We start from the raw sequence: 56,798 nt of genomic DNA, 5'->3' as shown, positions 1-56,798 counted from the left end.
CGGGCCAGCAGGCGTCCGATGCGGCCGAAGCCGTATAGGACGACGTCGGTGGTCTCTAGGTCAACGCCAGCACCGACGATCTGGCACAGCTCGCCTTCCAAGTACATGCGGAGGTTTTCCTCATTGGATTCCTCCCACCCGAGGACCAAGCGGCCGAGGTCGACGCTTGCCGCGCCCAGGTTCATGTCTGCCAATTCCACCAGGATAGGCAGGGTCTCCGCCGTGGACAGGTGGCGCTGCGCGATGCGGCGGCCGTAGCGGTGAGACTTGATGATGTCGATATCGGTCTGCCCCACCAGTGGGCGGCCGAAGATGGTGGTGACAACGTTATTGTTGCGGTGCAGCTGGTGGATGAGCGGAATCATCTGCTGCGCCAGCTCGAGGCGCTCGTTCCAATCATCATGGCCAACATGTGCGTTCGCAGTCACGTAATTCATTCCTTTTCTGTCACGGGGGTGGCATTAAATCTTCAAACATAAATATTAGCGCTTAATAGTGTGGGTTTTGGCATAGATCGTTCAGGATGTTGGCCACAGTACCCCCGTTAATTTTTGCCACGTCGGTACCTACGAGGCAGTAGGCTACGGCATCATCGTGCTGCGCACGGCGTTCCTTAAGTACAGGGTTCAAGAGCGGATAAACCGGTGGAAGGTTGGGGTGACTGCGGGTGTACTCGGTTTCTAGTCCGCGGGCGAAGCGGCCCGAGAAAGCACGGGTAGACACGGTCTGCCCACCACGGCGCAGTAGCTGCCGGTTGTAGTCACTCGTTCCTGCCTCTTCGGTAAGCAAAAATGCGGAACCGCAGGAGCATGCGCCGACGCCGTCCCAGGACATAGCGGTGGCTATATCGTCTGCAGAGCGCAGGCCGCCAGCAGCGATCAGAGGAAGATCAGGGGCGGCGGCATGCACGTCGGACACCAACTCTTCCAAGTCCCGGGAATCGGGAGTCGCGGCTAAATCCCAGGTTCCGCGATGGCCGCCGGCGGCCGGGCCTTGGACGCAGAGCACGTCGACGCCCCGACCTGCGGCGACGGTTGCCTCCGCAGTAGTGGTGACGGTGGTCCAGGCCTCTGCGCCCGCAGCGTGGATTCGCTCTGTCTGTTCGGGTGTAAAGGTTCCAAACATGGACCACACCACGCGGGCGCCACCGCGCAGCGCTAGATCCAGCTTCTCTTCGAAGCCAAAGGAGTAATCGGGATCAGGCAGTGGCTGGTTTTCTGCTTTCGCCAGCTCGCGCGCGGCTGCTAGGTGCGCCCTGGAAAGCGGCTGTTGTGTGCAAAAGAGGTTTACTCCAAACGGAATGCCGGCACACTGGTCAATCTGTGTGCGGGCAGTGTCTATGCTGGCAGAGCCCACACCTAAGGTGCCAAAGGAACCGGCTGCATAAGCAGCGCGCACTAGTTCCGGGGTGGTGGGACCGCCGGCCATGGGCGCGGGGATTACGCTACGGGAAAGGGAGCTTATAACCTGACTCATAGCACCCCACCCTACCGAGAGAGGAAGCTAGTGCAGTGGCACCTTTAGGAGATTTTTTCGCGCGATTCTTCGGCTCGAAGAATAAACCCACACCAGGCCTCAATCCGGACGAGCTAGAGGCGGAGTGGCTTATTGTGGGCTTGGGCAATCCCGGCGCGAAGTATGCCGCTACCCGCCACAATGTGGGCTATATGGCCATCGATGATCTGTTAGCCGCAGGCGGTGACGTGCTTGAGCCGGTACGTGGGATGGATGTACAGGTCGCGCCACTTAGCTGGGCGGGGCAGAAAGTGCTTGCCGTGCGTTCGGGCACGTTTATGAACCTTTCTGGCGATCCAGTGGCGCCGCTGGCACAGCAGCTAGGCATCGCCCCGGACCATGTGATCGTCCTCCACGATGAACTGGACCTTCCGGCCAATAAGATCCGGATCAAGCAGGGTGGAAATGAAAATGGGCACAACGGCCTCAAGTCGCTCACCGAGCGCTTGGGCACCCGCGACTATCTGCGCGTGCGCATTGGTATTGCCCGGCCGCCAAAGGGATCATCCATTCCGGATTACGTATTGGGCCCCGTGGATGCGGGCGCAGGCTTTGATGACGCCATCGCCACCGCGGCCGAGGCCGCCCGCCTCATCGTGACGGACGGGCTAGGCAAGGCCCAGAACCAGATCCACTCGCGCTAGCACTGGGAGAATTTTTCTAGGGCCTTGGGGCTGCCGGCGGCGACGATGAAATCGGTAGGGGTGAGCTCGGTGGCGTCGGCAAGCGGGGCCCACTCCCCTTCCGCGCGGCGCACAGAGACCAATTGCACGCGGTGCGTGCGCCAGATGGCAGAAAGGTCGAGCGGCCGGCCCACCAATGAACTAGGAACGGCCATCTGGGTCACGCCATAATCGGTGGCAATCTCCGCAAAATCACGGAAACGCCCGCCCAAAAGATAAGCCACGCGGCGGCCGGTATCACGCTCTGGCCGGATGACATGGTGGGTACCAATCTGGCTGAGAATACGCGCGTGTGCCTCCGAGTCCGCCTTGGCCCAGATGTCTTTGACCCCCAACTCCACCAGGTTGGACGCGGTGAGGATGGAATCTTCCAAATGGGAGCCGATGGCGACGATGACGCGCTCAACCTCCTCCACGCCCAGCTGGCGCAAAGCCTCTGGGTCGGTGGTATCGGCCGCTATGGTCTCGGTGAGGTAGGGCGCTTCTTCGCGCACGCGCTTTTCGCTGGAGTCGATGCCGAGAACCTCAACGCCATTGGCCATCAGCTCGTGGGCAAGCGAGGAGCCAAATCGGCCTAATCCAATAACGACAACGGGTGGAATATCAATGCCGGCGCGGGAGCGTCCCAGCGACTTGAGAATATTAGCCAAGGAACGGCCTTTCTTCGGGATAGCTATAGCGCCGGCTGACGGATTTCGCCGCCAGCGCTGCTACCAAGGTAGTTGGGCCAACGCGGCCCAGGTACATGATGAGGCACAGCACTATCTGCGAGGGCGCAGACAGGCTTGCGGTAATTCCGGTGGACAAGCCCACCGTAGCGAAAGCAGAAAGAACTTCGAAGGAGACTTGATCACCGCTAAACTCCGGATCAAAAAAGCGCAGCGCCGCCACACCCAACGTGACCACCATGACCCCGGCAAAGCTCAACGCCAGTGCCTGGCGGGTCACCGAGCGCGGAAGGCTGCGGTGGCCGATGGTGGTGGTTTCCCGGCCCGAAAACTCCGCGGCCATGGCAGCCAAGAGCACGCAGGCGGTGGTGACTTTAATACCGCCGGCCGTACCGGCCGAGCCGCCACCGATAAACATCAAAATGTCGGTGCCCATCAGTGTAATGGGATGGGCCTGCCCATAATCGATAGCATTAAACCCCGCCGTGCGCGGAGAAGCGCTGGCAAAGAAAGAATTGAGCAACTTATCCCCCAGCGACATCGAAGACAAAAGCCCAGTCCACTCCATGCACGCGAAAAAGACGCCGCCGGCGAGCAAAAGCACGGTCGTGGCTGCTAGGGTCATGCGCGCGGTAATGGAAATGCGATGAACCACGTGACGATCGCGGCGTACCAAGCGCACCAACTCCGCCCACACCGGAAAGCCCAATCCGCCACCGATCAGCGCGGCGGCCAAGGGCAGCAAAATCCAGGCATCAGAAACAAAGGGCACCAGGTTATCGCTATTGGTGCTAAAGCCGGCATTGTTAAATGCAGATACCGCATGGAAAATGCCCTCCCACACCGCGCGCGGAAAGGAGTGCCCATAGCCAATCATCAAGCGTGCGGCCACAATGACAGCGATGATGGTCTCAGCCACCGCGGTAAATGCGAAGGTAAAAATCAGCGTCTTGCGGATTCCGCCGGGGGCAATGGGGCGCCCCTCATAGGCACCAGTTTTGCGCGCCTTGAAGCTAATCCGGCCGGTAAAAAGCAGGCCCGATAGCGAAGCGAGCGACATGATGCCCAGGCCGCCCAGTTGGATCAGCACCAAAATGATGACCTGGCCGGCCGGGCTCCAAAAGCTGCCGGTATCCACTACGATAAGCCCGGTCAGCGATACCGCAGACGTGGCGGTAAAAAGGGCAGACAAAAAAGAAGCGCGGGCGGTGCCGGCCTCTGCGAACGGCAGCATGAGCAAAACCGTTCCCACCAAAATCAGCACAAGGAAGCCAGCTGCGGTCAATCGCGCCGGGCCCCACTGCCGTATGGAAAGCAGGTGTTTCACCAGCGGAAGTATAGACCTGCTTTCAGCGCAAGGAAACTGCTGGCCGGCGCCACCCCTCCGTGGGAGGTTAGGATTGGTGCTATGACTTCGCCAAATAGCACTGCCAAGACCATTGTGATTACCGGCGCATCCGGCGGGTTGGGCGCCGCGGCTGCTCGTCAATTGCACCGCACCCGGCCACAAGACAACCTGGTTATCATCGGCCGCAATCCGGAAAAGACCCGCGCGGTGGCCGAGGAAGTCGGAGGCCAGTACTTCCTAGCGGACTTCGAATCCCTGGGCCAGGTACGCCGCTTGGCACAGGATTTGGAAGGCTTAGAGCACATCCACGCCCTGGGCAATAATGCCGGCGGCATTTTCGATGGCCCCTCCACCACCGCCGATGGATTTGAGCGCACCTGGCAGGTCAACGTGGTGGCGCCTTTCCTGTTGACCTCGCTGCTACGGGACAAGCTGCGCGCGGATAACGCGAACGTGGTTCAAACGGCTTCCCTAGCCAATTTCCTCATGTCTCAATTCGACCTCAGCGACCCTAATACGCTGGAGCACTTCAGCCCTGAGCGCGCCTACGGCAACGCCAAGCTGGGCGATATCCTGCTCACCCGTTATTTTGATGCCCACGGGCTTTCCGCGGTGTCCTTCCACCCTGGCGTGCTTGCCACTGACTTTTCCAAGTCCTCTACCGGCATGATGTCCAAGATGTATTCCGGGCTGATTGGCAAGACCTTTGGCAAGCCTGCCGACGGCGGCGATAACCTCGCTTACTATTTGACCGGCACCGAGGGAATCCACTTTGAATCCGGCGAATACTACAACGACAAGCGCAAACCTGGCCTGCAGCGCCCCATTGCGAAGAAGCTGTCGGTGGCTCGCCGCGTCTTTGATGATTTGGGGCGCCGCCTCAATGTGGAGTGGTAGCGCGAAACCACTAGACTATGCCGCATGAGTTCTGTCGTTTCTGAGGCCTCGCGCCGCCGCACGTTTGCCGTTATCGCCCACCCGGATGCTGGTAAGTCCACGCTGACGGAGGCGCTGGCGCTGCACGCACACGTTATTAATGAGGCCGGCGCGGTCCACGGCAAGGGCAACCGCAAGTCCACCGTGTCTGACTGGATGGATATGGAAAAGGACCGCGGCATTTCCGTGGCTTCCTCGGCGCTGCAGTTCGAGTATGCACCGGAGGGCCACGAGGGCGAACCCTACATGATCAACCTGGTCGATACCCCGGGCCACGCGGACTTCTCGGAGGATACCTACCGCGTGCTCACCGCGGTGGATGCGGCAGTCATGCTTATCGACGCCGCCAAGGGCCTCGAGCCCCAGACCCTCAAGCTCTTCCGCGTGTGCAAGGCCCGCGGCCTGCCTATCGTTACCGTGATCAACAAGTGGGACCGCGTGGGCCGCGAGCCCTTGGAGCTTGTCGACGAAATCGTCAACGAAATCCAGTTGCAGCCCACCCCGCTGTACTGGCCGGTAGGCATTGCCGGTGACTTCCGCGGCCTGGCACACATCAACGATGATGGCGAGGCCGATGAGTATATTCACTTCATCCGCACCGCAGGTGGTTCTACCATCGCCCCGGAGGAACACTTCGATCCGGATGCCGCCGGTGAGAAGGAAGAAGACGTGTGGGAGACCGCTGTCGAGGAAGCCGAGCTGCTTGCCGCCGATGGTGCCCTGCATGACCAAGAGCTATTTGAGCAGTGTGTAACCTCCCCACTCATCTTCGCTTCTGCGATGCTGAACTTTGGTGTGCACCAGATTTTGGACACCCTGTGCGCCATTGCCCCGGCTCCGCACTCGCGCGAATCCGATCCGAAGGCAGTTGAGGCTGCCACCAGCGCCATTGATGAGGTCCGCGAGGTCAGCGATGACTTCTCTGGCGTTGTCTTCAAGGTCCAGGCAGGTATGGACCAAAAGCACCGCGATAATTTGGCCTTTATGCGCGTGGTCTCCGGTGAATTCGAGCGCGGTATGCAGGTCAATCACGCCCAGTCCGGCCGCAGCTTTTCCACCAAGTACGCCCTGACTGTCTTTGGTCGCACGCGCGATACCGTGGATACCGCCTATCCAGGCGATATCGTGGGTTTGGTCAACGCCGGCTCGCTTGCCCCTGGTGACACCATCTATTCCGGCAAGAAGGTGCAATTTAAGCCCATGCCACAGTTCGCGCCGGAGGCCTTCCGCATTCTGCGCGCGAAGTCGCTGGGCAAGTACAAGGCCTTCCGTAAGGGCCTGGAGCAGCTGGCGGCCGAGGGCGTGGTCCAAATTCTCAAGAACGAGGCGCGTGGCGATGCCTCCCCGGTCATGGCGGCGGTAGGCCCCATGCAGTTCGAGGTCATGCAGGCCCGCATGGAGTTCGAATACAACGTGGAAACCGTCACCGAGCCTATCCCCTATTCCGTGGCTCGCCGCACCGATGCCGAATCCGCCCCAGAGCTCGGCCGTCAGCGCGGCGTGGAAATCTTTACCCGCCAAGATGGCGAGCTCATCGCGCTCTTTGGTGATAAGTGGAAGCTCGCCTTCATTGAGAAGGAACACCCAGAGCTCACCATGGAAACCCTCGTGGCGGATTAGAAACCACACAGCTTCACACGGCAGAGAAAAAGGCCGCTTCCCAGAACGGGAAGCGGCCTTTTCCGTTGCGTGTTAAACCATCAACATCACAGGGACAACGGCAATCTTGACCACCTGCGCAACCACAATGGTGGCCGCATAACCGGTCATGATGCGCGAGTCGGAGCTCAACCCCGTGGCGTAGTTGACCACAGCCGGCTGAGCGAAGATGCCAGAGAGTCCGCCGGAGGTACGGGTTTCGGACTGACCCATGAAGCGATTCGCCACTGCGAATAGGATCGAAACCACCACGGTGACAATGGCGGCGAGGATCATGCACTTCAAGCCCATCCAGGAGAAGGCGGTGGACAGGAATGCCTCGCCGGACGAGAGGCCCACAGAGGCCAAGAAGATGACGAGGCCCCACTGCTGGAAGGCAGTATTAATGGAGGCCGGCACCTGCCACGGAATGCGGCGGGTACGGTGCAGCGCGCCCAGGATAAGACCCGTAATCAGCGGGCCAAGCGCAAAGCCCAGCTCGAAGGAAGCGCCACCCGGCATCGGAACCACGACCTGGCCCAGCAGGTAACCCAGGAACAGGCCACCACCCAAGGCCACCCAGTTCAGCTCGGAGTAGGACTTAATTGAGTCACCGAAGTAATCCTTGATGTCGCCCAAGCGGTCAAACTTCACGATGAGCTCCAGCATATCGCCAGAAGCCAAGTGGGTTTCATTATTGGCCAAGAATTCCTCATCGCCGCGCTGCACGCGCACGATGCGACCGCCATAGCGGGAGAACAGGTTGAGCTCCTCAACGGTGCGGCCGGCGATATCCTGGTTAGAAATAGCCACGTTTTCGATGACCAGGCGTTTATCCACGAACGGAGTTTGCGGCTGACGCTTGCCCAGCATCTGAGTCAGTTCACGGGCCTTAGCCTTGGTGACCATAACGCGCAGGATATCGCCCTTGTGCAATTCGGGGCGATCGCCGGCAACCCGGACCTTATTACCACGGCGGATGGTAGCGATAACAAAGTGATCCTTGAACTGTTCTTCCAAGTCATCGTAGTTCACGTCTTTGGTAACGCGAATGGTGCGGGAGCGGAAGATCTTGGAGGCCGAATTGTCCTTATCGTGCTTGGCGGGCCAATTCTGCTTAAGCAGGAATGCCACAACCAAAATGGCCACCGCCACACCCACGGGATAGCCCAGCGAGTAGCCCACAGCCGGTAGCTCTTCACCGGTCTGTTGCTGGGCAACTGCCAGCGACGGCGTCGAGGTCGTGGCGCCGGCGAATACACCAACGGAAGCCAAGGTATCCAGCCCCAGCATGCCACCAAAGAGAAGGGCTGCGCCCGCGGCCACCACAATCGCAATGGCCGCCGTGAGCATATGCTTCATCTGCTTGGAAAAGCCCTTGAAGAAGCGCTCACCGGCGGACAGGCCCTGCATATAAATAAAGAGTCCCAATCCCAGCTCTTGCAGGGAGCTTAAGATGTCTTTATCTAGATCAATAAACGGGCCGAAGGCCAAGCCCATAAACAGCGTGCCCGCCGCGCCAAAACGCAGCGGACCGAAGGGGATCATGCCAAATAGCGTGCCGAGCAGCACTATGAAAAAGATGCTCAGCCATATATTTCCATCAAAAATTGCTAACACGCTGGAATATTTTAGGCATTTTCCCCCAAAGTGCCACGTGAAAGGCACATTCTTTAACGGCCACCAGTGGCATCGCTACTGCTTAAGCCCTTTTCGTCAGGGGCCACCCACCCCCAGCAGCGGCACATCTCACAGCAAACGCGCATAGTGAACTAATCGAGGAGGAATTCCTTCCACCGTGGCCACTCCGTATAGGTCTGGGCTTTCCCCGCCTGATAGTTCGCCCGCAGCTTGTACACGTTGCGTTCGGTAGAGGCCACCTGCATATCTTCCGGAAAAAATAGTTGCGCTTTGCCTTGGCGCTCCAACTCCAAAAGCCGGTCTTTGGCCGCGTTATAGAGGGCGGGGCGGGCTATGAGGGCGTCGGCAATAGCGGGGTACCTACGGAAGATGCGGCGGACAAAGGCTGAGCGCGCAACCGCAGGGCGCACGTACCCGCGCGGCTTAGTCCCGATAAACAGGAACTTCTCGTATCCGGCCTCTTCTGCTTGCGCAATGGTAATGCCACCGGAAGAGCCCAAGGCGCCGTCCACGTACGGCGCGCCGTCGATAAATCGCATCGGCATTATCAGTGGCAGCGTGGAGGAAGCGCGCACACGCACGAAGAGATCTTCCGGGGTGTGGATGTCCTGGCGCGTCCAGTAGACAGACTCGCCGGTATCGGCGCGCGCTGCAGCGAGCACCATATCGGCCGGATGCTCGCGGTAAGCCTGCCAATCAAAGGGCAAATCCCTGTCCGCGGCACGCTCATAAATGTACTCGGCATTGAAATACCCGCTACCACGCACCAGCGAACCCACGCCACCGAAGCTGGGGCTTTGAGCAAAGTCCGTAAAAGACTCTTCTGCGCGCCGGGCATCGCGCGACAAGTAATTAACGGTGTGCGATGCCCCGGCGGAGACGCCGCCTACCCAGCCAAAGTCCACGCCTTCTTCGAGGAGCTTGACCATACAGGCAGCCGTATAGGAATTGCGCATGCCGCCGCCTTCAATAACGAGTGCGGTGTTGCTGGCATCAATCATGGTGCCCCATACTACGCTGGATCCAATGAAGCGCATTTTCCGGCAATTGCTCGCGGACGAAGAAGGCACCTTCGATATCGAAACCGGCCAACAGCCCCGCACCGGGTTCGCCTATAACCCCACCGGGAAGGCGCTGCTGCGGGTAGCGGAGCCTACCCCGGCCGCAGTGAGCAAGGCCTTGGCCTTAGCCAAAGAACACGGCGCGCGGTATCTCGGCACATGGCGCCAGCCCGATGGTCCGCTCGTCTTCCTCGCCACGGCCGTAACCCACGATGAGTCCGTGGCCCGCGAGCGCGTTGCCGCCACCGGGCAGCATGCGTACTTCGACTTGGAGCGCTGCCGCACCATCACCGTGAGCGCTCACTAGACTGGACTCCCATGGGAGTAAAAGATGCACTTGCCCGGCTGACCGGCGCGCAGTCCCCGCGCCTGGCGCGCCCCGATTCCACCTGACTTAGGCCATTTTAGTGCGGAACAATCCCACCCCACCGCCAAATACCACCAGGTAGTAGTGTCAAGAGAAACGTTACTCACCCACACATGGCCTAAGTCGGGAGACGCCAGCTAACCCCGTAAGTATTCGGCCGCCGCAGCGGCAAGTTCCTCTGGGGCCTCGCTGACATCCAGCACGATGCCCGCTTCCCCCCGGCTGCAGTTCCTCGAGTGTCTCGAATTGCGAGTCCAGAAGGACGACCGGCATGAAGTTGCCCAGAGCGCTGACTCATGCGCTCCTTGAGCAGCTCATAAGAGCCGTGCAGGCCCACAAAGATCGTATCGATGATGTCGCGGTGGGAGCGCTTGAGCGCGGAGCAGCCCACAATGGCACCGGCATCCTGGTCCGCGAAAAAGCGGCCTAAGGACTCGAGCCAGGGCTTGCGGTCGGCGTCGTCAAGGGCCTGCCCCGAGGCCATCTTCTAGATGTTCGCCGCCGGATGCATATCGTCCCCATCCCGAAAAGGCAGGCCGGTGCGCTGCGCCAGCAACTCCCCGACCGTGGACTTACCGGAGCTCGAGACTCCCTTGATCACCACGTGCTTGCGGATCATCCCTCCTTGCAGCATTCCACCAAATCGTACGCGCTGCGCACTGCCTGACGCAGCGCGATTCAACGCAACATGACGCAACCACCGTGCGGCTTGATAAAGCGCGGTTTAACCCAGCGGCGCGTACGCGTACATGAGGTTCGCGCGCTGCACCTCGCCGCGTGAGGTCGGGTCAAAGGTGGCGCACAGGGCAGCTGCCACGTAGCGCACGCCACCCATCGGAGCAGAGGAGCCGACCCGCTCGGCGCAGTTCTGCAAGGCCGGCAGGCCGATGTCGTCGCCCGGCGAAGTCATGGAGAAGAAGGACGCGGCCATCATGGTGTCACCATCGGCACGCACATACTCGGAAGAGCCCTTGATGGCTTGCCAGGCAATCGCGCCAACGGGGTCGGTACGGAATTGGTCCCGCTCAGTCTGGGTCAACTCGGCGTTGGCGGCGGGTACGGACAGAGAGGCGACGAGGAGCGCAGCGCATGCTGCGAGGAAAGAAGGCTTTTTCATAGCAATATTGTATCCCCCGTGCATTGGAGTTGTCCTGGTATTCCTTCGCTATTGTCCAGAGGAACCGCTTGTTGCGCGAAGGATGGAAGCGCGCAGCTGGCGTATCTCAGTGGACACCACGCGGCAGCACCCGCCCAGCAGGCTAGCACCGGCAGCCACGAGATCCGTTACGGCCTCAGCCAGGCTCGCCGCGCCAACGGGGGCTGGCCGCCAATGATGGGCGCCGTTGTCCCAGCCGAGGCTTGTGTCCAGATCTGGCCGTGGGCGTAGTCTTCACCGGGTTTTCCCGCCGCCAGGTTTCAATCACCTCAGGCACGGTGGAGGTTTCACCGACAAAATGTAGTGCAGACCTGCATCGATGAGTGCTTGCTTGTTCGCCGCTGAAACCATGCCCGCATCAGCAACGACGGAAACCTCGTCGAGCTGGTAGGCATCTTGGAACCGTGTGATCATCGGTAGCATCGTGTGGGTTTATGCCGAGTTGCCAGCAAACGCGCCCACATGCAGTGGAAACCCGGTGGCATCAGTAAGCAGCCCGACAAGGTTTTGTGGCTCCACACGGCGTTCTTTGGAAAATAGGGAGTTGCGAAGCTCATCAGGAGTATCGGCTTCAAAGTACAAGATGGTCACGTCGTACAAGATAAATGCGCCTGGCCCAATACCTGCATGATGGGCCAACGCTTGGGTTTGTATCTCCCCGAACGATTCGGTGGCGAAGGAGGAAAGACGCCTCTGGATGGTGCGGTAGCTTGCGCTGGTGATGCCAACCTCAGCAAGAGTCTCGATGAAATCCAGCTTTGAGCTGGGATGGATGATCCGGGCACGCACCAGAACACGAAGCACCGGATCATCGCCGCTTGCTGCAGCAAGTCCTAGCTCGTTGAAACACGCATCAATACAGTCCAGCAAGTATCCAGCCCGCTGACCGGCTACCGGCAGCGGGTTGGAAACGCTGCCTGTTGCCGGTGGGGTGTGTAACCTCGCCGAAGTCCATTGCGAGTTGGTCACCATCGACGATGCGTTGAGCCTCAGCCCGCAAAAGCACAAGCTCATACCCTGAATGCGCTGAGCCGATATGCTTCATTCTTTTCGCACTTTTGCGTTCAGAGAACACCACGTGCACCGCTATCGCTCCTGAGTCGGTCTTGACGGTGCGAATATAAGGACTCACCAAAATCAGACTACTGCACACCCCGGAACTACCCACTTAGTGCGGAAAAATCCCACCCGCAAACAAAACCACCAGGTAACAGTGTCAAGAGTGACGTTACTCACCCGCCCATGACCTAAGTCAGGTTAGACTAAGGGCTTATGGGATTAAAAGACGCCCTCGCCCGGCTTACCGGCGCGCAGCCCCCGCGCTTAGCTCACCCCGATTTCACCGCCCCCACCGCACGGGTAGAAAAACTGGAAATCCACACCGCTGGCCCGCTTATCATTGTGGTCACTAATCAGCCCGGCGCGGAAGTGCTCTGCGAGGTAGCCCGCGCCCGCGAGTCAGCCACATTGGCCTCCCCCACCACGACGGTGCATTTTCCCGCCGCGAAAAAAGATGCCTTGCCCATCAAAGATCCCCGGCGCGGCTGGGTCATTCCGCTTACGCCCGCGCTTGCCGACGCCCTCGTAGACAACCTCCCCTACCCCGGCGACTACGAGCTTTCCCCCGCCCTAGCCGTGGTGGTGGAATAGTTTCCTAGAAAGGACTGACATGCTGCTTTTGCCTTGTGCTGGGAAGAAGCCGCGCATCCACCGCAGTGCGTGGATTGCGCCCAATGCCACCATCATTGGTGATGTAGAAATCGGCCCGGATTCCTCCGTCTTTTATGGCGCCGTACTGCGCGGCGACGTGGGGGCAATTCGCATCGGCGCTAGGTGCAATATTCAGGACAATTGCGTCTTCCACGTAGAAGAGGACACGCCGTGCGTACTAGAAGATGATGTAACGGTGGGACACATGGCGATGGTTCATGCCGCGCATGTGGAGGCCGGTTCCCTGGTGGGTATGTCCTCTTCGCTGCTCTCGCGCTGCACTATTGGCACCGGCTCGCTCATCGCGGCAGGCGCCGTGGTACTGGAAGGAACCACCATTGCGCCGCGGAGCCTTGCCGCCGGCGTGCCGGCCAAGGTGCGCCGCGAGCTCAGCCCGGAAGAGTCACAGGCTTTCATTGCGCATGCTGCCCGCTACGTGGACTGCGCGCGCAGCCAATCCGATGTGGCGTTGAGCCTGGATGAGGTCATCTTTGATTAAAGGGAAAGCACGCCCATGAGGATGAGGAAGACCGCCACGAGGTAGCCGCCGAAGAGCGCCACCTGAGTGCTATTGGCGCGCGCCGCGGCAAAAAGACGGCCGGCGGCCGATTCGGGATGGGCGCGCACCACCGCAATAAAAAGGCCGCAGATAGTGGGCAGGGACAAAGCCAGGCTGGCGTACCACACCAAGCCGCCGTACTGAGCGGCCGGAGCGATGTCTTCGGTAGCCAGGTGCATGAGTCCGTAATAAAACGGCACCGAGGTCAGCGATTGCACCACGCCCATAATGAAACCGATGATCGCGGTAAGCGGCGATGGAGTACGCAACGGCTCGAGCAGCCGATTTACCAAGGCATTGGGCTGGCCTTGAGAGCGCCACGAGCCGAACCCCACCGCGATGCCGACTGCGATAAGTACCCAGCCGGCAACGGGCGAGCTCAAGATGGCCTCAATCTGGTCTTTTACTCCCAGCAGCACAAACATCACCACGGCCGCCGCGGCGAGGACTCCCATCCAGTCTCCTATCACCACTAAGGAGGCAATGCGCCGGTACTTGCCGCGGGGCAAGATGATGCCAATGGCCACGAGGATTCCGATGAGTAAGGCATTGACGGAATCCAAGAGGGCAAAACTAACGGCGTGGAGCATGCCGGTCAGTCTACCGCCCCATGCCGCCATCGCCGATACGCCTGAGGGCACAAGACCTATATCTCACGAGTAGCTTCCTATGGTCCACCGCACAGGTCTTTGCGCACATTCCGTAATTTTGCGTACACTATGCAATGTTTCGCACGGGGTGCAAATTTCTCCCCGCGGATTCTATATTCACTGTCACCTGCGTGCAGAGCACTGTACGCATACTGCACAAGAAAGCACTTTTATGTCTAAATTCCTCTACCGGCTAGGTAGCTGGTCCTACCGCAAGGTGTGGCCCTTCCTAGCCTTTTGGCTCATCGTCTTGGTGGCCATGGCGGGACTTACCGCCGGCTTTGCCAAGTCCCCTAACCCTAATTTCTCCATGCCGGAGATGGACTCCACCACCACCCAAGACAAGATGATGGAGCGCTTCGGCCAAGATACCGATGCCATGAGCTCTCCCGAGGGCACCGTGGTCATCCAAGCGCCGGAGGGAAAAACCCTGACCGATAAGCAGGTAGCCGGCGAGGTAGATGACCTCCTTGGCGAGCTCAAGGACACTGGCGCGCTCAAGGACCAGGACAAACTGGTCAGCCCGGTGATGGCTGCAGCCGGCATGGAAAAGCAAATGGGCGAAAAGATGAAGGCCCAGCACATGCCAGAAGAGCAGATTCACAAGAACCTGCAGCAGCTCTCCCCCCTGAGCGAGGATAAGTCCACCGGCACCGTCACCATCACCTTCGATGCGGAAGCCGTCATGGACATCCCAGAAGAGGACATGACCAAGGTCACGGACGTACTCCACAAGTACGACGAGGGCGACCTCACGGTGAAGTACCAGGGCAACGCCTTTAGCTCCGCCGGCCAAGAGATGGGTGGCAGCGCCGAGATTATCGGCCTCATCGTCGCCGCGATCGTGCTGCTGATTACCTTCGGTTCCTTCGTGGCCGCTGGCATGCCGCTAATCTCCGCCATCATCGGTGTGGGCATTGGCATCCTCGGCGTGCAGGTATCCACGGTCTTTACGGATACCGTCTCCGATATGACCCCGACGTTGGCCTCCATGATTGGCTTGGCCGTCGGCATCGATTACGCGCTGTTTATTGTTAACCGCTTCCGCAACGAGCTCATCACCTCCTCTGGCCTCAACGATCTTTCGCCAAAGGAACTGGCCCAAGAGCTCAAGAAGATGGATAAGGCCACCCGTGCCCACGCCATGGGCATGGCGCTGGGCACCGCGGGCGGTTCCGTTGTCTTCGCCGGCACCACCGTGGTCATCGCCTTGGCCGCGCTGACCATTATCGGCATCCCGTTCCTGGGCACCATGGCCATCGCCGCCGCTGCAACAGTGATCATCGCCGTACTGGTTGCCAATACCTTCATCCCCGCCCTACTGGGACTCTTGGGTACCAAGATCTTCGCCGGTCGCGTGCCTGGCCCCAAGGTTCCAGACCCAGAGGACGAAAAGCCCACCATGGGTCTGCGCTGGGTTCGCCGCGTGCGTGCCCACCCGTGGCTGCACCTCATTGCGGGCGTCGTTTTGCTGGGCATCCTGGCCGTACCATTTGCACAGCTGCGCCTGGCTATGCCTACCGATGGCACCGCAAAGCCCGGCTCCCCGCAGCGCGAGGCCTATGAAATCACGGCAGACGCCTTTGGCCCTGGCCGCAATGCCCCGATGATCGCGTTCGTTGATGTGGCCGACGTCCCCGAGCAGGACCGCATGCCGGCCTTCCAGGATCTCCTGCAGGAGATCAATGGCAACGACGGCGTAGAAAACGCCCAGATCGTGCAGACCACGGACAACGGTGATGCTGCGCAAATCATGATCACGCCTACCACCGGTGCAACCGATGAGGAAACCACCGAAACCCTTAACCACCTGCGCGATTACCAGGGTGAGTTTGAAAAGACCGGCGGTTCCTACGGCATTACCGGTATCACCCCGATCTTCGATGACATTTCTGAGCGCCTCAACAACGTGCTTATCCCATACGTAGCCATCGTGCTGGGCCTGGCCTTCATCGTCTTGATGCTGGTCTTCCGCTCCATCTGGGTACCGCTCATCGCCGCAGCCGGCTTCGCTTTGTCGATGGCCGCAACCTTCGGCATCACCGTGGCCATTTGGCAAGAAGGCATGTTCGGCATCGTCGATGACCCGCAGCCGCTGCTTTCCTTCCTGCCCATCATGCTCATCGGCCTTACCTTCGGCCTGGCCATGGACTACCAAGTCTTCTTGGTGACCCGCATGCGTGAGGGATTTGTCAATGGCAAGACGGCCGGCAACGCCACCTCGAATGGCTTCAAGCACGGCGCCCGCGTGGTCACGGCCGCGGCCCTCATTATGATTTCCGTCTTCGCCGCCTTCATCTTGATGGACGAGCCGTTCATTAAGACCATGGGCTTTGCCCTGGCTGCAGGCGTGCTTATCGACGCCTTCGTGGTCCGCATGATGATCATCCCCGCTACCATGTTTGTGCTGGATAAGAAGGCATGGTGGTTCCCGCGCTGGTTGGATAAGATCACGCCAAACATGGATATCGAAGGCGAGGCCTTGCACTCTGACCGCGAGGAACTCCTGCGCACCCAACGAGAGAAGGTAGGCAAAGCACACCGTGACTAGTCTGCGCGAAGAAAAGAAGCGAGCTACGCGTCAGGCCATGGCCGATGCGGCAGCGCGCCTCGTCCTCGACGGCGGTACCGAAGCCGCCACGGTATCCGGCATTACCGCGGCCGTCGGGGTCTCCCCGCGCACCTTTCACAACTACTTCTCCTCGGTGGCTGATGTGCTACTGTCCTTTAGCACCGATGTGCTTGCCAAGTTTTCCAAGGAAGTACCCACTGTCTTTCCTAATTCATCCATTTCTGAATTCCTCGAACAAGTAACGCTCGATGCCACCGAAAACGAGGGCAAAGAGCTACATTCTTTTACCTCTCTTTTCACCATTGGCGAGGCTTTAGAAAACTTGAGCCATACCTCGAAAGAGCGCCAACAATTCCAAGTCGTAGCTGACCAAGTTTTGGAAGCTTTCCACCAACGCGCCCCGGATAAGTCGCGCTTTGAAATCGCGGTCATTCTCCAAGCGTGTGCGGGTGCCAGTGCGATGAGCATGAAAGAAATCCACCGCCGCTCCCAGGCCGAAGAATCACTGGACGCTCACACAAAGCATGAGATGGTTCGCACAGCCTTTGCCACCGTGCGTGCCATCGACTAGCTAGCCTAATGGGCGCTTGAATCCGTATGCTCGGCAATAGTTATGGATAAGACAGCCCCTATATCGAGCACCGCGCAAGACGCCCGCTTCATTCAAGCGGGCGTTAATGCCGCATTTCAAGACCGCATCGGGGAGGCGACCGATGTGGAATTCAATTTCCTCGGCCCCTCGGATGGCGAAAGCGAAGGAAGCTATGCCACCGACCAGCTCGTGGAGGTACGGGTAAGCTCCGCGCAACACGTGGCGGATTTTCGTGGCGTGCGCCTGGCCGTCATCGCCGCAGGCACCTGGCACTGGACTACCGCTGCGACCGAGCACTTTGCTGACCTTCCACAGTCAGGTACGGCCACCGCAGACATTGACCGCATGGTTGCTTATGCCTCCCTTATCGTGGGCACCATGCCGGTGCTGCGCGCCCAGCAGGGCGATCACGTGGCCATCGTTGCGGTGGATTTCCACCCCTACCTGGACTTTCGCCAGACCTTGCTGCGGGGTCTCCAGCACAGCAGCGCGGAAGCGGACGAGAAGGGGCCGACCCTCGCACTCGCCCACTACCTGGACATGGAGTCCACCGAGGAAGAGCCCTACCTGCATTTTTCTGATGGCACCACAGTGCGTTTTGAGCAGGCAAGCCCCGAAGTACACAAGATTTCCGGCATCACCCCTGGCTTAGCGGCCGCGCGCGTCCTAGAGGATGCTTTTTACTTAAGCACCGAAAACCAAATGTTTTTCCAAGGCAGCTTCCCAGATGCCACGGTAGAACTCGATGTGGATAAAGCCACCGCCACGGTGTCCTATCGTGGCGGGCAGATGACGGCCAATGCGGTGCTTATCGCGACCATTTCGGACGAGGAATTCACATGGGCTTGGGCGGATCCGCAGCTCAAGGACACCGCGGCGGCGCGGTTGGCAGGAAACCTAGCGCGCTTCGGTATCGACGAGGCCGTGCCTGAATTGGTACGCCCGCACCTTCCGCTTGAGCTGGCGCGCGGGCACCAGCTGCCGCACCTAGCTTTGCCCATATTGGGGATCTGGACGCTGGCGGGCACTACGCTTGCCGACGCCCGCGTGGGCCTCGTCCTGCTCGACGCCCCACAGCTGCACCTTCCGGAGCCGACCCCAGCCGCCACCGAAGCTACTTTGGCGGTGCCCCCTCCTGCATGGATCAACGCCGATCGCGCCCGCGCCGCCTATGGATCATTTCGCGGGGTAGAGGTGTAGGGCGCTGCGGAGGGCGTCCACGTCGACGTCGGCAAGCGCGGCAGGCTCAAATGCCGCATCATTGGTTTTATCCACCAAGACCGCTCGCACGCCCTCGGCGAAGTCCCCACGCCGGTACATATAGGCGCCCAGGTTGGTCTCCATATCCAGGGCCTCGCGGATGCTGCTGCACTCCTGCTCGGCGCGGAATAGCTCCATGGCCGCCACGATGGAGGTGGGGCACGCCTGCGCGGTCAGCTTGTCTACCAGTTGCTTTAGTTCTGGGTACTTTTCCAGAGCCGCAGAAATGTCTTGCCAGGTGTTGTGGGAAAAGGCGTCCTCGATGGCGTCGATAAGCTCGGCCAAGGGGGCCTCGCCGCTAGGTGCGGTGGCGTGCTGGGCTAGCGCCGTGGCTAGTCCATGCTCAATAACCGCACTTGCAAAGGCCTCGCCGTCCGCGACATAGTGGGTGGCCAGCCCGCTCCACAGAAGGTCTGCGGCATGCATACGGTAGCCGGTAATCCCCCAGAACTTCGCCAACTCGGCCGAGGCCTTCCCTCGCGTTCCCACCGCACGCTGGGCGGCATAGGCCATGCCTACGTCCGTGACGTAGCCAATATTCATCTCTGGCATGGAGGCAAAGGTTTTCTCCGTAACCACGCGGTGGGACCCGTGGGCGGAAATGCCCAGACCGCCGCCCATAGCGATGCCATCGATGAGCGCCACGATAGGCTTGGGATACTCCGCGATATCACCGTTCAACGTGTATTCGGTGGCGAAGAAGGCATCGACCTCATCCACCTTGCCCTCCTTGACCCCTTCGCGGGCGTAGCGAACATCGCCGCCGGCGCAATATGCCTTGGGACTAGTCGAGGTAAATAGCACCTGTTCCACCTCATCGTTGTCGCGCCACTGCGCCAGCGACTCCGCAATGAGGTCGATCATTTCCGGGGTGAGGGAATTGAGAGCCTTGGGGCGGTTGAGCTCAATGACTCCGGTATGGTTACGGATTGAGGAAACGATAGGTGCAGTATTAGTCATAACCCCTAGTGTGACACAGAACGCATGCACCTATCCACCATCAGCCAATTCACAGATAGGTTCGGAATTTTGCTCCCACAGCTCATCGCCCTGGATATGGACGGCACCCTACTGGACGGCAACGGCCAGCTTCCACCAGATTTCGCCGCGATCAGCACCCGTGCCCACCAGCTCGGCGTCACCCTAGTACCCGCCTCGGGACGCCAGCTCGCCACCCTGCAAGAGATGTTTCCGCACGAAGACACCTTCATCGCCGAAAACGGATCCGTGGTCGTCCACGACAATCGCGTCATTAGCGCCACTACCCTGCCCAGCGCAGCCGTGCGCGCCGCCATGGCCGCACTCCAGTCTGTCGAGACCCCGCATACCGTAGTGCTATGCACGCCGGATACCGCCTATGTACACAAAGGCGCCGATGAACAGGCCCGTGCTGAGATTGCCAAGTACTACAGGTCAGTGGAATGGGTAGATGACCTCGATGCGTTACTGGATGCGGACATCATCAAAATCGCCGCTTACTGCGCCGACGGCAGCGAAAAGCACCTCCACCAGCCCCTTCTTGCGGCCGTACCGGAACACAATATCGCCATCTCTGGTGCCGTATGGCTCGATGTCATGGCCGCTGGCGTCAACAAGGGCGTAGCACTACACACCATGGCCGAGCTCCTCTCGGTTCCCATGTCCCGCACCGCCGCTTTTGGCGATTTCCTCAATGACTACGAGCTCCTCCGCGAGGCGGGCACCGCTATCGCAATGGAAAATGCGCACCCAAAGTTGAAGGAAATCGCCGATCGCATTGCCCCACCCAATACCGAATATGGGGTCATGACAGTTCTGCGTCAGCTTTTTGACAGCGAAGAGTCTTAGACTCGAATTTTCGCCTCCGCCCCGCGCGCCGCACCGTTACTCCCCCGCAAAGGGAGAAGTGCTGGTGTGCAGGCTAAAATAGTCCGTTTAGAAAATATACGTAGTGCTTTGGGAGTTTTTGTGAAGCAAATTTTGCGCTCACTGCTGGGGAAGAAGAAACCTGGGCGTTCGAACGAACCACGCACACCGGTCTATCAGCCAGTACCGCCCAAAGCTGGCTCTACCAGTGCACCCCAGGCCCCTAATAACAAGGATTCTGTGCCCCAGAAATCGGCCAACACCGAATCCACCACGGGTGCACAATCCACCGAGCCGAAGGGCAAGCCCCAGGACCGCACCGATAAGGACAGCGAGTCCAAGAACCAAGCTAAACAATCACCCGCGCGCAAGCCCACTCCGACGAAGCCTGCACAGGCTTCCGAATCCAAGCCTGCTGCTGCGAAGCCGAAAGGTGCGAAGCCTACCGCTAAGCCCGCAGCTAAGGACACCACTCGCCCCAGCACCGAAAAATCCCAGGCAAGCAAGGCCACTTCCACAAAACCGCAGCAGGCTAAGTCCACCTCACCATCGCCTGCAGCCAAGGCACCAAAGGCCAAGCCTGCAGCCCAAGGTTCTGCCGCCAAGCCTTCCGCCGCACAACAAAACAAGGCAGAATCCTCCCCCAAAGCAGCTGTTAAAAAGCAACAAAACTCCCCCGCTCAAGACAAGAAGCCACAGCGCAAAGCGCACGAACCGGTTCAGCGACCGCGCCGCGGCGCAAGCTTTAGCACCACCCCGTCTAAGAACTCCCCAAAGACTCCTTCTGCCCGTAGTAATTCCCCGAAGCCGGCCGCGAAGCCTGTCACCCAACCCTCCCAGAAAGGCGCGGTAAAACCCGCACCTCAGGCTCAACCCTCTACCCAGAAGCCGAAGCAGGCACCCAAGCCATCCTCTTCTTCCAGCGCGAAGAAGGCTTCCCCGCAACCGGCAAAGCCACAGAAATCCCAGCCGGCTAATGCCAAGCCGGCCACAGACCACCAGCAAGCGCAGAAGCCACGCTCCCCCAAGCGCGTGCCGTCAAACTCGGCAAAGCAGCAACCGCAGCCGCAACCAGCACCGAAGAAGGATGCGCAGCTGTCGAAGCCCTCGCAACCGTCCAAGGGCCAAGGACCAGCGCGTACTCCCAGCACTGCAAAGCAAAAGGCTGCCCCACAGGCCTCGGCTCCTAGCGCTCCAGCGCCAAAGAAAGGCACCACTGCCCCCAAGCCTAAGGTGGCTGCGCCAAAGACTGCAGCCGATGCATCCCAGCAGAAAGCTGGGGCGGCGCAGAACCAGACTGCCGACAATGGAAACAAGGTAGTCCAGCCGAAATCGCAGCAAGGCGCACCCTCTAAGGACAAACTGCCCAAGCAACAGACACAGAAGCAACAGCCGCAGCCGAAGGCAAAGGCGGCGACGCCTCAGAACGAGGCCAAAAAAGTAAGCAAGCGACGCCCGCAGGTTAAGCCTTCCGATATCAGTCGCGGATTGGCTCGCAAATCGCAGCAGGTGGGCACTCCTACCCCGGCTCAGCAAAAGCCGTCCCGAGCTACCCAAAAGCCCAAGGCAAAGCAGCAGACTGAACAGCCCCAGCCAAACAAGGCCGAGCCTCAAGCAGCTCCAAAGACGCCGCCTGCGCAGAAGGGAAAGTCCGCTGCTACAGGCGCTGTAGCAGCTGGAGCAGGTACAGCCGCCGCCGCTGCCGCTGCTGAGCAGAAGCGGAATAAGGCACAGCCGTCTAAATCTCCACAGCAAGCGCCCGAAAAGCCACAGGAAAAGACCGCACCGAGCCAGCCACAACAAGCTGCGCAGAAGCCAGCATCACAGAAGACCTCGGCAACGCAGGTAGATACTAAATCTAAGTATCCGCTACAAAAACAGGCCAAGGACCCTGAAGCGCTGGCTACGCCGCCAGAGAGCAAGGTCGTTAAGAAGAAGCGCCACGCCCGCCTGCGCCAGGTCAAGGGGCTGGATGGTCTTCGCGGCCTCGCGGTTATTGCCGTGGTGTTGTACCACTTCTTCCCTTCCCTGCTTCCCGGTGGTTACTTGGGCGTTGACCTCTTCTTCGTCCTTTCTGGATTCCTCATCACCTCTTTGCTGGTGCGCGAATTCCGTACCTCCGGCACCATCAGTTTGAAGGACTTCTGGGTGCGACGATTCCGGCGCATCCTCCCGGCCGCAGTATCCGTCCTGGTCATGTGTACCGCTTTGGTGGCATGGATAGGCGGGGACCTCGCGGTCGGCTTGCGCCAGCAGTTCTTGGGAACTCTGTTCTTTGTCAATAACTGGACCCAGATCGCCACCTCCCAGTCCTACTTTGCGGACAATGAGATTCAGGTCTTTGCCCACTATTGGTCGTTGGCCGTGGAGGAGCAGTTCTATGTCATCTGGCCGCTTCTTATCACTGGCGTTTTCCTGATTTCTCGCCGCAAGCCGCGCCGGCTTCCCATCCTCGTAGCCGCAGTCTTAGCTATCGGTTCCGCCGTGGCCATGGCACTCCTTTACGTGCCGGGTGAAGACCCGACGCGCGTCTACTACGGCACCGATACCCATGCTTTCGGCCTGCTCACTGGCGCCGTGCTGTCGCTGCTGATGACCTCTACCAAGTCCGACCCACAGGCGGATTCGTGGGCAGCGGCAGGCAAAGCCGAATCGCGCATCGCCGGAATCATCGGCACTTTGGCGCTCATTGGCTACGGTGCCCAGCTATTCCTCATGCCGGATGACGCGGAGATCACCTACCGGGGTGGGCTCTTCCTCACCAGCGTGCTTGGTGTCCTGATGGTGTGGGGCGTGGTTCGCGAATACGGCCCGATGACCCCGCTCTTTAGGACCAAGGTCATGCGCTGGTTTGGCCAGCGTTCCTTCTCGCTGTACCTCTGGCACTGGCCGGTCATCATGATGCTCAAGGCGCTTTTCGAGGGCAACCAGAACTCCGATAAATCCTGGATCCTAGGCCTTGTAGCCGTGCCGATTTCGCTGCTTCTGTCCGAGATTTCCTATCAGTTCATTGAGAATCCTTTCCGCCGCGGCGGCTATAAGAAGACGTGGAAGACCTACTGGTCCTCCCGCCCAGGATTTAGCGAACTGCGCGATGGCTTTGGCAAAACCATGTGGCCGGTAGTCCCATTCCTGGTCATTGCCTCTGTAGCCGGCGTAGTCTACGGCGTTGTTAATTCCAGCGATAAGACCGAGTTGGAGCAGCAGCTGGAGCAGCTTCAGCGGCAGAACCAGAGCAGCAACAATGCCCCGGCGCAACCGAACAACACTGCCCCACAGCCGCCTGCTGAGGACAACGATGATAAGGCTGCCGCGAAGGATAAGAAGACCCGCCCGATGCCGCAGGGCAAAGACATCACTGCTGTCGGCGACTCAGTGATGCTGGCTTCTAGTGGCGCCCTCAAGCAACGTTTCCCGCAGATTTACGTCGATGCAGACGTATCCCGCCACTACACTGCGGGTATCCAGATTCTGCAGCAGCTCAAGGATTCCGGCCAGCTGCGCGATACCGTCTTCCTCGGGTTTGGTACTAACGGCCCTGCCTTCCCGGACCAGATCAAGGAAGCGCTAGACATCATCGGCAAAGACCACACTATTGTCATGGCTGTTCCCTATGGTGACCGCGAATGGATGGCCCAATCCCAACAGGACGTCCTCGACGCAGCCAAGGAATACGACAACGTATATGTCGCGGACTGGTGCGGACATGCACAGAGCAACCCGGAGATCCTCTACTCCGATGGCGTCCATCCAATGCCAGAACGCACCGGCGAGTACTCGGATGCCTTCTACGACGCTCTAAAGCAGTACTCGAATGGCGACAAGACTGTGTCCTCTAAGTGCGTGCCGCAGTAAAGCAATGGAAGGCGCAAGGAGGGGCGTCGGAAAGCGCCTAGCTCCCTCCCCTCCCTTCGCGCTCACCGGAAGGTGTGCTCCGCTGGCAGTAGCATCCGCTGTGAGCGCGAAGGGTGCTGGTGCGCCTAGGCATAGAAAAAGCTCGCCCTCTACATCGCGGTAGAGGGCGAGCTTTATTCGTTGGGATTAGTCGACGGAAAATTCGCCCATCTTGTCCCAACCGGTGCGGCCTTCGATGTGAACGTTAATGATGTCCGGGGTTTCCACGAGGTACTTCGGGAATTCCTCGCAGGAGCGCTGGAAGTGCTCGCTCTGGACGTGCTCTACGTCCTTGCCGTCTGCGTAAGACTCCAGCAGCAAGAAGCGCTGGCGGTCTTCTGGATCGCGGAACCACTTGAAGTCGATGCAGCCCGGCTCCGCATTGCAGGCCTCGGTGTACCAATTGATTTCATCGAGGAAGGTCTCTGCGTATTCAGGCTTGACGTGGAACTGTACGTTGATCAAAATCATGCCCCGATTCTACCGGCACCGTGCAGCTTCGTCATCGTCGCAGATGGAGGCCACGAGTGCGGTGAAAGCGGTGCTGGTGGAAAGCGGTTTAGTTGAGGAAGAACTCCGCAACGTAGATGTAGGTTCCGTCATAAGCAGTTGCTACGCCGAAGCCGTGTGGGGAACCAGCGTTGACTGGAACATCGCGGTTGAACCAGTTCAGGCGGTCTTGTGCCTGCTGCTCGGTGAGGCGGTGAACAGAACCTTGTCCTTCGTCCTTGTGATTCAGGCCGTGGGCTACCCCGCCCTTGTAGTCGAGCTTGCCGGCGGCACCCTGGTTGGCCCATTCTTGGGCGATGGCGGTGGCGTGGGCGTCCTTGCGGTGACCAGCTTTCTCGAGGTGGGCGGTGGTGGCGGCCCCCAACTCGCCAGCGACCTTGGGCGCGTGGCCCGCCGGCTTGGCCAGGAATTCTGGCAGCGAGATATTGTACTTCTCGGCCAGCTCATAGGCCTGCGGTGGCAAGGTGAGGCGGAAATCCTTAACAGCGGCGAAAGGATCAGAAGAAAGCTGCTGAGCCTGAGAAGAAGCCTGCTGAATCTGCGGAGGCAAGGCCGGCTGAGCAGAGGCCACGGTGGAAGTACCAGTAATGACAAGAGCGGTGGACAGGGCGGCTACGGTTGCACGGTGAGAAAGCTTCATGCCCTCCACCGTGCCATAAGTGGCTGGCAGTCTGGAAGGAGTTTCCGGGCTGCACAGGCAATTCGATACAACTTTGTTATGGTCCCTGTGTTCTTGAAGAAATACGGATGGTGGGACAATATCCTCACCGCGCGATTTTGGAGTACTGCGAAAGGTTGTTGACTGTTGCTGGACGTATTGACCGGGTTTGCGATTATTTTCGTAGTCATCGGCGTCGGGTTTGTGCTAGCCCACAGGGGTGTTATTGGCAAGGGCGAGGCGCGCTTGCAATTCAATCGCACGGCCTTTTGGGCGGCTACACCGGCACTCATCTTCTCCAGCGTGGCTACATCCGATACCTCCGCGTTTGCGTCCCCAGTGGTGGCCGTCATCGCCGCCGCGTCCGTCGCCACCATGCTGTTGTATTGGCTGTGCAGCCGGCTATTTTTTCCACGCAGCGGCGCCGAAACCATGGCGGGTGCCGCGGCGGCGAGCTACTACAACTCGGTCAATATTGGCCTTCCCATTGCCACCTATGTCATTGGTGATGCCACCTACGTCATCCCGGCATTGGTTCTCCAGATGGCGGTGCTCTCCCCGTTTATCATCGCGGGGCTCAATGCACAGGGTACGAGTCTGCGATCGATCTGGAGCTCCGTGGTCTCGGGGGTTACCGCGCCGGTGGTGTTGGCTGCGGTGGCGGGATTTATTGTCTCCGCGGCGCAGTGGGAGGTACCGGATGTGGTGATGAAGCCGCTAGAGATTTTGGGTGGCGCCTCTATTCCTATGATCTTGATGAGCTTTGGTGCCTCGTTAAAGGGCGACGGGCTATTGGAAGAAGACCGTCTGGCCACCATTACCGCGACGGTGTTGAAGTTGGTGGGCATGCCCGCTGTCGCGCTGGCCGTGGGTGCAGCGCTGGGCCTAGACGGCGCGGAGCTATACGCGGCATTGATTTTGGCGGCGTTGCCCACCGCGCAGAATGTATATAACTATGCCGCTACCTATGAGGTAGGAGAAACCGTGGCTCGAGATACGGTCTTTCTCACTACCTTCCTATCGCTTCCTGCGATGCTGGCCATCGCTGGCTTATTTGGCTAAACACCTAGTAGATGCCGACGTCGAGCGCGGCAAATTCGCGCTGCAGCGCATCGGAGTCAATGGCTCCCGCCACGTCTGGACCAGCGATGGCGGCAAAGCCGTCGAGGACCGATGCACCGTAGTTATGACCGTGACCATCGGGGACGTCCTTTGCGCCGGGCAGATCGGCGGCTACTTGGAGGGAGGAGATGATAGGCATCCACTGCATCACGCGCTCGGCAGAATACGGGGTCCGCTCGCGCATCCAATCCGGCTCCTTAAAGGCCATCTGTGGCGACCACCAGGCCACCGGGTCCGAGGGGTGTTGGATATAGAGCATGCGGGTGCGTCCCCACTCCTTTTCTGGCACCGTGCCCCATTGGCGCACCTGCGCGTCATCATTGGCAAAGCGCACGACGAGGCCGCCGGCGTATTCAGGGGAAATTTCAGAAGAGCCAGGGTCGCGGCGCTCCACAAACTGGGTACGCAAGCGATTAAAGTGCGGCGGCCCCGTCAATAGGATGCCGTCGACGGAATTGGCGATATCGCGCACCCCGGAAAAAGCCGCCTCAATGCCCGTGGTGCCCAAGGATTCGCCGTATAGGTAGAGCTTCGGGCGCTTGTCCTCCGGCAGCCCGTTCCACCAGTCCACGATGGGATTGATGAACTCCTGCCCGGCGCGTTCTACCTGACCACCGCCGGACAGGAAATGCAGCGCCGAGGGCATGGCGGAGTATTGGGCGGCCGCGATGGCGGTGTCGCCGCCGTAGAGCAGCTCGAAGGCCTGGGCGGAATAGGACGACACCCACCCCGTTCCAGTAGTCATAATGAGAAGCAGAGCCTTGCGGTCTTGGGCGTGGGTGCGCTCGAGTTCGTCGATAAGCAGCTGCGCTCGCTCTTCATTGGAGGCGCGATTGCCCAGGCCGGCATAGGCGCGGATGGGTTCCTTGGCGGGCTTTCCGGTAACCTCTTCTAATTCCGCGCGGTGCGCACCGGAGGAGAGGAAACGCGAGCCCTGCAGCCCCACCCCATTCCAGTCCACGCGGGAGTCTGGGGAGCCACTGCGCTCAGCAGACGTGGGACGCTGCGTTGCGGGATCGGGCTCGGCATTTTGGGCGGTAAAGATTCTCTCCCCCACACCCACAATGGCGCCGGGGATGAGGTTTTCCACGGTATAGGTGCCCACCAAGGCCACGATGATTACCGCGCCCACAACGCGGTAGGCAGCGCGGAAGCGCTGGGGAAAGTGACTAGAAAGCCAGCGCACGCAAAAGCGCAGCACGCGCAGGATGAAGAGGAAGGCGGTAAATACCGCCAGTGCCAGCGGAACCACCAGCACATAGCTGGCAATGGTGGGTGCCGGTGCGGACAGGGTGCCTGCGAGTTGGCGTTGCCACCGCACGGCAAAGACCGCAAAACCTATCATCCACACCACAAAAGCGGCGGTGGCGATGCGGGAGGCTAGGCGGTAGCGCCGAGCTGGCCACGTGGTGGCATCGAGCCAGGCATGCCGGGGCGCCACATAGCGCACCACGAGCCGGTACCACACAAGCTTGAGGGCGATGCCCAGCGTATAGCCAAGCCCTGCGGCAATGCCGGAGACGAGCCCTTGGTAGAGCCAATCGCGCGGCAGAATGGATGGGGTAAGCCCCAGGGTAAATAGCGCTGCGGCGCCGATAATGCCCCACAGGTCGAGGTGGCTGACAATATCGGCAATGCGGGCTTCTACCCTTCGAGCTTCTCCCCCAACTCTAGCCATTCCATCTCCAATTCCTCGTAGGCGCTGCGGTTTTCCTTTAGTTCTCCATCCAATTCGGTCAAGGCCTGGGTATCAACCTTTTCCGCGGCGGTGGCCATCTTCTCATTGATCTGCGCGGCCGCCTTTTCCAGCTTTTGCATCTTGCGCTCGAGGGCGTTCATCTTCTTGGTGATTTCGCGCTCTTGCTGGGACGAGAGCTTCTTTTCTGGCTTCGGTGCAGCGTTGTCTGCCTTCTTTTCTCCCAGGTTGAGCACACCGGAGCTCTGCTGGGCCTCAAGTGCGGCGCGCTTGCGCAGGTACTCGTCGATGCCGCCGGGAAGGTTGGTGAGCTTGCCATCGCCAAAGAGCGCGTAGGTATTATCCGCGATGCGCTCAATGAGGTAGCGATCGTGCGAAATGACCACCAGGGTGCCCGGCCAAGAGTCCAGGAGGGACTCCAGTTCCTGCAGGGTATCGATATCGAGATCGTTGGTGGGCTCGTCCAGCAGCAACACATTGGGCTCGGCCATCAGTACGCGGGTGAGCTGCAAGCGGCGGCGCTCGCCGCCGGAAAGGTCGCCTACCGGGGTGCGCTGACGCTTGGCGGAAAATCCTAGGCGTTCGGCCAGCTGGGAGGCGGAAAGCTCCTTCTTGCCGAGCTGAACGTAGGTGGCGACGTCCTCGACGGCGTCGATAAGCCGGCGCTGCGGGTCTAGGTCATCGAGCTCCTGGCGCAGCCAACCGAGGCGCACGGTTTGGCCTTCGATGCGTTTGCCGGCCGCCAGCTCGTACTCGCCGGCCAAGGTGCGCAGCAAAGTGGTCTTGCCAGAGCCATTAACGCCCACCAAACCGATGCGCTCGCCGGGGGCTAGGCGCCAGGTGAGGTGATCCACCAGGGTGCGGCCGTCCGGGGACTGCACGGTGGCATCCTCTAGCTCGATAACCACGCGGCCTTGGCGCTGCTTGGAAAAGGCCATGAGCTCGACCTTATTGCGCGGCTCCGGGACGTCAGAGATCAGCGCCTCGGCGGCCTCGATGCGGTAGCGCGGCTTGGAGGTACGCGCCGGTGCGCCGCGGCGCAGCCAGGCCAGCTCCTTGCGGGCGAGGTTCTTGCGGCGCTGTTCCATGGCATCGGCCTGGCGGGCACGCTCGGCGCGGGCAAAGGTCCAATCGTTGTAGCCGCCCTCGTAGGTATCGACCACGCCATCGTGTACCTCCCACGTCCACGTAGCCACGGTATCGAGGAACCAGCGATCGTGAGTAACCACGACCACGGCCAGGTTGCGCTTGAGCAGGTGGTCCGCGAGCCACTGCACACCTTCCACGTCGAGGTGGTTGGTCGGCTCATCGAGCACCACGAGGTCCAAATCCTGCACCAGCACGGCGGCCAGGTTCACGCGGCGGCGCTCGCCACCGGAGAGCGAACCCACCGGAGTATCGAGCCCCAGATCTACGATGCCCAGCCCGCCCAAGACATCGCGCACCTTGGCGTTGGAGGCCCACTCATAGGTCTCCAATTCCAGCGGTTCAATAATCACCTGCGCGATGGTCAGCTCATCGGGCAGGTCAAAGCGCTGCGTGACCACGGCCATGCGCAAATCAGAGGTATGGGATACACGGCCGGCGTCGGGCGGCTCGATGCCGGTGAGCACCTCCAGCAGGGTGGTTTTGCCACCGCCATTAACGCCGACGATGCCGATGCGATCGCCGCTTTGCACACCTAGGGATACCCCGTCTAGGAGGGTTTTTAATCCATAAGTTTTGCTGACTTGCTCGAGGTTAATCAGGTTTGCCATAACGAGTGTCCATCTTAATACCTCCCTGCACATACCCCCGCATTTCTCCAAACTATTGCTATTGATTTTCACGTCCAATAGTGTGCTTATGTATGAAGCACTACACACTTTCTCTCTGCGCGGTGCTCTCTGCCGCGGCAGTAGCCATTGCCTCCTGCTCCGCCCCCACCGAAGAGGAAAAGGACTCCCTGCACTCCCACGACCACGCCCACAGCGAGGAGGACCACGCTCACGAGCACGACCATGAGCATGAGCACGGCCATGACGACGCTGGGCACTCGCACGAAGGTTTCGAAGCCGAGGAAGGCGAGACCGAGGTAGCCCAGCTGCCCACCCGCATTGTCATTTCCCACGCGGACGGACTGCGTACTTATGACGCCAAGACCGGCAAGGTAATCGATGAGGACAAAATGAATGCCTTCCTGCGCCTGAGCGATGCCGGCGATAACCGCCACGTCATGGTCACCAAAGGCGATAGCTTCCTTACCTACGACACCGGGCGCATCACCAAGGGCCACGGCGATCACAACCACTACTACACCGCTGAGCCTTCGCTTGGCGACGCCCCTATCAAGGCCCCGCACGCCGGCCATGTGGTCCACCACGACGGCTTTACCGCACTGTTTTCTGATGGCGATGGCATAGCGAAAATTTACAAGACCGAAGACATGGGCAAAGACGATGCCCAGCCGGTCAATACCGTAGATACGGGGGCTGCACACCACGGCGTAGCCGTACCACTGAAGGATGGCTCGGTAGTTATCACCAAGGGAACCGAGGACGAGCGCCACACCATCCAGCATCTGGATAAGGAGGGCAAGGTCCTTACTGAAACCACCGAGTGCCCTGGCGTGCACGGCGAGGCCGCCGCCGGAAACGGCAATATATTCTTCGGCTGCGAGGACGGCCCTGTAGTCTTCGATGGCACCAAGTTCCACACGGTGGACGCCTCCGCCTATGCCGGTGCAGGCGGCTACCAGCGCTCCGGCAATGCTGCCGGTTCGGAGGAATCCGATGTCATTCTGGCCGATAATAAGACCGACAAGGACGCAGAGCTCGAGCGCCCCACCTCCGTGACCCTGGTGGACACCAAGGACTTTTCCGCGAAGAAGGTTGACCTCGATGCTTCCTATTGGTTCCGCTCCCTGGCCCGCGGCCCGCTGGGCGAGGCGCTGGTGCTCACTACCGACGGCAAGCTCAACATCATCGACCCCGATTCCGGCGAAATCACCTCCCAGATCGATGCCATCTCCCCGTGGAAGGAAAATAAGGAGTGGCAGCAGCCAGGCCCCATCCTGCAGGCTGCCGATGGCTACGCCTTCATTACCGACGCCCAAAAGAAGCAGCTCGTGGTCATCGACCTCCTCCAAGAAAAGGAAGTCAACCGCTTCGACCTCGACATCGAGGCCACCGAGATGACGGTGCTCTAGCTACAGCACCACAGCGCCGCTAGCGGGTCCGTGGGTAGCCACGCCCTTGGTTCCGGGAATCTCTACCGTCACTTGGGAGACCACTTCCCTAGCCTCCTCTGCCCCAGCGCAGAGGAAGGCACAGGTCGGGCCGCTGCCGGAGACGATGCCCGCGAGGGCTCCGGCGGCCACACCCGCCTCCAGCGTCTTGCGGAGGTCCGGGCGCAGGGAAAGCGCTGCCGGCTGCAGGTCATTGTGCAAGTGCTCTGCGACCCGGTGCGGGTCGCCCGAGATAAGCGCCTGCGATACCGCCGCGGTATCCATGTGCGGTTCGCCGCCGCGACCCTTTTCTCGCATTTCATCCAGCTTGTGAAAGACCTGCGGGGTAGATAGCCCGCGGTCCGAGGCGATAAGCGCCCAATGGTAGGTACCGCGCGCCATCATCGGGGTAAGCTGCTCGCCGCGCCCCGTTCCGAGCGCGGTGCCTCCCAACAGAGTAAAGGGAACATCCGAGCCCAGCGCCGCACCCAGCGCGTCCAGGATCGGCTCACCCACCGAGTCGATGTTGTAGTAGCCGCCATAGCAGCGCTCGGCTAAGCGCAGCGCGGCGGCCGCATCAGCAGAGCCGCCCGCCATGCCGCCGGCGGTAGGGATGGCTTTGTGGATTTCCAGCGCTACCTCCGGCAGCGCCTTCGGCCCATGGGTGGTGTATAGGTACTGCATGATGCGGTTAACCGCGGTCCACGCCAAGTTTGTGTAGTCTTCTGGCACGCCCTGTGCGTGAGGGCCCGTAACGTTTAAGCCTCGAATTCGCGGCTTATCCACCTCGGGATTACCCAAGTCCGTGAGCGTCACGGTGTCATGCAGCTCCAAAGACTGAAAGACACTGGCAAGCTCATGGAACCCATCCTCGCGCGGTTCCTCCACACCGAGGTGAATATTGACCTTGGAGTGAGCGCGCGCGGTATAGACGAATGGTTCGTTATCTAGCGGTGCACTCATTTAGATTCCTGCCAATCGTACAAAATCCTCCACGGCGAGCTTCTCGCCGCGCTGCTTCGGATCGATGTCCGCCGCGCGCAAGGCCTCCTCAGCGGCGGCACCCGAACCAAAGTGGCCGGACAATGCCGCGCGCAGGGTCTTGCGGCGTTGGGCAAAGGCGGCGTCGATAACCGGCCAGACCTTAGCCCGCGACTCATCGGTGACCGGCCAGGGGGCGTCTGCAAAGACGTCGATGCGCACCAGCCCAGACTCAATATTGGGCGCTGGCCAAAAGACGTTCTTGCCAATCGTGCCAGCCTTGGAAACCTTGCCATAAAAGCCCGCCTTGACCGAGGGCACGCCATAAACCTTGCTGCCGGGCTGGGCGGCGAGCCGGTCCGCCACCTCCAGCTGGACCATCACCAGCACGCGACGAATGGAGGGGAAGGTCTCCAGCAAGTGCAGCAAAACCGGTACAGCGACGTTATACGGGAGGTTGGCTACGAGGGCAGTCGGCTCCGTGACGTCCGAATCCGTCACGCGCAGCGCGTCCTTTTCCACTACGCGCAGGCGCTGCGCGTACTCAGGGGCGCGCTCGGCCACGGTATCGGGCAGCTGCGCTGCCAGGCGGGAATCGATCTCTACCGCCGTCACGTCCCCCACTGCCTCAACCAGGCCAAGGGTCAGCGACCCCAATCCAGGGCCTACCTCGAGGACGCGGTCTGTGGGATCCAGCTCCGCCGCGGCGACGATGCGCCGGATAGTATTCGGGTCATGCAGAAAGTTCTGCCCCAACTTCTTGGTGGGCACGATGTCGAGCTTCTCCGCGAGGGCGCGGATCTCTACGGGACCCAAAAGCGCGGCGCCGGTGGAATCAGTCATACCTTCTAACTTAGTAGAAGAGACAAAAAGGCCGCACACCACAGTGGGTGTGCGGCCAAGAAGCGCTGCGGTTTAGCGCAGGCCCAGCTTGGAAGTACATGCCGGCCATGCGCCCCAGCCCTGCGCTGCCTGCACCTTTTCTGCCACGGCAATCTGCTGCTCGCGGGAAGCCTGCCATGCCTCCGGTGCGTACTCGGTGCCGCCGAATGCTGCCCAGGTGGATGGGGTGAACTGCAGGCCGCCAGAGAAGCCGTTGCCGGTATTAATGGCCCAGTTACCGGTAGCCTCACACTGTGCGATGGAATCCCAGACGGAGCCATCTGCCACCGCCGGAGCAGCCGCACCGGAGTTGCCGCCCTCCTCCGGCTTTTCCTCCTCGGCCTTCTTGGTGCCGCGGGCAATGGTGGCAGCCTTAGGCTCGACGGTCACCTTTTCCTTTATGACGTCATTGGATTCCTTAGCGCCGTCCTTCATTACCAGCTTGTGGGTAATAACGCGCTTGCCCTTAACGCCTTCCTCGCGGACCTCTTCGGTGCCCTCTTCCAGCTCCGGGTCATCGACGAAGTTAGGCTCGGCGTCAAACTCTTCTTCCGAGTCATAAACGGTGGTAGAAACCTGGTCCACCTTGATGGACATGCCCTCGGTTACCTTGGTCTCCTTGGACGGGAAGACGCGGTCATCGTCATCAACGTCGATATTGCGGGCCTTGAGGACGTCCTCAACGGTCTTAGCGGCAATCTTGGTGTAGGTTACCTTGCCGCCATCATTAATCTTGACGATCTTCGGGGACACAACCTCAAGGTCCATGCCCTCTTCCAGCTGGGCGTCCTCGTCCACGTCGGCATCACCGGACTTCACAGAAGCACCCTTGACTACGCCGTCGAGGTTACCCAGCAGGTCAGATACGGTCAGGTCGGTGGTGGACAGCTGCTGCTGCACACCATCGATGGTCACGGCTACTGGCTTGGCGGTGCGCACGGAGATCTCATCGCCATCACCCACGGATTCGGACGGAGCTGGGGAGACGATGTCCTCCTCGCTCACCTGCACGCCGGCTGCCTCCAGCGCGCCGTCGACATCCTTGGCAAAGGTAGCCAACTCCACCTTGTCACCGTTGATGTCCACGGTGACGTCCTTTTGTGCCGCAACGGCTACGACGCCGCCGACGGCCAGGGTGCCCAATACGCCACCCGTTGCCAGACGCAGTGGCAGCGAGCGAGAGTTATTGAGGCGCTTGATCTGATGAGGTGACATGCTGAATGAATCTCCGGTAGTGCAGGTTTCAACAATTACAAGAGTTTAGGCCAGCAAAGTTGTCCACGCAGGCAATTGCTCTACTGGGATCCGCTGCTGCCGCACCGAGAGTGGCGCTGCAAGACCCTAAACCTAAACGAACGATTAATAACGATACGATAACAGCACCACAAAGTCGAAGACTAATCCACCACACGCCTCACTGGGCGCACAATCGCCACACCAGACACCCCCGCCACCCCTGACCAGTGTGTTTTATTTTTGTGAAAACCGTCACCTAGGCGTTAGCGCAGGCCGTAAACGCGATCAAAAGTGTCGTTTACCTCCGCTGCTAGCGCCTGCACCGTCTGGTGGCGAACGCGAGCGATGCATTCATATGTGTGCCCGATAAGAGCCGGTTCATTGCGCTGACCCCGGTAGGGCTCTGGCGTCATATATGGCGCATCGGTCTCCACCAGAAGCTGGCCGGCCGGTGCTTTCGCCGCCGCCTGCCGCAGCTCGGCATTGCGCTTGAAGGTGACGTTACCGGCAAAGGACAATACGTACCCGCGCTCCAAGGCTTCCTCGGCCACCTTCAGCGGCGAGGAAAAGCAGTGCAGCATGACGGTGTCGGGTGAGGGGGCGTCGGCAAGAATGCGCATTAGGTCCGCATCCGCCTCGCGGTTGTGGATCATCAGCGTCTTGCCATGTCGCACTGCTAGGTCGATGTGCCAGCGCAGGGATTCCTCCTGCTGGGCCATAGTCGCGGTGGTCTCCGGCTCGTGCTGCACCCAGTAGGCATCGAGGCCAGTCTCTCCCACCGCCACGCAGCGCGGATCCGCCACCATCTCCTCCAGTGCCACCTTTGTGGGTGCGTCCAACTCGTTGGCACGCACCGGATGGATGGCACAGGCGGCATAGACATCCGGAAAGGCATGCGCGGTAGCCAGCGCTGCTGCCGACTCGCGGCGGTCATCGCCCACCGTCACCATACGGCTAATACCGGCGGTGCGCGCGCGATTGACCAGCACCTCATCGGTGTCCTTGTGAGAAAACAGGTGCGTATGCGCATCGATGAGGCCGCTTAGGCCCGGTGCCGGAACGGGAGTGGGACGTCGCTTCTTTTTAGCCATACGGGCAATTGTAATATTGGCTGCCATGTTGATCAGACCCGCCGGCCTTGCGGATGTGCCCGCCATGACCGAGACCCTCAACTGGGCCATCGAGCACACCGACGTCATTTTCCGCACTACCCCGGCCAGCATCGCAGAGCGCGAGGACTACCTGCGCCATATCTGGGAAGAGGGCTGCCCGTGCCTCATCGCGGAGTCCGATTCTGGCACCTACCTGGGGTGGGCGCTCTACCACCCTTACCGCGATCCGCAGGTGTGGACCGGCTGTTATGAGACCACCATCTATCTCTCCCCCGCCGCTCCGGGCCAGGGCGTGGGCACTGCGTTACTTGGCGCCTTGGTAGATGCGGCCCGCGCCGATCATAAGGTCCATTCCCTGCTCGCCCTTATCGTTTCCACCAATGTTGCATCGCTAAACTTGCATGAAAAGTTCGGGTTTGAAAACGTGGGTACTCTTAAAGAGGTTTGCTACAAGTTCGATCACTGGTTGAGCCTCACCCACCTACAACTTCTGGTGTAAAGGAATTTCTATGCATATCCGTCCTGCTGAGCTTGCCGACGCCCCCGCACTCACCGCCATCTACAACGCCGGCTCCGCAGCGAAACCCGCCGCTAACCTGGTCACGTGGCAAGAAGATGTCTCTGACCGCGAAGAGTGGCTCAAGGAGATGTTTAAGGCCGGCTCCCCGGTCTTTGTAGCCGTGGACGATGATGAGGTCATTGGCTGGGCGGCCTACTTCCAGTTCGTAACCCCCGCCATCTATTACGGTACCGTGGAAGATTCCGTCTACATTGCCCCCGCCGCTCAGGGCAAGGGCGTGGGCTCCGAGCTTCTCGACGCCCTCATGGACGTCGCCGCCGACGATGCCTACGTGCAGACGATGATCACCTATATCGTCGATACCAACGAGGGTTCCATCGCCCTGCACAAGAAGTTCGGCTTCACCGAGACCGGCCGCATGCCAAATATTCATACCAAGGATGGCGTCCGCCTCGGCTTGGTGCACCTCCAGCGCGATTTCGAGCGCTAAACCCGCACCCACCCTTCCGGGCAAGGATTCGGGAATTTCGTACCCCTTCCAGACCGGAATACAGAAACGGCCGCGTTACGCCCTTTTCTCTGTTGGAAAAGAGGCAATAACGCGGCCGTTTTAGGTTCTGTTACTTAGTAACAGGCGCCCACTCCGGGCCGGTCTCGCCCAGCTCCGGGTCGAGCTTAGAGATGAGCGGCTTCGGCTTGGCCAAGGCGGTGCCCGGCTCTACCTGGATGCGCTCCCACTTTGCCTGCTGCTGGGTGTAGTCACCCATGATGACCGGATACTCGTGGCCCTCTGGCGGCAAGCCAGCACCGACGAGCTCTACCGGGATATCGTCCTTGACATCATGGACCTCTGGCTGGGCCGCCCACACGCCCTCGCGACCCAAGGTTTCATGAACCTTCTGTGCGGTAAACGGCAGGTACGGCGTGAGCATGACATTGCAGTCAGAAACCACCTGAAGAGCAGTCCACAGCACGGTAGCTAGACGCTCGCGCTGGGTCTCATCCTTGGCCAACTTCCATGGCTCTTGGTCTGCGATATAAGCGTTGGCTTCGCCGACGACGTGCATGATAGCGGTAATCGCCTGCTTGAACTTGGACTGTTCCAGCAAAGAACCGGCGGTCTCGAAGGTCTCTTCCGCCAGCTGCAGGATTTCCTTATCCTTTTCTTCCAGCGCTGCCGGTGCTGGAACCTCACCGAAGTTCTTAAACGCCATAGAAACGGTGCGGTTGACCAAGTTGCCCCAGCCATTGGCCAGCTCATTATTGATACGGCGGACAAATTCATCCCAGGTAAAGTCCGTGTCGTTATTTTCCGGACCAGCCACGGCGATGAAGTAGCGCAGGGCATCGGGACCAAACTCCGCCAAGAAATCCTTGACATAGATGACAACGCCCTTGGAGGAGGAGAACTTGGAGCCAGACATGGTCAAGTACTCAGAGGAGACAATTTCCGTAGGCAAATTCAGCTCGCCGTACTGGTGAAGCTCACCGCCCTTGTTGCCCTTGCCGGCATAGCCCAAAAGCTCGGCCGGCCAGATCTGGGAGTGAAAGGTGATGTTGTCCTTGCCCTGGAAGTAATAATGGCGTGCCTCCGGGTTCTGCCAGAAATCCTTCCACGCCTCCGGCTGGCCGGTGCGGTATGCCCACTCGATAGAAGAAGACAGGTAACCGATGACCGCATCGAACCACACGTAGAGTTTCTTGGCGTTATTGTCCTGCCAGCCCTCAACGGGGATGGGAATGCCCCAGTCAATATCGCGCGTCATGGTGCGCGGGCGCATATCCTCCAACAGGTTCAGGGAGAACTTCAAGACGTTCGGGCGCCAGTCCTCACGTGTGGACAGCCACTTTTGTAGCTCCTCCTTGATGGCGGGCAGATCCAGCAGAAAGTGCTCGGTTTCAATGAACTTCGGGGTCTCGCCGTTGATCTTGGATACGGGGTTGATGAGGTCCACTGGGTCGAGCTGGTTGCCACACTCATCACACTGGTCACCGCGGGCGCCATCCGCGCCGCAGATGGGGCAAGTGCCCTCAATGTAGCGGTCCGGCAGGGTGCGTCCGGTAGACGGCGAAATAGCGCCCTGGGTGGTCTCTTTGAGCATGTAGCCATTGGCATACAGACCCTTGAAGAGTTCCTGTACCACGGAGTAGTGGTTACGGGTGGTGGTACGGGTAAAGAGATCGTAGGACAGGCCGAGGTTGGCTAGGTCGGTGACGATCTGGCGGTTGTAGCGGTCTGCGAGCTCGCGAACGGACACGCCTTCCTTGTCCGCTTGAACCAATAGCGGAGTGCCGTGCTCGTCCGTACCGGAGACCATGAGTACGTTGCGGCCACGCATTCGCTGGAAACGTGCAAAGACGTCAGAAGGAACACCAAAGCCGGCCACATGGCCGATGTGGCGCGGGCCGTTGGCGTAGGGCCAAGCAACATTTACTACTACAGACTCAGTCATGGGTTCTACTGTATCGAAGCCGGCTCTTGTCCACACGATCAGGGCAGACATTTACTCCGCAGGTGAACCGCATTTTCAGAACAAAGCGCCCACCGCTTCCCCACTGCTGAGGAAACGATGGGCGCTATGAAAGCAACCGCAAAGGGTGCGAATTACTTGCGCTTCATTGGGTGCTTGAGGCGCTCGTTGCGGCGCTTCTTAAGTACCTGCGTGCGCTGGTACTCACGGTGCAAGCGGCGCTCGCGGGCCATCTTGCGCTGGAACTGCTGTGCCTCGCGGTACTCGAGGTAAATGACATCCTCGCTCAGCGCCTTGTAGATGGCGAACATCAGGCCAACGACAATGAACAAGAATGGCAGTGCAGCAACGATGGTGACGTTCTGCAGGTTAGACAGTGCGTCCTCATTAGCCAGAAGCAGGGTCAGGCCTACCAAGGCAGTCAGTGCGCCCCATGCCGCGGATAGCCACGGCTTAGCGGTAGAAGCACCGTTTTGAGACATGGAGCCCATCACCGTGGATGCGGAGTCCGCAGAGGTGACGAAGAAGGTAGCCAGAAGGACCGCTGCAACAATACCGGCAACGAAGCCGCCCGGCATGGACTGCAGGAGGTTGAACAGCTCTTCCTCAGCAGACTCGCCGGTAATGGATTCGCCGTTTTGCTCCATGTGGATAGCGGTGCCGCCGAAGATAGCGAACCACAGGGTGGATACGCCGGCTGGAATAAGCAGGACACCCAGGCAGAACTCGCGGACGGAACGGCCACGGGAGATGCGTGCCAAGAACATGCCCACGAATGGGGACCAGGAAACCCACCATGCCCAGTAGAAGATGGTGTAGCTGGATAGCCACTCACCGGCGGCGCCGTTTTCGGACTCGGCCGTGCGGCCGATCATCTCGGTGAAGTAGTTGAGGTAGTTACCGATGGAGCCAGGAATCTGGTTCAGGATGGTAACGGTCGGACCCAAGATGAACACGAAGATGGCCAGCACTGCGGCGAGGACCATATTCGCATTGGAAATGTACTGAATGCCCTTGCCCACGCCGGACATCGCAGACAGGAGGAATGCGAGGGTAAGGACCAGAACGATGCCAATAACCACGGAATTGGTGGGGTTATCGATGATTCCGGATGCCTTCAAGCCGGCCTGAATCTGCAGGGCACCCAGGCCCAGGGAGCAGGCGGTACCGAAGACGGTGGCGAAGATGGACAGGACATCGATGCACTTGCCCACCGCACCGTTGGCGTTACGCTCGCCGATAAGCGGCACGAAGGCCTGGCTCAATAGCTGCTTGCGGCCAATGCGGAAGGTCGAGTACGCGATGGCCAAGCCAACGATGGCGTAGACCGCCCAGGGGTGCAGCGTCCAGTGGAACATGGCATAGGCCATGGACGAGCCCACGTTGCCAGTACCCTGGCCCGGAGTGCCGTCACGGTAGTTAGCCAGCGGCTCGGAAGCGCCGTAGAACATCAGGCCAATGCCCATGCCGGCGGCGAACATCATGGCAATCCACGACGGCGTGGAAAATTCCGGCTCCTCATTAATGTGGCCCAACTTGATGGAGCCGAACTTGGAGGCGGCAATAAAGACAACGAACACCACGAAGACGGTGCCGAAGAGGATATAGGCCCAACCGAAATTGTCCACGACCCAGGTCAGGGCCGAAGAGGAGAAGTTGGCAAAGTTGTCTGGGGCGGCCAGGCCCCACACGACGATCGCGGCAATCAGCACGCCGGCGATGCCCACGATGGACCAATCGATTGGCATATTGTCACGATCGGCCGCGATCTCCACCTCAGGATCGTCATAGCGCTCCGGGTGGAAACCATCGGAGTGAATCATATCCTGAAGCTGGCCGGTGGCAGATTGTGCGTCCAGCTGCTCGTCTACAGTCTGATAATTCTCAATAGGCTGCCCGCTCGAAGAAGCAGAGGCCGGCTGCGCCTGTGCGCCGACCGGTTCCTTTCCTTCTTCTGGCACGCCTGTGCCCATATTTTCCGAGTTTGTCATGAGCTATACAGTGGTGCGGAACTACTCAATTATCAAACGAAGCACAGAGAAACCTCGCTGCTCAACGCCGTTTCCCAGGGATTTTCCACGATAATTTGAAAGGTTTTTACGCTTCATTTCCCCATGTAAATACCGCTTTAAGCCGCCCACACGCCCGAACACTATAACAATTCAATTACAAAGACCCCGTTAGTGAAACCGTCTAGGAACGATGCGGGGTGTGACGTAATCGAAACGACCAGTAAGGCTAGGCCTTGCGTGCATCCAAGGCGGCGTCGTAAAGCTCGCGGTTGGAAACCTCAGTACCTTTGGCTACCTGCTTGCACGCGTCCTTCAGCCGCATCCCCGCCTCCGCTAGCTCGAGCGCCTTGGGCACCAGGTCTGCGGCGGTAGCGGCAGCGGCCGTACCGCCCTCGATCACCACAGTGATCTCTCCCCGAGCACCATCTACTGCCCACTCGGCAAGCTCGCCCAAAGTGCCGCGGCGGATTTCCTCATAGGTCTTGGTCAGCTCCCGGCACACCGCGGCCGGGCGGTCAGCGCCGAGAATTTCCGCTGCCTCGGCCAGGGTTTCGGCCACGCGGTGAGGAGATTCAAAGAAGACGATGGCTCGCTTTTCGTTGCGCAGTGACTCCAGCCACGCCTTGCGGGGACCGGGCTTGCGAGGAGGAAAGGCGTCGAAAAGGAAGTGCCCCACGCCCAGACCCGAAAGCGCCAGGGCCGTCGGCACTGCGGAGGGGCCAGGAAAACAGGTCACGGGAATATCGCGCTCGGCCGCCGCGGACACCAAGGACAGGCCCGGATCAGAAATAATCGGCATTCCGGCATCGGTAACGACGAGGACGGTGCCCGACGCGGCGGCATCGATAAGCTGCTGGGCCCGATCCTTTTCATTGTGATCAAAATTGGACACCACCCGTCCAGAAATCTCGATCCCCAAGGCCTGGGCCAGATTGCGCACGCGCCGCGTATCTTCGGCCGCGATGACGTCCGCATGTTGCAAGGCATGCATTAAACGCGCGGAGGCATCTCCTACGTTTCCCAGCGGCGTGGCGGCGAGGATTACCCCGCGCGGTAGTGGATCCAGACCTAAAACAGACATGCCTCTAGCATTCCATACTCTCTAATGCGCGGTTGCGCTACGTTGTCGCCTAGACTCAACCAAGTGACTATTGCTACCGCTGCCCCATCGCGCACCACGCACGACACCGTGGCTCCGCCAGCACCCCGCGCCTATCAGTGGGGCAAGGCTGACTGGATAAGCACTAGCGTCGTCGGCGTCCTTGCGCTCATTACCCGCTTTGTCGGCCTTACCGCGCCCGTTTCCAAGGACACGCCCGTCTTTGATGAAAAGCACTACGTTCCCCAAGCCTGGGACATGGTGCGAAGCTGGGATAACCTTTTTATCGGCGGCATTGAAACCAACCCCGGCTATGGCCTGGTGGTTCACCCACCGCTGGGCAAGCAGATCGTGGCACTTGCCGAATGGGTCTTTGGTTATTCACCTCTCGGCTGGCGTTTTATGACGGCGCTTTTCGGAGCAGCCACCGTGCTCTTGACGATGTCCCTGGCCCGCCGGGTCTCTTCATCATGGCAGGTAGCAACCCTAGCCGGCCTCATCGCCGTATTTGATGGCGTGCTCTTGGTCTCCTCCAAGTTCGGCATGCTGGATATCTTCCAAGTCTTTTTCGTGGTAGCTGCCGCCTGGGCGCTCGCCCGCGATCACAATCAGATGCGCGAGCGCCTCCACAACGCGTTTGTGAAGGATCGGATGGGCTCTTCCGCCTTTGGTCCGCGCTTTGGATTCCGCTGGTGGCGCCTCCTTGCAGGTGTCTGCCTTGGTCTTTCCCTGGGCGTGAAGTGGTCCGGCCTGTACTTCATCATGTTCTTTGGCCTGATGTCCGTCTTTAGCGACCTTGCCTTGCGCAAGCGCTATGGGGTACGCCGCTATATACTCGGCACCCTGGTGCGCGATACCCCTGCTGCCCTGGCCTCCCTTGTGCTCGTGCCGGTACTGCTCTACGCCTGGACCTGGCGGGCTTGGTTTTCCTCCGAAACCGCCGTTTACCGCCATGCCAAGGTGGATGGCACCATCGAGGATGGATCGTGGCTAATGAACTTGCCCGATTCCTTGGCCGGCTGGTTCTACTACCACTCCTCTGTCTTGGAATTCCACGCCAGCCTGACCTCTTCCGGCGGCCATCATCACCCGTGGGATTCCAAGCCCTGGGCCTGGCTCGTTGCCGCCCGCCCGATCTTGTACTACTCCTCCACCGACCTGCAGTGCGGTGATGGCAGTAACGAATGCCGCAAGATGCTCTACCTCTTTGGCACCCCGGTCATCTGGTGGCTGGTCATCCCGGCCGTGCTGTGGGGCCTGTGGTCGCTCATTATTCGCCGCAACCGCGCCTTCCTTATCCCCTTGGTGGGCTTTGCGGCAGGCTTCTTCCCATGGCTCGCGGCCTTCGACCGCCAGATGTACTTCTTCTACGCCACGGCTTTCATCCCCTTTGTCATCGTGCTTATTGCGTTAGCTTTAGGCCAGCTCATCGGGCATGGCAGGCCTGTGCGGTGGGGATGGCTAAAGAGCTTGGCCGGCGGCCCCGTACGGTGGGGCACTATCGTCGCCGTGTTCTACCTAGCCCTGGTAGTGGCGATGTTCTTCTACTTCTCCCCCATTTTGTACGGCTACAAGATTCCAGATTCCTGGTACCACTCCATGATGTGGCTGCCGAGCTGGACCTAACCTGGCCAGAGTGGAGTGATTATTGCGGCTGCGCGTTGAGGGACTTCCACCACGCGCGCACCAGGTAGCCCTTTTCCGCCAGCCAGGCCCACGCCAGGCTCAGAGTCGCCAGCGCGGTAGCGATAAGGAAATACACCTGCTCAATGGTTACGGTACCCAGCGCTATATCGCGCATGCCAAAGCCGAAGAGGAAGGCAAACATCGTGGCCGATACCGGAAGCAGTCCGGTAACCGCCGCGGGGCGCCAAGCGCTGAAGAATAAGCCACAGGCCATGCCAAAGCGCACTGCCGCGCCCTCCATCAGCAGGTTAGCTCGCTCCGGATCCGCAGTGGGATCCAAAATCTTTCCTTCCTCGCCCAACGGGACGAGACCGGAGGCGTGCACGATGAGCACCACTGCCCAGATCGCAAAGATGACCCCCATAAGAACCATGGCGGCACGAGCAACCGTGAGGTTGGCTTGGCGCGCGCTCGAGGTACGCCGCCATTCCGGCTCCACGCCGGCCAAGATGACATCAGAAAGATCCGTGGGCGGCGCCATACCGGAATCCGCAGGCTCCACAAAGCTCAGTGAACGCGATAGCGCGGCCGCCTTGTCGCGAAAAGCGCGGCATTCGGCGCAGCTTTCCAAGTGAGTATCAATGACGTCCTGGGACAGATCGGAGTGCTCTCCATCCATGTGCGCGGAGATTGCCGCTTGGACCTGGCTATGCGTCAACATTGCTGAGCACCCCGTCCATGCTGGCTCTGCCGGAGCCAAAAATTACGATCATCAGCAGGGACAACAGCAATACCAGTGGGTATTCGATTCCACCATCGGCAGCAAATAACCCGTGGCCCAGGTGCACGAAATACAGGGCACACCCCATGAGCAATGCGAGTGCCCCGGCGACAAAGGTAGTGAGCAGACCAACGACGAGGAATGCACCGCCGACCATCTCTCCTATGGCGGCGATATAGCCGGAAAGCTGTGGCTGCGGCACCCCCAGGGCGGAAAATTGCCCCACGGTTTCATCCATGCCGGTCATAAACATCTTGTCCACGCCGTGTGCGATAAAGATTAATCCGAGGACCGCTCGAAAGATAAGCAGTGCAGCATCGCGTACGGCAGGTCTATTCATGCTGAACAGATTACCCTGAACCCCTCACCCGATGCGAAGGCAATGGACTACACCCATACTCCTGGGAAATTCGCCCTTTGGCGGGGGAAGGAAAAGAACACGACCGCGCGGGCTGTTTCAATGGGAACCACGCACAAAAGATAAAAGGAGAACACACCATGAGCGAACCAACCACGCAGTCCGAAGAGCGCACCACCTTGGTCTATGACGATGATGGCCTGGGCCGCCCGCCGTGGGCGATGTCCTCGCCGATGCTGAAGGAGTATTACGACACCGAATGGGGCCTGCCCATTTTCGATGAAGCTGGACTTTACGAGCGTTTGAGTCTCGAGTCTTTCCAGTCCGGCCTGTCCTGGGCAGTGGTGCTCAAGAAGCGCGAAGCCTTCCGTGCGGCCTTTTGCAACTTCGATCCGGACAAGGTCGCCCAATTCGATGAGGCGGACGTGGAGCGTTTGCTTGGCGACGCCTCTATTATCCGCAACGAAACCAAAATCCGCGCAGCGATTAATAACGCCAAGGCGACCATCGCTCTGCGCGAGGAAGGCGGGCTGGCGGAGTTCATTTGGGCCTACCAGCCTCCGGAGAACCTCTACCCCACCGTGATGGAAGATATTCCGAAAAAGAGCTACGAGTCCAAGCTCATGTCCCGCGAACTCAAGAAGAAGGGGTTTCGCTTCGTTGGACCGGTTACCTGTTTCGCCCTCATGGAGGCCATCGGCATGATTGATACGCACCTTATCGGCTCCCATCGCCGCGGTACCTCCGGGGTGTGGCTGGAGAGCGGCGTGCCGAATTATGGCTTAGCACAGGAATACAACGCGCTCGCGAACTCGCAGACAGCGGGCGCTGACGAGCTTAACGGCGCTGCTAGCTAGTCCGCCACACGGGCTTATCCAGCGCGGCGGGCCGCTAGGTCATCGCGGCGGCCGTAGCCATCGGGCCCGGCGTGCGGGCCGTCAAAGTCGCCGTCCTCACCATCGCTATAGCTCAGCGGAAGGTGCACGAAGTCCGGGCTCTCATCGTCGATTTCCACAACCACGGCGCCTGGGCGGCGCAGATTGCGCGGAATCTTTAGCTCTTCGTCCTCGGCGTTGCGCACGCCCAAACGGGCGCGGCGCAGGTGGCGCACACGGCGGCGCATCAGTGCCTGTTCCTGGCGTACCTGAGAGCGAAGGGCGATCAAGTAGGCCACGGTGAGCACGCCGGCGACGGCAGCCAACCACCACGTCCAACCACCGACCACGATTCCGAGGGCTACCGTGAGCACCACGGCCACGGCCAGCCCCAGCAGGGTGCGCTGACGGCGCTGGTAGCGCGTTGCAGACTTTTCCTTTTCCGCTACCGGGTCCCAGCCACCGCGGCCCAAACGACGCTGGGCAAACTCGACCTCGTCCTCGGACAGGTCGGTATCCATGCCGGCATCGTCTGCTTCCGTGGCCGCTGCTAGGTTCTCGGAGCCTTCGGCCTCGTCTGCCTCGTCCGCGCCGGCAGGATCTATGGAGTCATTCTCACTGTCCTCGGCCTTGTCTACGGCACCCGGGTACATGAGGTCTACCGGCGAGGTATAGGTTTCATCGTAGGCATAGGCATCGCTCGCCACGCTAGAGACAGCTGGGGCGCTAAATACCTCAGCCTCGGCGGCGGCAACATCGGAGGCTTTGTCCTCAGTGGACTCGTCCGCGGCGTCGTCCTCGTCCTCCAGCAGCACGTCGTCGACGTCGTCCGCCTCTGCGGTATTGGCTTCCTTGTCCGCATCAGCTTGCTGGGAGGCAGGAACCGCAGCTGCCTGTGGCTCGACTGCAGACTCGTTTTCATCTGCAATCGCTTCTTCCACCAATTCGCCGTCGATGGTTTCTGTCTGTTGCGTGGATTCTTCACCTGCGGTGGAGGCAGATGCAGCAGTAAACGCACGGCTACCGCTACCGAAGGGCTGGGACTTGGCACGCCGTGCGGCGCCGGCAATGGTCACGGAGCGCGAAGAGGACTTGGTGGCCTCGGTATCGGTTTCACTGTCGGTAGCGTCTGCAGCCTCGACGACTTCATAGTCCGCCTCGTCCTCATCGTCGCGGCGATGCACGTCGCCGGCGCGCAGGCGCGGACGACGCCGGCCAGCGACCTTGCCGGAATCTCCTTCAAAAAGGACACGGGTATCTTCAAAGGCCTCACCGGTATGGCTCATTGGGCGGTTATTCCTACCCAATAGCCACGGTGCGAGCACGAAGAGCCACACCACGATGATCGCGATAATCGGCACAGCTGTCGACACGAAAAGGACCTTCCCCTTGAATACAGATGATTACTCCACCTTAAACGGTGAAACCGCACCGTAGCACCCCAAATTCGCACAAATTACAATGTTGTGACTTATGTGAAAATTGAGGTCGGATTCCCAGTAATTGGGACGCTATTTCACGCCAGTCGTCCAGCCTGGCGCAGGCGCTCCACCGCCGTAGAGGCAAAGTCTTCTTTCACCAACGCCACGTAGTGGTGGTCCTGCCACGCGCCGTCGATATGCAGATTGCGCCGCAAATACCCCTCATGCCGGAATCCGTTGGCGGCCAAGACGCGACCCGAGGCCGGGTTGTGCTCCAGATAGGTAGCGGTCACGCGGTGCAAACCCACCCGCCCAAAGGCATGGTCCACGCCCAAGGCGGTCGCGGCCGTAGCCACCCCGGCGCCGTGAACCGCAGAATAGACCCAGTAGCCAATCCAGCAATCGCGAATGCTGCCATGCTGAATATTTCCCAGGGTCACCTGCCCGGCGAATTTCCCCTCCACTTCGATGACGAGCGGGACTACCAGCGCCTCACGCGCGGCAGTGCGCAGGTACATCAGGTGATTCCACCAGGCCTGCTGGCTATGCGCTGCCGCCCACGGTGCGGCTTGGGTCGGCTCAACCGGGCGGAGGAAGCTTTCATCGTCGATGCGCTGACGCCGCCACTCATGGCCGTCGGAACGCAGCAGGGGGCGCAAGCGCATCTGCGCCCCCGAGGGAAAGACAGATGAGGAGGGAAGCTGGACAAGAGGAGTAGATTCCGGCCACCCCGGATGCATGTCATCGGTGGGGCCGGTAGCAGGATGGCGGAACCTATCCGCCGCGTTGCCGAAAGGATCGAGCATTAGCTGCGCTGGGTCAAAAACAACACATCAACCACATCGCCCGGGCGGATTTCGGTGACCTCTTCCGGCACGCGAATCATGGCGTTGGCCTCTGAGAGGCCGGCCAAGAGGTGGGCCGGGGCACCTGCGGCACCGCCGAGGCCTTCTACCAAGTAGTCCGCGGTTTCGGCATCGCGCATCAGGCGTGCACGGATGAAGCCGTGCCGACCGGGGCGGGAATCGATGTGGTTCAATGCGCGGGCACGCACCACGCGGCGGTGCGCATTGCGCTTGCCCAGCGCCAAGCGGATGAGCGGGCGGATATAGACCTCAAAGACCACAAGCGCGGACACCGGATTGGACGGCAGCAAAAAGGTAGGAATACGCTCCTCGCCCACCAGTCCAAAGCCTTGGACGGAGCCGGGATGCATGGCCACGCGGGAGGTATCGACATCACCAAGATCGTCGAGGATCTCGCGGATGGCCTCGGCGCCAGCGCCGCCCACCGCGCCGGAGATAACCAGCACCTCGCTGCGGGCAATGTGCTTTTCCAACGCTTCGCGGATGCGGCGCGGCTCGCCCTCGGCAATGCCTACGCGGTGCACCTCCGCCCCGGCTTCACGGGCCGCGGCAGCCAAGGAATAAGAGTTCACGTCAAAAACCTGGCCCAGCGCTGGTTCTTGATCCAAGTCGACCAACTCGCGGCCAAAGGAGATGATGGTAATACGCGGCCGCGGATACACCAGCACCTTTGAGCGGCCTACCGCGGCTAGAAGGCCAATCTGAGCGGGGCCCAAAACGGTGCCGGAAGATACGGCGACATCGCCAGGCTGGATGTCGTCGCCTACCCGGCGCACAAAGTCACCAGAGCGCACCGGGCGGTGGGCGGTGACGCGCTTGCGGCCGCGGTCGGTCCACTCGAGGGGCAGGACGGCGTCGGCAAGCGTGGGCAAAGGCGCACCCGTATATACACGCACCGCTTGCTTAGGCTGCAGGCGCAGTGGTTGCTTGGAGCCGGCCGGAACCTCACCGACCACGGGCAGGGAACGCTCTACCTCCGGCTGCGGGGAATCCGCATCCTCTTCGCCCTCTGCGGATTGTTCTTCCTGGTCCTTGTGGCGGCGCACCCGCAACCCCCGCTCGCCGCCAATATCCACGGCGCGCACCGCGTAGCCGTCGATGGCCGCCTGCGGGAACCCCGGCAGGGGTTGATTAGCCTGCACTTGCTCGGCGCACATCAAACCCAGCGCGTTGGAAATACCGATGCGCACCGGCTCCGGCGTCGTCGCCGCATCCGTTACCAGCGCCAACTGGTCATCAACTGAACGCATAAGGTCTATGCCCGCCCTTTCTTCGCTTCCACGTCCTTGGCCACTGGGAAAAATCCCTAGGCTAGGCCGTGCTCGTCCTCATACTCGGCCATGATTTGCTTAATCGCTTTATACAGCGTGGGACCATACTTTTCATCGCGCAGGCCAAAGTCCACATTGGCGGGGATATAACCGCCGGGATTGCCCAAATCATGGCGCTTTCCTTGGTGGACTACCACGTGGACGGGCTCGCCTTCTTCAATGAGGAGCTCGATGGCGTCAGTAAGCTGCAGCTCGCCGCCCTTGCCCGGCTTAATGCGGCGCAGGGCATCAAAAATCTTGCGATCCAAAAGGTAGCGGCCGGTGGCCACGAGGTTAGAAGGAGCATCCTCTACCGCCGGCTTTTCCACCATGCCCACGACCTTCTTCACGCCAGGAGCATCGGTATCTTCCACGTCGAAGACGCCGTAGTTGTAGGTCTGCTCGCGCGGGACCTCGAAGGCGCACAGCACGCTGCCGCCCAATGCCGCGCGCACACGCGCCATATCCGCCATGACGGTGGCGGGCAAGACAATGTCATCAGGGAGCATGACGGCGAAGGAGTCCTCGTCTTCCCCAAGCACCTCTTCAGCAAGGCCCACCGCATGGCCCAAGCCCAGCGGCTTTTCCTGCTCCACCGCGACGGGGTGAATGATCTGGTTGGCGCGCTTAACCTTTGCCACCTGCTCGTCCTTGCCGCGGGATTCAAGGGTCTCTACCAGCTCGGGGAAAGCCTCGAAATGGCGCATGACCTCTTGCTTATCGGGCGCGGTAATCACCGCAAGGCGGCGCGCGCCGACAGAGGCCGCCTCCTCTGCGATGAGTTCGATGCCGGGAGTATCAACAACGGGCAGCAGTTCCTTTGGAACCGTCTTGGTGGCGGGCAAAAATCGGGTGCCCATACCTGCCGCTGGAACTACAACCGTGGTGATTCCGCGGGCGGAATCTTCGCGTTCTATAGCCATGCACAATAGCGTACAACGCCACATTATTTTCCCGTGCACCGCTACGCCGCGGGGTTATGATTTATTCATGACCTCTTCCATCACCGCCAAAAACGAGCTGCGCGCCCGCTTGGTCCAGGCCCGCCGCGAACTTTCCTCCGAGGACCACGATGCTTTTACCGCCGCCGTGCGCAAGCATCTCGAATCCGAGCTAACCGAGTCCATGACGGTGGCCGCCTACTGGCCTTTGGGCTCTGAGCCCGGTGGTGCGGACTTTGTGCCGTGGCTCAAGGCACATGTCTCCCGCGTCCTCCTGCCAATTTCCGGTAAGAATGGCACCTTGACCTTTGCCGAATACCGCGGCAAGGAAGCCATGCACACCAGCCCATTGGGTTTAAATGAGCCTCAGGGCCCAAGCTTTGATAGCAGCGTGCTGGCCGAGTGCGATCTGGTGCTCGCCCCTGCCATGGCGGTAGATGCCAAGGGCAACCGCATGGGCAAGGGCGGTGGCTACTATGACCGCGCGCTAGAGCCGCTTCCCCACGGCAAGCCGCCGGTTTTCGCCATGGTCTACCCTTCCGAATTCCTAGACGAGCTGCCTACCGAGGACCACGACCGCAAGGTTGATGCCGCCGTCACTGCAGAGGGCATCACACGCTTCTAGTTTTAGGGTGCGGGAACCATGCGCGGTTTCGGGCAGTCTAAAAGAGTATGTCCACTTCGCGTATGCCCCGCCTTATATCCACCCTTCGCACCCCTGGCCACCGCCGCGGCGTTGTAGTGCGCCGCGCCATTGCGGTGGCCCTTCTTATTGCCGCGCTGGCTTCGGCCTTATCTGCGGCCAAGGAGCTGCCGCGCGTGCCCGTCTTCAGCCGCGATCTTCCTGCGGGCGCGGAGCTGGCGCTTGCCGACGTCGACTTGGCCCGCCTTCCTTCCTCCTCCATCCCCGATTCCGCGGTAGCGGCAAAGCCAGAAGAACTTACTGGCCGCGTGATAACCGCCGCAGCCGGCAAGGGCGAAGTGATTACCGATGCTCGCCTATTGGGAGAAGACCTCGTCTCCAGCTTGGTCGGAGGCTCCGACGCCGCGGCTGCGCGGATGATCCCGGTGAAGCTCGCCGAGCCAGACATCATCCCCCACCTGCACCATGGCGATACCGTGGACGTGGTAACCGCCGTCGATACCGCCTCCTCCCCTGCTGAAGAGGGCGAGGCGCCTACAACGCCCACCGCGCGCGTTATCGCCACCGGCGGGCGAGTGGTGTCGACCTCCAGCGCCGAAGGCGAGGCCTCTTCCTCTACTGTTTTGCTCGCGCTACCCCAAGACCACGCCAATGATGTAGCCGCGGCGTCGCTAAGCCAGCCACTCACTGTAGTTATCGTGGGTGACCGCGCTCACCCACAACAACGCTAGTCCATTTCAGCCACAACAGTTGTGGTTGGTTAACAGCTGCACTAAAGTTTCGCGGTGTCCATGGTTTATACCAACCCTTAGTTATTCCCAGAAAGGTTCGTGCATTTCACCATGCTCAAGGGTTTTAAAGACTTCATTATGCGCGGCAACGTCATCGAACTTGCCACCGCGGTCATCATCGGCTCCGCCTTCACCGCAATCGTCACTGCCGTTACTGACTCCATCATCCAGCCGATCATCAATTCCCTTGGCTCCGCTGAGGTGGACGGATTGGGCTTCCAAATCACCGACAACAAAAACACCCTCGTTGACTTCGGCGCAGTAATCACCGCAGCGATCAACTTCCTCATCATCGCCGCAGTGGTCTACTTCCTCATCGTCATGCCGATCAACAAGCTCACCGAGGCCACTAAGCGCCGCCACGGTGTGGACCCTGAGGCCCCTGCCCCAACTTCCGAGGAACTGCTCGCGGAAATCCGCGACCTGCTCGAGGCCCAGAACGTCTCCGATAAGGACATCGCAGGAACCGGCATTGACGGTTCCGCCCGCGGCGCTGCCGACGCCGATTACGGTTCTACCGACGGCGGCCGCCACCAGGCTTAGACCCCCTTGGCTGCATGCGCAGCGCAAAGCCCGCAGTTTCACTTCTTCGGAAGCGAAACCGCGGGCTTTTTATGTACCGCTATGGCTCCAGACCTTCATCCTGCCTTAGGCACTAGCCGCCGTAGTGTGGGGGCTGATTCTCTCGGTAGAACTGTTCATCGCGCTGGCCGGACTCCCCCTCTGTCGCCGCCGAATCCGCGTCATCAACGGTAACGATTCTCTCCTCATCGGCACCATCGGCAGCGTGTGCGCCGGGCTTATCAGCACTACGGTCATAATCGACAGCAGCAGATTGGCGGAATACTCGCCGGCGATTTCTCCGCGACGTCATAGAAAATACCCTGCGTTTACTGGACGCTAGACTGCTGCAGCTGGTCAATGAGGTGGTGCACCAGAGGCGCCAAGGTAGCCATGCCATCGCGGACGGCAGCGCGCGACGAGGCAAGGTTGACCACTACGGTAGAGCCCGAAACACCCGAAAGACCGCGGGACGTGCAGGCATCCACCGCGCCACAAGCTTGGCCAGAAGAACGCAGCGCCTGCGCCACGCCCGGCACCATCTTGTCGATGACAGACCGGGTAGCCTCCGGAGTCTTATCGCGCGGGCCCACGCCGGTGCCGCCGACGGTGAGGACCAAGTCCACGCCACCGACCACAGCGGTCTCAATGGCCTGGCGGATCTTGGATTTCTTGGAACGCACCACGATGGCGCCATCAACGCGGAAATTAGCCTCCGCGAGCAGCTCGCTTACCAGCTGCGAAGTGCTATCGGATTGCTCACCGGGATGATCGGTGACAATAACGATGAGCCCGCGGCGCGGGGCAGCAAGGCTATCCTCCTGCTCGCTTGCTAACAAGAAGGCATCATCGGGTTCGGCTAGATCCATCAAGGAATCGCGCTTATTCGCGCCGTCGGGCTGCGCGGAGTCGGTCACATCGTGCTGCGAATCTGGCATTTTTCTCCTTAAGTTAAGGCAATACGGCCTTGTGGCGGGGTGAGGTACGGCGCATTCAGCACCTAATGAGGTCTTGCACAGTAATTTACTCGCCTGAGAGGGTTACCTCTACCTGACGGGTTTCTTCCGAGTCTTCGCGGGTAACCTCCAAGGTCACCGTCGCACCAAAGTCTTGCGATCGCGCCGCCGCAATAAGCGCATCGGCGTTTTCAATCAGGCGATCGTTGACGCGGGTGACAATGTCGCCGTCCTTCAGGCCTGCCTTATCTGCTGGTCCGCCCGGTTCTACCTCGGCGATGCGGGCACCATTGCCGTCGTCGCGCGCTAGCACCTTCACGCCAAGGGTCGGATGGGAAACTTTGCCGTCATTGATGAGCTCATCTGCCATGCGCTTGGCAAAGTTGGATGGAATGGCAAAGCCCAAGCCAATGGAGCCGCCCTCGCCGGAGGAACTATTAGACAGCGAAGCAATCATGGAGTTCATGCCCACGATATTGCCGTCTCGATCCACCAGCGGGCCGCCCGAGTTGCCAGGGTTTACTGCGGCATCGGTCTGAATGGCGTCAATCAATGAAGACTCGCCGCCTTCCTGGGAAGCGCGAACGGGACGGTTCTTTGCCGATACGATACCGGAGGTCACGGTCGCGTTTAGCCCCAAAGGAGAGCCCACGGCCACTACCTCTTGGCCCACAGCAACGGAATCGGAGTCACCGAATTGCAAGAAGGGCAGGTCTTTGACGTCCTTGATTTTCACGATGGCCACGTCCGTATTCGCATCCGAGGCCACCACCTCAGCATCATGCTTACTGCCGTCATTCATGGTCACCTGCATCATGCCACCGTGCTCAGCACCGGCAACCACGTGGTGGTTGGTCAGTACATAACCATCTGGGGAGATGACAGAACCAGAGCCTTCAGCGCCACCAGTACGAGTCATCGTCTGGATAGAAACCACCGCCGGCAAAACCTTGGAGGCAACTTCTTCAACGGAACCCTGCTCCGGTTCCTTACCGGTGCTATTGTTCGCCGGCTCAGCCTTAAGGGCTTCATTGACCACGGAGGTATCGTTATTGCCTCCCCCGGAACTCATGCCGACCACAGCGCCGGCGATCGAGCCTGCGGCGATGGCAGCGACGGCCGCCAAAGCGGTGGCGGCGCCCAAGCCAATTTTCTTCTTTTGCTCCGGCTGCGGAGGCAGCGGGGTGACCATCGGGCCTTCCTGCCCCTGACCGCTAAAGTTTTGGGCCTGTGGGGCATTCGGATAGGGCCCCAGCGAACCTAGTGTTCGCTGGTCATTGCCTTCAGCACCGCCGCGCGGTTGATTCCAGCCTTGCGAATAGGAGCCGGTCTCTTGTGCCTGCGCGCCAGCGTCGCTGTGAAGACCAAATCCGTCACTGTAGGGGCCAGCGTTGCCAGCCACGGCATCTTGCTGGTTGGTTTCTCCAAAGTTCGGACCACCCTGAACCGGCTCGGCCCTACCCGGGCCTTCCTGGGACGCTCCCTCCGGGGAGTTTCCATCAAAGCCGCGGTAATCGTCATTCCTCATGTTCATGAGAAAACTATGCCTCACTTCGCTTGGTCAAGACTGATACTGATCTGCCAACCTACTAAGAATTCCTGAAAGGTTGCTGTATTACCTCACCAGTATAAACGCTTGTACGCTAGCTCTGATTAAACCAGCGCTGCGCAAAGATTTCACCGCGGTCGATCGAGTCTTCCTTACCACCCGGCAGCCCCTCATGCGGGTCTGCCAAACCGTCCACGAAAATCTCCCCCGGCACAGGCTTGCCCGGCAAGATGATTTCCATGCGGGTACCACCATCATTAGACTCGCGGATTTTGATGGTGCCATCGTGGCGTTCAATCACCGATTTCACAATGGCCAAGCCCAAGCCCGAGCCCGGCATGGAGCGCGCTTCGGCCGAACGATAGAAGCGTTCAAAGACCTTCTCCCTTTCCTCCGGTGCAATGCCAGGCCCGGAGTCATCAAAGCGCAGGCGCACCTCGTGGGTGGATAGCTGCTCCATAGACACGCGCACCGTGCCAGTAGCCGGCGACCACTTAGCCGCATTATCCATAAGATTAAGCGTGGCACGGCCCAATGCGAAGGGGTCGCCGTCCAGCTCCCACGGGATAAAGCGCACCAAGAACTCCACATCGGGACGGCGGCGGCGCGCACGCTCCAGCGAAGCCATCATGACTTCACACAGGTCCACCGGCTCCGGTTCGCGCTCATTGCCGTCCTCACGCGCCAAATCAACGAGGTCTCCAATCAAGGTGGAGAGCTCATTCATCTGGGACATGACGTCATCTTCGAGGTCCCTGCGGTCTTCATCGCTCATACCAAAGCCAGCACCGGCCCGATTGAGCATCATCAAAAGCTCAATATTGGTACGCATAGAGGTCAGCGGGGTTTTCAGCTCGTGCCCGGCATCGGCTACGAACTGAGACTGCTGCGAACGGGATTCCTGCAGCGCCTCCAGCATCTGGTTAAAGGAAGTGGTCAACTGCGCCATCTCATCGTTATTAGAGACCTCAATAGGGCGCAGGTCGTTGGTCTGCGTCACGTAATCCACCGCTCGCTTCAGCCGGGCGATGGGTTGCATACCGGTTTTGGACACGATGAGGCCTGCAAAAATGGCGAGCACGATGCCAAGGGCAACGATAATCAGTAGCACCGTGCCCAAGATGGCGATGAGCTCTTGCGTAGGAGCGAGAGACTGAGCGACGACCACGGTAGAACCAAGATCATGACGCTTGGCCAGCACTCGCTCGCCGCCGACGGTACGCACGGAAGTTTCGGTATAGTCCTCCGTCCGGTGGAAGTCCCCGCCCACAGGAATGGTGTCGCCGTAGGAAAAGCTCATTGAGGGTGGAGATAGGGCTACGCGGGTGCCAGGGTTATAGGACTTAAAGTCCTCAATCTCCTGGTCCACGTTATCCATGAACCGTGGATCCTGGCTTTGCCGCAACAAGACATCGGCCTTGGCCTCCAGGCGGTCGTCGACGGAGGCAGTAAGGGACAGAGAAACTACCCAATACGTTGCCAACGTCATCAAGGCAACGGCTACGGCCACCACAAGGCCGGTAACAGTAGCAAGGCGCCACCGCAGTGGCGCCCGTGAAGCCCAACTCCCCTGAGGCTCAGAGAACTCGGTAAGAGGGGTGGACTGCACTTTCCCGGAAGCCACCGCAGGGGAAGCGGGCTTCCTTAAAATCACGGATTAGACTCCCTCAAAACATAGCCCACGCCACGGACGGTGTGGATGAGGCGAGCATCGCCCTCGCCCTCCGTCTTCTTACGCAGGTAGCCGATATAGACCTCGAGAGCATTGCCGGAGGTAGGGAAATCGTAGCCCCAGACTTCTTCCAGGATCTTGCTGCGAGAGAGAACCTTGCGGGGATTTTCCATCAGCAGTTGCAGCAGCGCGAACTCGGTACGCGTCAAGGAAATGGCCCGGCCACCGCGGCTGACTTCGCGGGTATCGGCATCAAGTTCAAGGTCCTCGAAGCTCAGCTTGCTTTCCACTGGGGCTTCAGCTGCGATGGAATCTGCGGAGGCGCGGCGCACCAAGGAGCGCACACGGGCCAACAGTTCCTCCAATGCGAACGGCTTCGGCAGGTAGTCATCTGCGCCGGCATCAAGGCCAGCCACTCGGTCCGAAACACCATCGCGCGCAGTCAGAACGAGGATCGGACGGTCCCAACCCTCACTGCGCAGGGTGCGGCACACCTCAAGACCATCCATGTTGGGCATCATGACGTCCAAAATAAGCAATTCGGGATTCTCAGTGCGCACCGTCTCCACGGCCTCCAAGCCGTCGTTAGCGGTCAGCACTTCGTAGCCGTTAAAGCGTAAGGAACGGCGTAGCGATTCGCGGACGGCTTGTTCATCATCCACCACAAGGATTTTCATAGTCCTAATTATTACTTATGGCAGTCAACTTCATGAAGTTAAGGGAAATATTTACCCCCACAGTCCCCCAAATACGGTTAAAAAATGCTTATAGGGGCGGATTCTAGGGGTCGTTGCAACGATGATGGTTAGTTTGGTTTGATGCTACCGGTTTGTGTGAGGGCGTTGGTCA

General features: G+C 60.0%; 52 protein-coding genes and 2 pseudogenes (1 of these 54 running past the window's edge). 20 read left to right on the top strand and 34 right to left on the bottom strand.

All coding sequences use genetic code 11. The features are described from left to right. Both QP884_RS08060 and QP884_RS08055 read right to left on the bottom strand, forming a co-directional pair. Window positions 1–428: the 5' portion of a glyceraldehyde-3-phosphate dehydrogenase gene (locus tag QP884_RS08060; RefSeq protein ID WP_005329046.1), read on the bottom strand. It extends 1,027 nt beyond the left edge of the window; the window shows 428 of its 1,455 coding nt (coding positions 1–428); it begins with the start codon at window positions 426–428; its stop codon lies off the left edge, out of view. A 61-nt stretch (window positions 429–489) separates the two neighbouring features. Continuing rightward, window positions 490–1,476, bottom strand: a complete 987-nt coding sequence (locus QP884_RS08055) for a nitronate monooxygenase (protein WP_284821643.1) — start codon at window positions 1,474–1,476, stop codon at window positions 490–492. Between the two features lie 35 nt (window positions 1,477–1,511). On the opposite strand from QP884_RS08055, the gene pth reads away from it, so the two are divergent. Beyond that, window positions 1,512–2,159, top strand: a complete 648-nt coding sequence (gene pth / locus QP884_RS08050) for an aminoacyl-tRNA hydrolase (protein WP_284821642.1) — start codon at window positions 1,512–1,514, stop codon at window positions 2,157–2,159. Here pth and QP884_RS08045 read toward each other — a convergent pair. Next, on the bottom strand, window positions 2,156–2,848 hold the full coding sequence (locus QP884_RS08045) for a potassium channel family protein (protein WP_284821641.1): 693 nt from the start codon (window positions 2,846–2,848) through the stop codon (window positions 2,156–2,158). The genes pth and QP884_RS08045 overlap by 4 nt on opposite strands. Continuing rightward, window positions 2,841–4,193, bottom strand: coding sequence for a TrkH family potassium uptake protein (locus QP884_RS08040; protein WP_284821640.1), 1,353 nt, complete (start codon window positions 4,191–4,193; stop codon window positions 2,841–2,843). The genes QP884_RS08045 and QP884_RS08040 overlap by 8 nt, the downstream gene beginning before the upstream one ends. A gap of 81 nt (window positions 4,194–4,274) precedes the next feature. Here QP884_RS08040 and QP884_RS08035 point away from each other — a divergent pair, with 81 nt between their 5' ends. Beyond that, window positions 4,275–5,111 carry an SDR family NAD(P)-dependent oxidoreductase gene (locus QP884_RS08035; RefSeq protein WP_284821639.1) on the top strand — a complete coding sequence of 279 codons (837 nt, stop codon included), beginning with the start codon at window positions 4,275–4,277 and terminating at the stop codon, window positions 5,109–5,111. Window positions 5,112–5,135: 24 nt separating this feature from the next. Next, a complete protein-coding gene (locus QP884_RS08030; protein WP_179386259.1) occupies window positions 5,136–6,770 on the top strand; it encodes a peptide chain release factor 3 in 1,635 nt (544 codons plus the stop codon). Window positions 6,771–6,842: 72 nt separating this feature from the next. Here the strand turns inward: QP884_RS08030 and QP884_RS08025 are convergent, their stop codons facing one another. Together QP884_RS08025 and QP884_RS08020 are read right to left on the bottom strand one after the other, a co-directional pair. Beyond that, the gene (locus tag QP884_RS08025; RefSeq protein ID WP_284821638.1) at window positions 6,843–8,408 is read right to left on the bottom strand and encodes a TrkA C-terminal domain-containing protein; all 1,566 of its coding nucleotides are present in this window, start codon (window positions 8,406–8,408) and stop codon (window positions 6,843–6,845) included. Window positions 8,409–8,560: 152 nt separating this feature from the next. After that, the gene (locus tag QP884_RS08020; RefSeq protein WP_284821637.1) at window positions 8,561–9,430 is read right to left on the bottom strand and encodes a patatin-like phospholipase family protein; all 870 of its coding nucleotides are present in this window, start codon (window positions 9,428–9,430) and stop codon (window positions 8,561–8,563) included. A 25-nt stretch (window positions 9,431–9,455) separates the two neighbouring features. Here QP884_RS08020 and QP884_RS08015 point away from each other — a divergent pair, with 25 nt between their 5' ends. Then, a complete protein-coding gene (locus QP884_RS08015; protein ID WP_284821636.1) occupies window positions 9,456–9,797 on the top strand; it encodes a hypothetical protein in 342 nt (113 codons plus the stop codon). 197 nt (window positions 9,798–9,994) lie between these two features. Here QP884_RS08015 and QP884_RS11285 read toward each other — a convergent pair. The 4 genes and pseudogenes from QP884_RS11285 to QP884_RS11280 all read right to left on the bottom strand — a co-directional run. Further along, window positions 9,995–10,476 (bottom strand): annotated as a pseudogene (locus QP884_RS11285) (gluconokinase). A 105-nt stretch (window positions 10,477–10,581) separates the two neighbouring features. After that, window positions 10,582–10,974: a hypothetical protein gene (locus QP884_RS08000; RefSeq protein WP_284821633.1), complete on the bottom strand. Its 393-nt coding sequence runs from the start codon at window positions 10,972–10,974 to the stop codon at window positions 10,582–10,584. A 48-nt stretch (window positions 10,975–11,022) separates the two neighbouring features. Further along, window positions 11,023–11,226 carry a homocysteine S-methyltransferase family protein gene (locus QP884_RS07995; protein ID WP_350309247.1) on the bottom strand — a complete coding sequence of 68 codons (204 nt, stop codon included), beginning with the start codon at window positions 11,224–11,226 and terminating at the stop codon, window positions 11,023–11,025. After that, window positions 11,208–12,058 (bottom strand): annotated as a pseudogene (locus QP884_RS11280) (IS1634 family transposase); the annotation flags it as partial. The pseudogene QP884_RS11280 and the gene QP884_RS07995, both read right to left, overlap by 19 nt. A 227-nt stretch (window positions 12,059–12,285) precedes the next feature. Here QP884_RS11280 and QP884_RS07980 point away from each other — a divergent pair. Next, the gene (locus QP884_RS07980; RefSeq protein WP_284821630.1) at window positions 12,286–12,663 is read left to right on the top strand and encodes a hypothetical protein; all 378 of its coding nucleotides are present in this window, start codon (window positions 12,286–12,288) and stop codon (window positions 12,661–12,663) included. Window positions 12,664–12,682: 19 nt separating this feature from the next. Beyond that, window positions 12,683–13,222, top strand: a complete 540-nt coding sequence (locus tag QP884_RS07975; RefSeq protein WP_284821629.1) for a gamma carbonic anhydrase family protein — start codon at window positions 12,683–12,685, stop codon at window positions 13,220–13,222. Here QP884_RS07975 and QP884_RS07970 read toward each other — a convergent pair. Next, the gene (locus QP884_RS07970; RefSeq protein WP_284821628.1) at window positions 13,219–13,872 is read right to left on the bottom strand and encodes a hypothetical protein; all 654 of its coding nucleotides are present in this window, start codon (window positions 13,870–13,872) and stop codon (window positions 13,219–13,221) included. The genes QP884_RS07975 and QP884_RS07970 overlap by 4 nt on opposite strands. Window positions 13,873–14,104: 232 nt before the next feature. Here QP884_RS07970 and QP884_RS07965 point away from each other — a divergent pair, with 232 nt between their 5' ends. Genes QP884_RS07965 through QP884_RS07955 form a run of 3 tightly spaced genes read left to right on the top strand, consistent with a single transcriptional unit; the run spans window position 14,105 to window position 18,296 of the window. Continuing rightward, complete coding sequence (locus QP884_RS07965; protein WP_284821627.1) at window positions 14,105–16,483, top strand: MMPL family transporter; 2,379 nt, start codon at window positions 14,105–14,107, stop codon at window positions 16,481–16,483. Beyond that, on the top strand, window positions 16,476–17,075 hold the full coding sequence (locus tag QP884_RS07960; protein WP_284821626.1) for a TetR/AcrR family transcriptional regulator: 600 nt from the start codon (window positions 16,476–16,478) through the stop codon (window positions 17,073–17,075). Before QP884_RS07965 ends, QP884_RS07960 begins: the two co-directional genes overlap by 8 nt. Before the next feature lie 42 nt (window positions 17,076–17,117). Continuing rightward, window positions 17,118–18,296, top strand: coding sequence for a DUF6882 domain-containing protein (locus QP884_RS07955; protein ID WP_284821625.1), 1,179 nt, complete (start codon window positions 17,118–17,120; stop codon window positions 18,294–18,296). Here the strand turns inward: QP884_RS07955 and QP884_RS07950 are convergent. Continuing rightward, window positions 18,273–19,316, bottom strand: a complete 1,044-nt coding sequence (locus QP884_RS07950) for an enoyl-CoA hydratase/isomerase family protein (RefSeq protein ID WP_284821624.1) — start codon at window positions 19,314–19,316, stop codon at window positions 18,273–18,275. The genes QP884_RS07955 and QP884_RS07950 overlap by 24 nt on opposite strands. 24 nt (window positions 19,317–19,340) lie before the next feature. Between QP884_RS07950 and QP884_RS07945 the strand changes: the two genes are divergently transcribed. Continuing rightward, complete coding sequence (locus QP884_RS07945; protein WP_284821623.1) at window positions 19,341–20,183, top strand: HAD family hydrolase; 843 nt, start codon at window positions 19,341–19,343, stop codon at window positions 20,181–20,183. Window positions 20,184–20,303: 120 nt separating this feature from the next. Beyond that, window positions 20,304–24,056: an acyltransferase family protein gene (locus tag QP884_RS07940; protein ID WP_284821622.1), complete on the top strand. Its 3,753-nt coding sequence runs from the start codon at window positions 20,304–20,306 to the stop codon at window positions 24,054–24,056. Between the two features lie 186 nt (window positions 24,057–24,242). Here QP884_RS07940 and QP884_RS07935 read toward each other — a convergent pair whose 3' ends face one another. Then, the gene (locus tag QP884_RS07935; protein ID WP_005323747.1) at window positions 24,243–24,566 is read right to left on the bottom strand and encodes a putative quinol monooxygenase; all 324 of its coding nucleotides are present in this window, start codon (window positions 24,564–24,566) and stop codon (window positions 24,243–24,245) included. Window positions 24,567–24,654: 88 nt separating this feature from the next. Further along, entirely contained in the window at window positions 24,655–25,245 is a 591-nt protein-coding gene (locus QP884_RS07930) for a hypothetical protein (protein WP_284821621.1), read from the bottom strand. A 165-nt stretch (window positions 25,246–25,410) separates the two neighbouring features. Here QP884_RS07930 and QP884_RS07925 point away from each other — a divergent pair, with 165 nt between their 5' ends. Next, window positions 25,411–26,325, top strand: a complete 915-nt coding sequence (locus tag QP884_RS07925; RefSeq protein ID WP_284821620.1) for an AEC family transporter — start codon at window positions 25,411–25,413, stop codon at window positions 26,323–26,325. A gap of 4 nt (window positions 26,326–26,329) precedes the next feature. Here the strand turns inward: QP884_RS07925 and QP884_RS07920 are convergent, their stop codons facing one another. Together QP884_RS07920 and QP884_RS07915 are read right to left on the bottom strand one after the other, a co-directional pair. Next, window positions 26,330–28,063: an alpha/beta hydrolase gene (locus QP884_RS07920; RefSeq protein WP_284821619.1), complete on the bottom strand. Its 1,734-nt coding sequence runs from the start codon at window positions 28,061–28,063 to the stop codon at window positions 26,330–26,332. Continuing rightward, window positions 28,030–29,838: an ABC-F family ATP-binding cassette domain-containing protein gene (locus QP884_RS07915; protein ID WP_284821618.1), complete on the bottom strand. Its 1,809-nt coding sequence runs from the start codon at window positions 29,836–29,838 to the stop codon at window positions 28,030–28,032. Before QP884_RS07915 ends, QP884_RS07920 begins: the two co-directional genes overlap by 34 nt. Window positions 29,839–29,930: 92 nt before the next feature. Between QP884_RS07915 and QP884_RS07910 the strand changes: the two genes are divergently transcribed. Continuing rightward, window positions 29,931–31,268 (top strand): hypothetical protein, encoded by a 1,338-nt coding sequence (locus QP884_RS07910; protein ID WP_284821617.1) that lies wholly within the window; start codon window positions 29,931–29,933, stop codon window positions 31,266–31,268. Here the strand turns inward: QP884_RS07910 and QP884_RS07905 are convergent, their stop codons facing one another. From QP884_RS07905 to QP884_RS07890, 4 genes are all read right to left on the bottom strand, one after another. Then, window positions 31,269–32,249, bottom strand: a complete 981-nt coding sequence (locus QP884_RS07905) for a 4-(cytidine 5'-diphospho)-2-C-methyl-D-erythritol kinase (RefSeq protein ID WP_284821616.1) — start codon at window positions 32,247–32,249, stop codon at window positions 31,269–31,271. Next, window positions 32,250–33,110 carry a 16S rRNA (adenine(1518)-N(6)/adenine(1519)-N(6))-dimethyltransferase RsmA gene (gene rsmA, locus QP884_RS07900; RefSeq protein ID WP_239235539.1) on the bottom strand — a complete coding sequence of 287 codons (861 nt, stop codon included), beginning with the start codon at window positions 33,108–33,110 and terminating at the stop codon, window positions 32,250–32,252. It abuts the gene before it with no gap. A gap of 72 nt (window positions 33,111–33,182) precedes the next feature. Continuing rightward, window positions 33,183–34,364, bottom strand: a complete 1,182-nt coding sequence (locus QP884_RS07895; protein WP_284821615.1) for a transglycosylase family protein — start codon at window positions 34,362–34,364, stop codon at window positions 33,183–33,185. 284 nt (window positions 34,365–34,648) lie between these two features. After that, entirely contained in the window at window positions 34,649–35,503 is an 855-nt protein-coding gene (locus tag QP884_RS07890; protein WP_284821614.1) for a TatD family hydrolase, read from the bottom strand. On the opposite strand from QP884_RS07890, the gene QP884_RS07885 reads away from it, so the two are divergent. Next, complete coding sequence (locus QP884_RS07885) at window positions 35,502–35,996, top strand: GNAT family N-acetyltransferase (protein ID WP_284821613.1); 495 nt, start codon at window positions 35,502–35,504, stop codon at window positions 35,994–35,996. The genes QP884_RS07890 and QP884_RS07885 overlap by 2 nt on opposite strands. A gap of 10 nt (window positions 35,997–36,006) precedes the next feature. After that, window positions 36,007–36,507, top strand: coding sequence for a GNAT family N-acetyltransferase (locus tag QP884_RS07880; protein ID WP_284821612.1), 501 nt, complete (start codon window positions 36,007–36,009; stop codon window positions 36,505–36,507). A gap of 130 nt (window positions 36,508–36,637) precedes the next feature. On the opposite strand, the gene metG is transcribed toward QP884_RS07880, so the two are convergent. The 3 genes from metG to rsmI all read right to left on the bottom strand — a co-directional run bounded on the left by metG (window position 36,638) and on the right by rsmI (window position 41,581). Continuing rightward, a complete protein-coding gene (metG, locus tag QP884_RS07875) occupies window positions 36,638–38,470 on the bottom strand; it encodes a methionine--tRNA ligase (protein WP_179386238.1) in 1,833 nt (610 codons plus the stop codon). A gap of 152 nt (window positions 38,471–38,622) precedes the next feature. Next, window positions 38,623–40,479, bottom strand: a complete 1,857-nt coding sequence (locus tag QP884_RS07870; protein WP_284821611.1) for a BCCT family transporter — start codon at window positions 40,477–40,479, stop codon at window positions 38,623–38,625. 247 nt (window positions 40,480–40,726) lie between these two features. Further along, complete coding sequence (gene rsmI / locus QP884_RS07865) at window positions 40,727–41,581, bottom strand: 16S rRNA (cytidine(1402)-2'-O)-methyltransferase (protein ID WP_284821610.1); 855 nt, start codon at window positions 41,579–41,581, stop codon at window positions 40,727–40,729. Between the two features lie 24 nt (window positions 41,582–41,605). Here rsmI and QP884_RS07860 point away from each other — a divergent pair, with 24 nt between their 5' ends. Continuing rightward, window positions 41,606–43,225, top strand: a complete 1,620-nt coding sequence (locus QP884_RS07860) for a dolichyl-phosphate-mannose--protein mannosyltransferase (protein WP_284821609.1) — start codon at window positions 41,606–41,608, stop codon at window positions 43,223–43,225. A gap of 19 nt (window positions 43,226–43,244) precedes the next feature. Here the strand turns inward: QP884_RS07860 and QP884_RS07855 are convergent, their stop codons facing one another. Both QP884_RS07855 and QP884_RS07850 read right to left on the bottom strand, forming a co-directional pair. Continuing rightward, window positions 43,245–43,946, bottom strand: coding sequence for a zf-HC2 domain-containing protein (locus QP884_RS07855; RefSeq protein ID WP_284821608.1), 702 nt, complete (start codon window positions 43,944–43,946; stop codon window positions 43,245–43,247). Next, window positions 43,933–44,346, bottom strand: coding sequence for a DoxX family protein (locus QP884_RS07850; protein ID WP_284821607.1), 414 nt, complete (start codon window positions 44,344–44,346; stop codon window positions 43,933–43,935). Before QP884_RS07850 ends, QP884_RS07855 begins: the two co-directional genes overlap by 14 nt. A 158-nt stretch (window positions 44,347–44,504) precedes the next feature. Between QP884_RS07850 and QP884_RS07845 the strand changes: the two genes are divergently transcribed. Further along, window positions 44,505–45,221: a DNA-3-methyladenine glycosylase I gene (locus tag QP884_RS07845; protein ID WP_284821606.1), complete on the top strand. Its 717-nt coding sequence runs from the start codon at window positions 44,505–44,507 to the stop codon at window positions 45,219–45,221. A 14-nt stretch (window positions 45,222–45,235) separates the two neighbouring features. On the opposite strand, the gene sepX is transcribed toward QP884_RS07845, so the two are convergent. The 4 genes from sepX to QP884_RS07825 all read right to left on the bottom strand — a co-directional run bounded on the left by sepX (window position 45,236) and on the right by QP884_RS07825 (window position 49,759). Further along, the gene (gene sepX / locus QP884_RS07840) at window positions 45,236–46,612 is read right to left on the bottom strand and encodes a divisome protein SepX/GlpR (RefSeq protein ID WP_284821605.1); all 1,377 of its coding nucleotides are present in this window, start codon (window positions 46,610–46,612) and stop codon (window positions 45,236–45,238) included. A 143-nt stretch (window positions 46,613–46,755) separates the two neighbouring features. Continuing rightward, entirely contained in the window at window positions 46,756–47,466 is a 711-nt protein-coding gene (locus QP884_RS07835; protein WP_284821604.1) for a GNAT family N-acetyltransferase, read from the bottom strand. Continuing rightward, entirely contained in the window at window positions 47,466–48,776 is a 1,311-nt protein-coding gene (glp, locus tag QP884_RS07830) for a molybdotransferase-like divisome protein Glp (RefSeq protein WP_284821603.1), read from the bottom strand. The genes QP884_RS07835 and glp overlap by 1 nt, the downstream gene beginning before the upstream one ends. A gap of 56 nt (window positions 48,777–48,832) precedes the next feature. Then, complete coding sequence (locus QP884_RS07825) at window positions 48,833–49,759, bottom strand: UTP--glucose-1-phosphate uridylyltransferase (RefSeq protein ID WP_179386230.1); 927 nt, start codon at window positions 49,757–49,759, stop codon at window positions 48,833–48,835. Window positions 49,760–49,826: 67 nt separating this feature from the next. Here QP884_RS07825 and QP884_RS07820 point away from each other — a divergent pair, with 67 nt between their 5' ends. The 3 genes from QP884_RS07820 to mscL all read left to right on the top strand — a co-directional run bounded on the left by QP884_RS07820 (window position 49,827) and on the right by mscL (window position 51,754). Further along, window positions 49,827–50,402 carry a 5-formyltetrahydrofolate cyclo-ligase gene (locus tag QP884_RS07820; protein WP_284821602.1) on the top strand — a complete coding sequence of 192 codons (576 nt, stop codon included), beginning with the start codon at window positions 49,827–49,829 and terminating at the stop codon, window positions 50,400–50,402. Window positions 50,403–50,449: 47 nt separating this feature from the next. Further along, the gene (locus tag QP884_RS07815) at window positions 50,450–51,151 is read left to right on the top strand and encodes an SAF domain-containing protein (protein ID WP_434736459.1); all 702 of its coding nucleotides are present in this window, start codon (window positions 50,450–50,452) and stop codon (window positions 51,149–51,151) included. A gap of 111 nt (window positions 51,152–51,262) precedes the next feature. Next, complete coding sequence (gene mscL / locus QP884_RS07810) at window positions 51,263–51,754, top strand: large conductance mechanosensitive channel protein MscL (protein ID WP_284821601.1); 492 nt, start codon at window positions 51,263–51,265, stop codon at window positions 51,752–51,754. Window positions 51,755–51,866: 112 nt separating this feature from the next. Here mscL and QP884_RS07805 read toward each other — a convergent pair whose 3' ends face one another. From QP884_RS07805 to QP884_RS07785, 5 genes are all read right to left on the bottom strand, one after another. Continuing rightward, a complete protein-coding gene (locus QP884_RS07805; protein WP_204609786.1) occupies window positions 51,867–52,085 on the bottom strand; it encodes a hypothetical protein in 219 nt (72 codons plus the stop codon). Between the two features lie 16 nt (window positions 52,086–52,101). Beyond that, a complete protein-coding gene (locus tag QP884_RS07800) occupies window positions 52,102–52,710 on the bottom strand; it encodes a MogA/MoaB family molybdenum cofactor biosynthesis protein (protein ID WP_204609787.1) in 609 nt (202 codons plus the stop codon). A gap of 85 nt (window positions 52,711–52,795) precedes the next feature. After that, the gene (locus QP884_RS07795; protein ID WP_284821600.1) at window positions 52,796–54,262 is read right to left on the bottom strand and encodes a S1C family serine protease; all 1,467 of its coding nucleotides are present in this window, start codon (window positions 54,260–54,262) and stop codon (window positions 52,796–52,798) included. 109 nt (window positions 54,263–54,371) lie between these two features. Continuing rightward, complete coding sequence (locus QP884_RS07790; RefSeq protein WP_284821599.1) at window positions 54,372–55,931, bottom strand: HAMP domain-containing sensor histidine kinase; 1,560 nt, start codon at window positions 55,929–55,931, stop codon at window positions 54,372–54,374. Next, entirely contained in the window at window positions 55,928–56,626 is a 699-nt protein-coding gene (locus QP884_RS07785) for a response regulator transcription factor (protein WP_284821598.1), read from the bottom strand. Before QP884_RS07785 ends, QP884_RS07790 begins: the two co-directional genes overlap by 4 nt. Window positions 56,627–56,798: the final 172 nt, after the last annotated feature.

It is taken from the genome of Corynebacterium tuberculostearicum (assembly GCF_030229345.1).
GTDB lineage: Bacteria > Actinomycetota > Actinomycetes > Mycobacteriales > Mycobacteriaceae > Corynebacterium > Corynebacterium tuberculostearicum_G.
This window is presented reverse-complemented; position numbering and strand designations above follow the sequence as displayed.

What these genes read in the sequence shown, in the direction of transcription:
- QP884_RS07965 (WP_284821627.1), top strand. Translation starts at nt 14,105, where the DNA reads ATGTCTAAATTCCTCTACCGGCTAGGTAGCTGGTCCTACCGCAAGGTG.
- QP884_RS07795 (WP_284821600.1), bottom strand. Translation starts at nt 54,262, where the DNA reads ATGAACATGAGGAATGACGATTACCGCGGCTTTGATGGAAACTCCCCG.
- QP884_RS08020 (WP_284821637.1), bottom strand. Translation starts at nt 9,430, where the DNA reads ATGATTGATGCCAGCAACACCGCACTCGTTATTGAAGGCGGCGGCATG.
- QP884_RS07930 (WP_284821621.1), bottom strand. Translation starts at nt 25,245, where the DNA reads ATGAAGCTTTCTCACCGTGCAACCGTAGCCGCCCTGTCCACCGCTCTT.
- QP884_RS07970 (WP_284821628.1), bottom strand. Translation starts at nt 13,872, where the DNA reads ATGCTCCACGCCGTTAGTTTTGCCCTCTTGGATTCCGTCAATGCCTTA.
- QP884_RS07945 (WP_284821623.1), top strand. Translation starts at nt 19,341, where the DNA reads ATGCACCTATCCACCATCAGCCAATTCACAGATAGGTTCGGAATTTTG.
- QP884_RS07880 (WP_284821612.1), top strand. Translation starts at nt 36,007, where the DNA reads ATGCATATCCGTCCTGCTGAGCTTGCCGACGCCCCCGCACTCACCGCC.
- QP884_RS07785 (WP_284821598.1), bottom strand. Translation starts at nt 56,626, where the DNA reads ATGAAAATCCTTGTGGTGGATGATGAACAAGCCGTCCGCGAATCGCTA.
- rsmI (WP_284821610.1), bottom strand. Translation starts at nt 41,581, where the DNA reads ATGTCTGTTTTAGGTCTGGATCCACTACCGCGCGGGGTAATCCTCGCC.
- QP884_RS07905 (WP_284821616.1), bottom strand. Translation starts at nt 32,249, where the DNA reads ATGAGTGCACCGCTAGATAACGAACCATTCGTCTATACCGCGCGCGCT.
- QP884_RS07820 (WP_284821602.1), top strand. Translation starts at nt 49,827, where the DNA reads ATGACCTCTTCCATCACCGCCAAAAACGAGCTGCGCGCCCGCTTGGTC.
- QP884_RS07835 (WP_284821604.1), bottom strand. Translation starts at nt 47,466, where the DNA reads ATGCTCGATCCTTTCGGCAACGCGGCGGATAGGTTCCGCCATCCTGCT.
- QP884_RS07890 (WP_284821614.1), bottom strand. Translation starts at nt 35,503, where the DNA reads ATGGCAGCCAATATTACAATTGCCCGTATGGCTAAAAAGAAGCGACGT.
- QP884_RS08030 (WP_179386259.1), top strand. Translation starts at nt 5,136, where the DNA reads ATGAGTTCTGTCGTTTCTGAGGCCTCGCGCCGCCGCACGTTTGCCGTT.
- QP884_RS07915 (WP_284821618.1), bottom strand. Translation starts at nt 29,838, where the DNA reads ATGGCAAACCTGATTAACCTCGAGCAAGTCAGCAAAACTTATGGATTA.
- QP884_RS08000 (WP_284821633.1), bottom strand. Translation starts at nt 10,974, where the DNA reads ATGAAAAAGCCTTCTTTCCTCGCAGCATGCGCTGCGCTCCTCGTCGCC.
- QP884_RS07920 (WP_284821619.1), bottom strand. Translation starts at nt 28,063, where the DNA reads ATGGCTAGAGTTGGGGGAGAAGCTCGAAGGGTAGAAGCCCGCATTGCC.
- mscL (WP_284821601.1), top strand. Translation starts at nt 51,263, where the DNA reads ATGCTCAAGGGTTTTAAAGACTTCATTATGCGCGGCAACGTCATCGAA.
- QP884_RS07955 (WP_284821625.1), top strand. Translation starts at nt 17,118, where the DNA reads ATGGATAAGACAGCCCCTATATCGAGCACCGCGCAAGACGCCCGCTTC.
- QP884_RS08055 (WP_284821643.1), bottom strand. Translation starts at nt 1,476, where the DNA reads ATGAGTCAGGTTATAAGCTCCCTTTCCCGTAGCGTAATCCCCGCGCCC.
- QP884_RS07895 (WP_284821615.1), bottom strand. Translation starts at nt 34,364, where the DNA reads ATGTCACCTCATCAGATCAAGCGCCTCAATAACTCTCGCTCGCTGCCA.
- QP884_RS07800 (WP_204609787.1), bottom strand. Translation starts at nt 52,710, where the DNA reads ATGCCAGATTCGCAGCACGATGTGACCGACTCCGCGCAGCCCGACGGC.
- QP884_RS08015 (WP_284821636.1), top strand. Translation starts at nt 9,456, where the DNA reads ATGAAGCGCATTTTCCGGCAATTGCTCGCGGACGAAGAAGGCACCTTC.
- QP884_RS07815 (WP_434736459.1), top strand. Translation starts at nt 50,450, where the DNA reads ATGTCCACTTCGCGTATGCCCCGCCTTATATCCACCCTTCGCACCCCT.
- QP884_RS07825 (WP_179386230.1), bottom strand. Translation starts at nt 49,759, where the DNA reads ATGGCTATAGAACGCGAAGATTCCGCCCGCGGAATCACCACGGTTGTA.
- rsmA (WP_239235539.1), bottom strand. Translation starts at nt 33,110, where the DNA reads ATGACTGATTCCACCGGCGCCGCGCTTTTGGGTCCCGTAGAGATCCGC.
- glp (WP_284821603.1), bottom strand. Translation starts at nt 48,776, where the DNA reads ATGCGTTCAGTTGATGACCAGTTGGCGCTGGTAACGGATGCGGCGACG.
- QP884_RS07805 (WP_204609786.1), bottom strand. Translation starts at nt 52,085, where the DNA reads ATGACGTCGCGGAGAAATCGCCGGCGAGTATTCCGCCAATCTGCTGCT.
- QP884_RS07850 (WP_284821607.1), bottom strand. Translation starts at nt 44,346, where the DNA reads ATGAATAGACCTGCCGTACGCGATGCTGCACTGCTTATCTTTCGAGCG.
- QP884_RS07910 (WP_284821617.1), top strand. Translation starts at nt 29,931, where the DNA reads ATGAAGCACTACACACTTTCTCTCTGCGCGGTGCTCTCTGCCGCGGCA.
- metG (WP_179386238.1), bottom strand. Translation starts at nt 38,470, where the DNA reads ATGACTGAGTCTGTAGTAGTAAATGTTGCTTGGCCCTACGCCAACGGC.
- QP884_RS07980 (WP_284821630.1), top strand. Translation starts at nt 12,286, where the DNA reads ATGGGATTAAAAGACGCCCTCGCCCGGCTTACCGGCGCGCAGCCCCCG.
- QP884_RS07870 (WP_284821611.1), bottom strand. Translation starts at nt 40,479, where the DNA reads ATGACAAACTCGGAAAATATGGGCACAGGCGTGCCAGAAGAAGGAAAG.
- QP884_RS07950 (WP_284821624.1), bottom strand. Translation starts at nt 19,316, where the DNA reads ATGACTAATACTGCACCTATCGTTTCCTCAATCCGTAACCATACCGGA.
- QP884_RS07885 (WP_284821613.1), top strand. Translation starts at nt 35,502, where the DNA reads ATGTTGATCAGACCCGCCGGCCTTGCGGATGTGCCCGCCATGACCGAG.
- QP884_RS07935 (WP_005323747.1), bottom strand. Translation starts at nt 24,566, where the DNA reads ATGATTTTGATCAACGTACAGTTCCACGTCAAGCCTGAATACGCAGAG.
- QP884_RS07860 (WP_284821609.1), top strand. Translation starts at nt 41,606, where the DNA reads ATGCGCGGTTGCGCTACGTTGTCGCCTAGACTCAACCAAGTGACTATT.
- QP884_RS07975 (WP_284821629.1), top strand. Translation starts at nt 12,683, where the DNA reads ATGCTGCTTTTGCCTTGTGCTGGGAAGAAGCCGCGCATCCACCGCAGT.
- QP884_RS08035 (WP_284821639.1), top strand. Translation starts at nt 4,275, where the DNA reads ATGACTTCGCCAAATAGCACTGCCAAGACCATTGTGATTACCGGCGCA.
- QP884_RS07845 (WP_284821606.1), top strand. Translation starts at nt 44,505, where the DNA reads ATGAGCGAACCAACCACGCAGTCCGAAGAGCGCACCACCTTGGTCTAT.
- QP884_RS07855 (WP_284821608.1), bottom strand. Translation starts at nt 43,946, where the DNA reads ATGTTGACGCATAGCCAGGTCCAAGCGGCAATCTCCGCGCACATGGAT.